At 36.7% G+C, this 57671-nt stretch carries 46 protein-coding genes (2 of these 46 running past the window's edge); 21 read left to right on the forward strand and 25 right to left on the reverse strand.

Features of this window, described 5'->3' with window-relative positions; genetic code table 11:
• The 20 genes from ABEB31_RS15495 to ABEB31_RS15590 all read left to right on the forward strand — a co-directional run.
• Nucleotides 1-1266, forward strand: the 3' portion of a protein-coding gene (locus ABEB31_RS15495) for a RagB/SusD family nutrient uptake outer membrane protein (RefSeq protein ID WP_347052544.1). The gene continues 627 nt to the left of window position 1, outside the view; the window shows 1266 of its 1893 coding nt (coding positions 628-1893); the start codon falls outside the window, past its left edge; the stop codon is at nt 1264-1266.
• Nucleotides 1267-1282: 16 nt separating this feature from the next.
• Nucleotides 1283-2446 carry a SusE domain-containing protein gene (locus tag ABEB31_RS15500; protein WP_347052545.1) on the forward strand — a complete coding sequence of 388 codons (1164 nt, stop codon included), beginning with the start codon at nt 1283-1285 and terminating at the stop codon, nt 2444-2446.
• Nucleotides 2447-2604: 158 nt separating this feature from the next.
• Nucleotides 2605-4713: an RICIN domain-containing protein gene (locus tag ABEB31_RS15505; RefSeq protein ID WP_347052546.1), complete on the forward strand. Its 2109-nt coding sequence runs from the start codon at nt 2605-2607 to the stop codon at nt 4711-4713.
• Between the two features lie 111 nt (nt 4714-4824).
• On the forward strand, nt 4825-8067 hold the full coding sequence (locus ABEB31_RS15510) for a TIM-barrel domain-containing protein (protein WP_347052547.1): 3243 nt from the start codon (nt 4825-4827) through the stop codon (nt 8065-8067).
• A 551-nt stretch (nt 8068-8618) separates the two neighbouring features.
• Entirely contained in the window at nt 8619-9560 is a 942-nt protein-coding gene (locus tag ABEB31_RS15515) for an ROK family protein (protein WP_347052548.1), read from the forward strand.
• A gap of 61 nt (nt 9561-9621) precedes the next feature.
• Nucleotides 9622-10653, forward strand: coding sequence for a LacI family DNA-binding transcriptional regulator (locus ABEB31_RS15520; protein ID WP_347052549.1), 1032 nt, complete (start codon nt 9622-9624; stop codon nt 10651-10653).
• Nucleotides 10654-11169: 516 nt separating this feature from the next.
• Entirely contained in the window at nt 11170-14277 is a 3108-nt protein-coding gene (locus ABEB31_RS15525) for a SusC/RagA family TonB-linked outer membrane protein (protein ID WP_347052550.1), read from the forward strand.
• Nucleotides 14278-14288: 11 nt separating this feature from the next.
• Entirely contained in the window at nt 14289-15914 is a 1626-nt protein-coding gene (locus ABEB31_RS15530; protein WP_347052551.1) for a RagB/SusD family nutrient uptake outer membrane protein, read from the forward strand.
• A gap of 27 nt (nt 15915-15941) precedes the next feature.
• The gene (locus ABEB31_RS15535) at nt 15942-17066 is read left to right on the forward strand and encodes a SusE domain-containing protein (protein ID WP_347052552.1); all 1125 of its coding nucleotides are present in this window, start codon (nt 15942-15944) and stop codon (nt 17064-17066) included.
• Nucleotides 17067-17128: 62 nt separating this feature from the next.
• A complete protein-coding gene (locus ABEB31_RS15540) occupies nt 17129-18313 on the forward strand; it encodes a glycoside hydrolase family 76 protein (protein WP_347052553.1) in 1185 nt (394 codons plus the stop codon).
• 96 nt (nt 18314-18409) lie between these two features.
• Nucleotides 18410-20218 carry a glycoside hydrolase family 2 protein gene (locus ABEB31_RS15545; protein WP_347052554.1) on the forward strand — a complete coding sequence of 603 codons (1809 nt, stop codon included), beginning with the start codon at nt 18410-18412 and terminating at the stop codon, nt 20216-20218.
• 8 nt (nt 20219-20226) lie between these two features.
• A complete protein-coding gene (locus ABEB31_RS15550; RefSeq protein WP_347052555.1) occupies nt 20227-22518 on the forward strand; it encodes a GH92 family glycosyl hydrolase in 2292 nt (763 codons plus the stop codon).
• 41 nt (nt 22519-22559) lie between these two features.
• On the forward strand, nt 22560-23990 hold the full coding sequence (locus ABEB31_RS15555; protein WP_347052556.1) for a glycoside hydrolase family 125 protein: 1431 nt from the start codon (nt 22560-22562) through the stop codon (nt 23988-23990).
• Between the two features lie 27 nt (nt 23991-24017).
• Nucleotides 24018-26198, forward strand: a complete 2181-nt coding sequence (locus ABEB31_RS15560) for a GH92 family glycosyl hydrolase (protein WP_347052557.1) — start codon at nt 24018-24020, stop codon at nt 26196-26198.
• Nucleotides 26199-26259: 61 nt separating this feature from the next.
• Entirely contained in the window at nt 26260-28221 is a 1962-nt protein-coding gene (locus ABEB31_RS15565) for a glycoside hydrolase family 97 protein (RefSeq protein ID WP_347052558.1), read from the forward strand.
• 13 nt (nt 28222-28234) lie between these two features.
• Nucleotides 28235-29566, forward strand: coding sequence for a sugar porter family MFS transporter (locus ABEB31_RS15570; protein WP_347052559.1), 1332 nt, complete (start codon nt 28235-28237; stop codon nt 29564-29566).
• Nucleotides 29567-29610: 44 nt separating this feature from the next.
• Entirely contained in the window at nt 29611-30288 is a 678-nt protein-coding gene (locus ABEB31_RS15575) for a 3-keto-disaccharide hydrolase (protein WP_347052560.1), read from the forward strand.
• A 225-nt stretch (nt 30289-30513) separates the two neighbouring features.
• The gene (locus ABEB31_RS15580) at nt 30514-31110 is read left to right on the forward strand and encodes a TetR/AcrR family transcriptional regulator (protein ID WP_347052561.1); all 597 of its coding nucleotides are present in this window, start codon (nt 30514-30516) and stop codon (nt 31108-31110) included.
• Between the two features lie 6 nt (nt 31111-31116).
• Entirely contained in the window at nt 31117-31344 is a 228-nt protein-coding gene (locus tag ABEB31_RS15585) for a hypothetical protein (protein WP_347052562.1), read from the forward strand.
• Between the two features lie 18 nt (nt 31345-31362).
• Nucleotides 31363-32613, forward strand: a complete 1251-nt coding sequence (locus ABEB31_RS15590; RefSeq protein ID WP_347052563.1) for an MFS transporter — start codon at nt 31363-31365, stop codon at nt 32611-32613.
• 61 nt (nt 32614-32674) lie between these two features.
• On the opposite strand, the gene ABEB31_RS15595 is transcribed toward ABEB31_RS15590, so the two are convergent.
• The 10 genes from ABEB31_RS15595 to ABEB31_RS15640 all read right to left on the reverse strand — a co-directional run bounded on the left by ABEB31_RS15595 (nt 32675) and on the right by ABEB31_RS15640 (nt 42072).
• Nucleotides 32675-33433 carry an SDR family oxidoreductase gene (locus ABEB31_RS15595; protein ID WP_347052564.1) on the reverse strand — a complete coding sequence of 253 codons (759 nt, stop codon included), beginning with the start codon at nt 33431-33433 and terminating at the stop codon, nt 32675-32677.
• 120 nt (nt 33434-33553) lie between these two features.
• Nucleotides 33554-34933 (reverse strand): sensor histidine kinase, encoded by a 1380-nt coding sequence (locus ABEB31_RS15600; protein WP_347052565.1) that lies wholly within the window; start codon nt 34931-34933, stop codon nt 33554-33556.
• Nucleotides 34934-35049: 116 nt separating this feature from the next.
• Nucleotides 35050-35547: a 4'-phosphopantetheinyl transferase family protein gene (locus ABEB31_RS15605; RefSeq protein ID WP_347052566.1), complete on the reverse strand. Its 498-nt coding sequence runs from the start codon at nt 35545-35547 to the stop codon at nt 35050-35052.
• Nucleotides 35544-35798, reverse strand: coding sequence for an acyl carrier protein (locus ABEB31_RS15610; RefSeq protein WP_347052567.1), 255 nt, complete (start codon nt 35796-35798; stop codon nt 35544-35546). The genes ABEB31_RS15605 and ABEB31_RS15610 overlap by 4 nt, the downstream gene beginning before the upstream one ends.
• 1 nt (nt 35799) lies before the next feature.
• Nucleotides 35800-37068, reverse strand: coding sequence for a beta-ketoacyl-[acyl-carrier-protein] synthase family protein (locus ABEB31_RS15615; protein ID WP_347052568.1), 1269 nt, complete (start codon nt 37066-37068; stop codon nt 35800-35802).
• Nucleotides 37065-37502 (reverse strand): 3-hydroxyacyl-ACP dehydratase FabZ family protein, encoded by a 438-nt coding sequence (locus ABEB31_RS15620; protein ID WP_347052569.1) that lies wholly within the window; start codon nt 37500-37502, stop codon nt 37065-37067. Before ABEB31_RS15620 ends, ABEB31_RS15615 begins: the two co-directional genes overlap by 4 nt.
• 11 nt (nt 37503-37513) lie before the next feature.
• Nucleotides 37514-38566: a type III polyketide synthase gene (locus ABEB31_RS15625; protein WP_347052570.1), complete on the reverse strand. Its 1053-nt coding sequence runs from the start codon at nt 38564-38566 to the stop codon at nt 37514-37516.
• On the reverse strand, nt 38563-39276 hold the full coding sequence (locus ABEB31_RS15630; RefSeq protein ID WP_347052571.1) for a methyltransferase domain-containing protein: 714 nt from the start codon (nt 39274-39276) through the stop codon (nt 38563-38565). The genes ABEB31_RS15625 and ABEB31_RS15630 overlap by 4 nt, the downstream gene beginning before the upstream one ends.
• Nucleotides 39276-40400, reverse strand: coding sequence for an NAD(P)/FAD-dependent oxidoreductase (locus tag ABEB31_RS15635; RefSeq protein WP_347052572.1), 1125 nt, complete (start codon nt 40398-40400; stop codon nt 39276-39278). The genes ABEB31_RS15630 and ABEB31_RS15635 overlap by 1 nt, the downstream gene beginning before the upstream one ends.
• A 271-nt stretch (nt 40401-40671) precedes the next feature.
• Complete coding sequence (locus ABEB31_RS15640) at nt 40672-42072, reverse strand: alkaline phosphatase (RefSeq protein WP_347052573.1); 1401 nt, start codon at nt 42070-42072, stop codon at nt 40672-40674.
• A 144-nt stretch (nt 42073-42216) separates the two neighbouring features.
• On the opposite strand from ABEB31_RS15640, the gene ABEB31_RS15645 reads away from it, so the two are divergent.
• The gene (locus ABEB31_RS15645; RefSeq protein WP_347052574.1) at nt 42217-42576 is read left to right on the forward strand and encodes a hypothetical protein; all 360 of its coding nucleotides are present in this window, start codon (nt 42217-42219) and stop codon (nt 42574-42576) included.
• 72 nt (nt 42577-42648) lie between these two features.
• On the opposite strand, the gene ABEB31_RS15650 is transcribed toward ABEB31_RS15645, so the two are convergent.
• The 15 genes from ABEB31_RS15650 to nadA form a co-directional block, all read right to left on the reverse strand.
• Nucleotides 42649-43341 carry a CPBP family intramembrane glutamic endopeptidase gene (locus ABEB31_RS15650; RefSeq protein WP_347052575.1) on the reverse strand — a complete coding sequence of 231 codons (693 nt, stop codon included), beginning with the start codon at nt 43339-43341 and terminating at the stop codon, nt 42649-42651.
• 76 nt (nt 43342-43417) lie between these two features.
• Complete coding sequence (locus ABEB31_RS15655; protein ID WP_347052576.1) at nt 43418-44008, reverse strand: Crp/Fnr family transcriptional regulator; 591 nt, start codon at nt 44006-44008, stop codon at nt 43418-43420.
• A 73-nt stretch (nt 44009-44081) separates the two neighbouring features.
• A complete protein-coding gene (locus ABEB31_RS15660) occupies nt 44082-44591 on the reverse strand; it encodes a PPC domain-containing DNA-binding protein (RefSeq protein ID WP_347052577.1) in 510 nt (169 codons plus the stop codon).
• 241 nt (nt 44592-44832) lie between these two features.
• Nucleotides 44833-46368, reverse strand: coding sequence for a glycoside hydrolase family protein (locus ABEB31_RS15665; RefSeq protein WP_347052578.1), 1536 nt, complete (start codon nt 46366-46368; stop codon nt 44833-44835).
• 94 nt (nt 46369-46462) lie between these two features.
• Nucleotides 46463-48640 carry an HAD-IIB family hydrolase gene (locus ABEB31_RS15670; protein ID WP_347052579.1) on the reverse strand — a complete coding sequence of 726 codons (2178 nt, stop codon included), beginning with the start codon at nt 48638-48640 and terminating at the stop codon, nt 46463-46465.
• 162 nt (nt 48641-48802) lie between these two features.
• Nucleotides 48803-49702: a carbohydrate kinase family protein gene (locus ABEB31_RS15675; protein WP_347052580.1), complete on the reverse strand. Its 900-nt coding sequence runs from the start codon at nt 49700-49702 to the stop codon at nt 48803-48805.
• Nucleotides 49703-49861: 159 nt separating this feature from the next.
• Nucleotides 49862-50671 carry an SDR family NAD(P)-dependent oxidoreductase gene (locus ABEB31_RS15680; protein WP_347052581.1) on the reverse strand — a complete coding sequence of 270 codons (810 nt, stop codon included), beginning with the start codon at nt 50669-50671 and terminating at the stop codon, nt 49862-49864.
• Between the two features lie 73 nt (nt 50672-50744).
• On the reverse strand, nt 50745-51326 hold the full coding sequence (locus ABEB31_RS15685; RefSeq protein ID WP_347052582.1) for a TetR/AcrR family transcriptional regulator: 582 nt from the start codon (nt 51324-51326) through the stop codon (nt 50745-50747).
• A 139-nt stretch (nt 51327-51465) separates the two neighbouring features.
• Entirely contained in the window at nt 51466-51912 is a 447-nt protein-coding gene (locus ABEB31_RS15690; protein ID WP_347052583.1) for a copper resistance protein CopD, read from the reverse strand.
• 21 nt (nt 51913-51933) lie between these two features.
• Nucleotides 51934-52662 carry an anaerobic ribonucleoside-triphosphate reductase activating protein gene (locus ABEB31_RS15695; protein WP_347052584.1) on the reverse strand — a complete coding sequence of 243 codons (729 nt, stop codon included), beginning with the start codon at nt 52660-52662 and terminating at the stop codon, nt 51934-51936.
• The gene (gene nrdD, locus ABEB31_RS15700) at nt 52604-52771 is read right to left on the reverse strand and encodes an anaerobic ribonucleoside-triphosphate reductase (RefSeq protein ID WP_347052585.1); all 168 of its coding nucleotides are present in this window, start codon (nt 52769-52771) and stop codon (nt 52604-52606) included. Before nrdD ends, ABEB31_RS15695 begins: the two co-directional genes overlap by 59 nt.
• The gene (locus tag ABEB31_RS15705) at nt 52752-54875 is read right to left on the reverse strand and encodes a ribonucleoside triphosphate reductase (RefSeq protein WP_347052586.1); all 2124 of its coding nucleotides are present in this window, start codon (nt 54873-54875) and stop codon (nt 52752-52754) included. The genes nrdD and ABEB31_RS15705 overlap by 20 nt, the downstream gene beginning before the upstream one ends.
• 9 nt (nt 54876-54884) lie before the next feature.
• Nucleotides 54885-55616, reverse strand: a complete 732-nt coding sequence (ric, locus tag ABEB31_RS15710; protein WP_347052587.1) for an iron-sulfur cluster repair di-iron protein — start codon at nt 55614-55616, stop codon at nt 54885-54887.
• A 25-nt stretch (nt 55617-55641) separates the two neighbouring features.
• Nucleotides 55642-57153: an L-aspartate oxidase gene (nadB, locus tag ABEB31_RS15715; protein WP_347052588.1), complete on the reverse strand. Its 1512-nt coding sequence runs from the start codon at nt 57151-57153 to the stop codon at nt 55642-55644.
• 25 nt (nt 57154-57178) lie between these two features.
• Nucleotides 57179-57671, reverse strand: partial view of a quinolinate synthase NadA gene (nadA, locus tag ABEB31_RS15720; protein WP_347052589.1) — the 3' portion only. 440 nt of this gene lie beyond the right edge of the window; only the last 493 of its 933 coding nucleotides appear in the window; its start codon lies beyond the right edge, outside the window; its stop codon occupies nt 57179-57181.

The following is a 57671-nucleotide window of genomic DNA, read 5'->3' on the forward strand; positions in this document are numbered from 1 at the left end:
TCAGACGGAAGAAAGTTTGGACGCGCTACCTCGATTATGTGTAAAGCTGTTAGAGCCAGAATGCTTCTTTTTGCTGCAAGTCCGCTTGTTAATGGAAACTCAGAATACGCAGGTCAGGTTACAAAAGACGGAAAGGTTTTATTCAATCAGTCTTATGATGCAAACAAATGGAGAATTGCTGCAGATGCGAGTAAAGACCTTATTCTTAGCGCAGAGGCAGCAGGGCATAAATTATATACAGAAATAAACGCCGCAGGAAAAATAGATCCGTTTCTATCGTGTCAAAATTTACATCTTTTAGAAGTTAGTAAAGGCAATACGGAAGTTTTATTTGCGCGGGTGAGTGTAGAAAATGGCGAGTATGACCGTCATACAGCACCGGGAGGAGCCGGAGGAGCCGGAGGTTATGGAGTAACACAATCTTTGGTCGACGCCTTTTTTACATCAAATGGGCTTCCTATAAACGATCCTAATTCAGGATACGTAGAAACAGGTTTCTCTTCGCAAGATGGATACTGGACCAACGGCATCACAAAATTTAACGAAGTGAAAAGTCCGGGACTTGTAACAGTGGCCGGTACGTATAACATGTATTGCAATCGTGAACCGAGATTTTATCTGGCCGTTAATTTTAATAATGCGTGGTATACAGACGGAGATAATGCAGGGAAAGATAAAGGAAGAAAATTAGAGTTTTTTAACGGTGCAAAAGACAATAATAATACACACGATGCGCCACAAAACGGTTATCTGGCCAGAAAAAGAACAGATCCTACAAGAAACCCGACGATTAATTATTTTGCTCCGCGTCATGGTATTTTATATCGTTTAGGAGAAGCATATTTAAATTATGCCGAAGCACTTAACGAGACAGAACCGGGAAATCCTGAGATCTTACTTTATCTTAACAGAATTAGAGAAAGAGCAGGAGTGAGAACCTATACGTACGGAGGAACAGATGCACAAAACATTCATGTGGATAATAATCAGGAAAGCCTGAGAAAAATTATCAGAATGGAAAGACGTGTTGAACTGTGTACTGAAGGAATTCGTTATGATGATTTAAGAAGATGGAAACTTGCCGAAGCGGTTTTAAACGGTCCTTTCTACGGAATGAATTTTAATGGTAAAAATGCCTCAGAATTCTATCAACGAACAGTATATCAGACCAGAGTTTACAGAAAATCTTTCTATTGGTTTCCGATATATCTGGGAGAAATTGAGAAAAATCCAAATTTAATTCAGGCTCCTTTTTGGGACAAATAATTAAAATCAGAAGAAAATGAAAAATATAAAAAATAGTATCTCATTTGTAATGATGATCTTGGTTTTGTTCTCCTGTACAGACAACGGACTTGAAAATGCGGACTGGCTGAAGCAACCTGATTTTGCCAATCCGATGACCTTAACCCTTTCGGGAAAAGAAATAATACTGACTAAAGAAAATGAAAGTGCAAACGCCATTACTTTTACCTGGACAAAAGGAAACGAAAGAGGAGCAGGTACCAATCTGACTTACTTTTTCCGAATGGATATTTCAGGAAATAATTTTGGTGAAGGCGCCTCGCCGGGAACCAGCACCACTATTACAGAAGAAATTCCGGAAGGTGTCTTTACAAAATCGTATACGGTGGCACAGCTAAATTCTTTGTTATTGAAGAATTTTAAACGTCCGGGCGGTGTTTTAACAAATCTGGAGGTACAAATTATTGCACAGGTGAATAACAGTAAACAATATCAGTTGCCGGAAGTTTCAACCTCCAGTTTTGCGGTTACCAGTTACAGTCCGGGGCCATTGCCATTATTTATGGTGGGCGATGCTATAAGTGGCGGCTGGGATTATAACGCCGGCAAAAGTTTACCTGAGAAAACAGAAAGGGTAATTTATAATTTCATAGGAGATTTTGCAATAGGTTCATTCAAAGTAATTGAAAAACCAGGCAGCGAATTACCATCATACGATCCGGCAGCGGGAAATAAAATTGTGTACAACACCACCAATCCTAAAACAGATGACAATGTCTTTAAAGTTACAGAAGCAGGCCGTCACTCTTTCTACATGGATATCGATCAGGCGATATATGCTTTTGGTTATGTTCCTTATGAAAATGTGTATATGGTCGGGAATGCCATAACAGGTATTGGATGGGATATTGGTAAAGCAAAACCAATGACATGGGATCCAAAAAATCCGGAAGTATTTGTATATAAAGGGCAATTTGATGCCGGTGAATTTAAACTTCCTTTAGAATTAGGAAACTGGAACGGCAAAAACTTAATGCCGGCTTCTAATGGAACCGTGATTAAAGGCGGCCCTTCAGATAATACCACCATGTTGCTGATGCCAAACGGTCAGCCCGATAATAAATGGGTAATTGAAACCGCCGGACAATATGAACTTACCGTTAATCCGGCTAAGATGACAATTGTGCTGAAAAAGTTATAATTTTTTAAAGTGAAGTCAGACCAGCTTTTCATTTATATTGAAAAGCTGGAATGCTTCGGTTTTCAGCAGAATAACAAATTTTTAGTGTACTTACTTTATTGAATGATTTTCAGAAAAAAGTAAATGTTGTTTTAAAATGTCTAATAAAAAAACAAATTATGATACGATTAAAAATATACAGTTATGGTTTAAGATTACGTTTCGCAATATTATTAACTCTGTTGGGATGTGTGGCTTCACTGCAGGCACAGCTTAGTGGTAATCCGCTTTTTACAGGCGCAGATCCCGAAATTCATTATTTTAATAATAAATATTATATCTATACAACGGCTATTTACGGCACTCAGTTTCATGCTTATTCTTCAAACGATTTTACCAACTGGCAGGATGAAGGATTAATTTTTGATCTTTTTCCGGACAGTCCCTGGTCACAATACAATGGTTGGGCTCCGGCAGTGGTTTTCCGCAACAATAAATATTATTTTTATTACACTGCCGAAACTAAAATAGGAGTAGCTGTGGGGAATACGCCAACCGGACCTTTCACAGATATTGGAGCACCCCTTATCGGGACAGACCCTTACACCGACGATATTATCGATGCAAATGTTTTTATTGATGATGACGGGCAGGCCTATATTTACTACGGCGGTTCCGGCAAGAGCCGAATGGTTGTCCGTAAACTTAATGCCGATATGGTTTCACTCGCTACAGGTCCGACAGATATCACGCCTCAAAATTATACCGAGGGGCCTTATATGGTGAAGCGAAAAGGAATTTATTATATGATGTATTCTAACGGAGCATGGTTTAATGACACCTACAATGTACAGTATTCGACTTCCAATTCGCCAATGGGACCTTGGACTTATCGCGGAAAAGTTTTAAGTTCAAACTCAGAGGATAAAGGTCCGGGTCATCACGGTGTATTAAAAATAGGAGATTGTGATGAGTATTACATGATTTACCATCGGTATGAAAACGGAACATCAGGAGAGAGAAAAATAGCAATTGACCGAATGTATTTTAATGCTGCCGATTTAATAGAACCGGTTAATATGACCAATTACGGAGTTCCGGCAAGAGTTCCAAATCAATCCTGTCCTACACAAAGTATCATTTCCGGAGGTATTTATAAATTAACCCATAAAGGAACCAATCAGTGTCTGGATGTGGTGAATAATTCAAACCAGTCAGGGACCAACGTGCAGCAAAGTACAGACAACGGGAGTGATGCACAGCGATGGGTAATAACCCTTGAAGCAGATGGCTATTACAGGTTAACACACAAAGGAACCAATCAGTCTCTGGATGTTTCTCAAAACAGCAGTACGCAGGGGGCAAATGTACAGCAATGGATGGAAGGCAATACCGATGCCCAGCGCTGGAAAATTGAGCTCATGTCTGATGGTTATTGTAAACTAACCCACAAAGGAACAACTCAGGTATTAGATGTGGACAATAACAGCAGTCAGCCGGGAGCCAACGTACAGCAATGGTCGGATCTTGGTACGAATGCCCAAAGATGGAAATTGGATCTTATTGAAGTTCCAATTGTTTCCGGAGGTACTTATAAACTCACTCACAAAGGAACAACACAATGTCTGGATGTAAGCGACGGCAGTACACAGCAAGGCGCCAATGTACAGCAGTATACCAGTAATGACAGCGACGCACAACGCTGGGTGATCTCAAAAGAATCAGATGGTTTTTATAAATTAACGCACAAAGGGACTACTCAGGTTCTTGATGTTTCTAACAACAGCACTCAGCCCGGAGCCAATGTACAGCAATGGTCGGATCTTGGTACCGATGCACAGCGCTGGAAAATTGAACTCATGCCGGATGGTTATTTTAAACTGACTCACAAGAATACCAACCTTTGTCTGGACGTGGTAAATAATCTTGCTGAACCCGGTACCAACGTGCATCAGTGGACAGATAATAATAATGATGCGCAACGCTGGAAACTGGATTTAATAAAGCCAACGGCAACTTTAAGTACAGCCAAATTTTCTGATGCAGAGAAAGAAAATTCTGTTTTGTCTTCTTTAAATATCTATCCGAATCCGGTAAAAAATACCATTTTCTTTACTTCAGAAATGACGGGAACCCACATTCGTGTTTTCTCTGAAACCGGAAATTTAGTAAAAGAGCAAATTATAAAAGAGAATAGTTTGAACGTTTCAGATTTACCAACAGGAATTTATTTTTCTGTTTTTGAAAAAGACGGAACCAAAATGACCAAACGATTTATTAAAAAATAAACGTAGTAAAAGGAATAAATACTTCAAATAAAATCATTCAAATTGTTTAAATTCAGGGTTTTTATGAAAAGATTTGAAGTATTTGTTTTAAGATTAATTTTAAAAGATAATATGAAAACAAAAAAACTTTTAGTTACAATTTTTTGTCTGGCAACGGCCGCTTTAACAGCTCAGGAATATAAACCTGAAGCAAATCCAAAAGCAATTGTAACGGCAGGCAATGCCAGATTCACGGTACTTTCGCCGCGTGTCATTCGTATGGAATGGAGTGCAGATGGCAAGTTTACAGATAATGCTTCATTGACATTTGTAAACCGAAACCTTCCAGTACCGTCATTCACCAAAAAAGAAAGTAACGGTGTACTGCAAATTGTAACGGATGTTGTCAGGCTGAATTACAAAACAACAGAAGGCAGGTTTACAGACAAAAACCTGAGTGTTGAATTTACGGTAAATGGCAAAACAACCACATGGAAACCAGGTCTTGCCAACACAAAAAATCTATTGGGAACAACCCGGACTTTAGACAATGTCAATGGTGCGGCAAAGGAATTGGAACAGGGAATCATTTCGCGTGATGGCTGGTATTTGGTAGACGACAGCGAACGCCCGCTATTTGATAATTCAGAATGGTCGTGGGTAATGGCACGTCCTGGAGATAAGCCTCAGGACTTGTATTTATTTGCATATGATTCTGATTATAAAGCGGCCTTAAAAGACTTTACTGATATTGCAGGTAAAATTGCTATGCCTCCAAGATTTGCTTTTGGTGCGTGGTGGTCACGATACAGAGAATATTCGGATACAGAATTTCGTGATCTTGTCGGTGAATTCAAAATACATGATGTGCCGCTTGATGTTTTTGTAATCGATATGGACTGGCATGTGAAATCGCTGCCTGAATTTTTTAAGAACGGACAAAGACAAAGAGATCAGGCAGGAGAAGACTCCGGATGGACAGGATTTACGTGGAATAAAAATTTGTTTCCTTCTCCGGAAAAGTTTCTGCAATGGACGAATGAGCAGCATCTTAAAACTTGTCTGAACCTTCATCCTGCATCCGGAATTCAGCCTTATGAGGACGTTTATCCGGAAATGGCAAAAGCAATGGGAATTGATCCAGCTTCCAAAAAATATGTGCCTTTTGATATTACAGATAAAAAGTTTGCAACCAATTATATGAACCTGATTTTGCACCCAATAGAAAAAGCAGGTGTCGATTTCTGGTGGCTGGACTGGCAGCAATGGGGAAGCACCAATATTCCCGGTGTTAACCCAACTTTCTATCTTAATTATGTGCATTACAGTGATATGGAACGCCAGAATAAAGCGCGTCCGCTTATCTTTCACCGTTGGGGCGGGTTAGGAAATCACCGCTATCAGATCGGATTCTCGGGTGATACTTTTGTAACGTGGGAATCATTAAATTATCAACCTTATTTTACTTCTACTGCTGCCAATGTTGGATTTGGTTACTGGAGCCACGATATTGGCGGACATCAGGGTGATGCAGGTACTGCTGAATTGTACACAAGATGGATTCAGTGGGGCGTTTTTAGTCCGATATTCAGAACGCACGCGACGGCGGCGCCACAGCACGAAAGACGTATTTGGGCTTATCCGCTGGATAACTTTTTAATTATGAGAGAAGCTTATCTTATGCGTTATTCTTTGGTTCCTTATTTATACAATGAAGCAAGAAATACCTATGAAACTGGTGTTTCTACCGTTCATCCAATGTATTATGAATATCCAAAGGAAGAAAATGCGTACTCAATCCCTAATCAATATATGTTTGGTCGCGACATGATCGTAAATCCGATCACAAAGCCTATCGAAAAAGATAAAGTCGCTGTGCAGCAGGAAACATGGCTTCCCGAAGGAAAATGGTACGAATGCAGTACAGGAAGTATTATAAAAGGAGGAAAAAAAGTTACTATGCCTTTTACGTTGGGAGATATACCGGTTTTTGTAAAAGAAGGTGCTATTATTCCGATGCAGCCAAAAGTAGAAAGAACAGACGAGAAACCTTTAAACCCATTGATTCTTTCTTTTTATCCTGGTAAAAAAGGATCATTAAGACTTTATGAAGATGAAGGAAATAACAATAATTTCAAAAAGAATGCTTTCACTTTTACCACAGTAACGTCAGAACAAACCGGAAATAAAAGCAATATTGTAATTGGGGCGGCAGAAGGTTCATTTCCAGGAATGTTAACCTCACGTGGTTATGAGCTTCGCTTTCCATGTTCTTTTCCGCCCGCTAAAGTAACTGTAAACGGCCAGAATATTCCGTACAGTGCAGTTGCTAAAACCGGAACATGGTCGTATTCGGGAGATGATTTTGAAACACAACTGTTTGTTCCGGAACTGCCAACCAATAAAGCGATTCGTGTTGAGGTAGAATTTCAGAATTACGATCAACAGCTTCTTTCCGGTAAAAAAGGACAAATTAAATACATGAAAAATTTTGAATCGTTCCGTTTGCTAAATGACTGGAATGACGGATTGTACAGCCCTTTTGAAATTATGTCGCTTTCTCAGTTTGGTCAGAATATAGAGTATAATATTTCGGATATTAAAAAACAAGTAGACGGATTTGAAGACCGATGGAACAGTGCATTACAGACTATTCAGGATATCAGTGAAAATAATAAAGCCTATAAACCGTATTACGAATTACTGAAAACGTACGGTACTATTGCAGAACGACCTCAGTTCAAGAATGAAAGTGAACTGGATTCTGATGCAAAAGCAAAAGTAGAATTTAATACAGGAGCAGATAAAATCTACTATACTACAGATGGTTCTGTGCCATCATCTAAATCGAAGCTTTATACCAAACCTTTTGAAGTTTCGGTACCGGCGCGGGTAAACGCAATTGCTTGTCCGGCAGGAGATGGCTCATGCAGTTCGGTAGTTTCTAAAATATTTTACAATAAAAAAACGGGATTAAACTATAGCCTGTATAAAGGAAAATGGAGTAAACTACCTGATTTTTCTAAACTAACACCGACCGAAAAAGGATATGCTCCGGATTTCGATTTGAAGAAAATTAAGCATGAATCCAATAATTACGGTTTAGTTTATAATGGTTTTATAAATATTCCTGAGGATGGAAAATATACTTTTTATTTAGCATCAGATGATGGAAGTAAATTATTTATAAACAATGAGCTTGTTATCGACAATGATGGATTGCATGGTTTTGACGAAAAGAAATCAGAAATAAAATTAAAGAAAGGACTTCTTCCAATTCGTTTAGAATATTTTCAGGAAAATTATGGAGACGGAATTTCTGTAGAATTCTCATCAGATAAAATAAAAAGAAACAGTTTATTTCCTTCTATTTAAAATAAAATTGTTAGTAGAATTAAAGGATGAGCATTTTGTTCATCCTTTTTTTTATTGTAATTTCTAAAAAGTGGATTATTTGAAATCATAAAAACTCCACAAATCCCTCTTTTATTGCTGCATAAAAAAAATCACACTTTATTTGTTATACTAAAACGTTTTAGTATATTTGTGACTTCTGATTGTGTTTTGAATAAATCAAATTAATTTCAAGTTAAAACTAGTAATAGGAAAAAATATTCCTAAATAAATAATTGCATTCGGATTTATTTAATATAAAAGCTAAATAATTAGCGAAGGCGTCTCTTTACTATTTTTGAGATTATTCAGAACCATAAACAGCCATTTGAAATATTTGAAGTATCAATCTGATAGCTATAGAGCAGCAAAACTATACACGTAAATAGTATTGTTTTTTGACAATAAAGTATCAGCTGCTGAAAATCTTTCTTATTACGTTTGAAATTCATTTTACTATAAAAATATTCATTGAGATATATTAGAACCAATAAACCAAATAATAACCAGTATAGATTATAAAAATATAAGAAATGGCAGTAACAATAGGCGTAGATATTGGTGGAAGCCACATTAGCAGTGCAGCAGTAAATGGTAACAGCTTTGTGATGATTCCCCAGACATATTTTAGCGGGCCGGTAGATTGTAAGGCTTCTAAAGAAATTATAATAAAGAAATGGGCAGAAATAATTAATCAGACGATTGCGGCTGTTAAGGAACTGCCGGAATACGCTCCGGAGGATAAAATCGGAATTGCTTTTTCTATGCCGGGCCCGTTTCAATACGAATCGGGGATTGCAATGTTTGAAGGAAATGATAAATACGAATCTTTATACAACGTTTCCATTTCGCAGGAACTGATAAAATATTTAACTGCTAAAAATGTAAGCTTCAGATTTCTCAATGACGCCAGTTGCTTTGGTGTCGGAGGATCACTTACAGCAGAATCGGCAGGAGCCAGAAGAATAATTTCTGTTACTTTGGGAACTGGGTTTGGAGCCGCTTTTCTGGATAATAAATTACCCTTAACACATGGTGACAACGTACCTCATAATGGATGTTTATGGGATAAACCTTTTAAAGACGGAATTGCAGACAGTTATTTTTCAACAAGATGGTTTTTAAAAGAATACGAAATTAATACCGGAATTAAACTAACCGATGGAGTTAAGGAAATTGCAGGAATTGAGGGGCTTTCTACAAACAAAATATTTGATGATTTTGCCAATAATTTAAGCGATTTTCTAATTCCTTATATAACAGATTTTGAAGCAGATCATCTCATTCTGGGAGGTAATATTGCCAAATCGAATAGGCTGTTTTTACCAAAATTCAGAGACAATCTAAAAAGTAAAAGTATCGATTTAGACATTTCAATAATAGAAAATACCGAGCAGACTTCTATTTTAGGTTCAAGTTATTTGTATAATGAAAATTTCTGGCAAAGAATTAAGGCAGATCTTCCTTATTTCTAATACGTAATACTTTACTATATTTGAAAAATATTATGGATTTAAAATAAAAAGAATCTAAAGAATGAAGAAAAAACCTGTTTCCATTAGAAATATTGCAGAAGAATTGAAAATCTCTGTAACCACAGTATCTTTCGTACTAAATGGTAAAGCAAAAGAAAAACATATTTCTAAGGAGCTTACAAAAAAGGTTTTAGACTATGCCAAAGAAATTAATTACAGACCCAACCAGATAGCACAAAGCCTTAGAACAGGGAAATCTAAGTTATTGGTTTTCATGGTCGAAGATATTTCAAACAATTTCTTTTCCCAGCTCGCCCGTATTTTTGAAGACATTGCATACGAAAAGGGGTATAAGGTGATTTTTTGCAGTAACGAAAACGACGATGAAAAAGCAAACGAACTAATAACCTTGTTTAATTTTCGCCAGGTTGACGGATTCATTATTGTGCCTTCTCCAGGCATCCGGGATACTATTGAGAATTTAATTAAAGATAATATTCCCGTAATTTTATTAGACAGATTTTATGAAGGACTGGATTGCAACAGTGTAGTAATCGATAATGAGCAGGCTTCGTTTGATGCTACACAGCATTTGATTCATAATAAGTTTAAAAATATCTGCTTTATTAGTACTGCATCAGATCAGAGCCAGATGTACGGTCGTTTACATGGTTATGAAAAAGCAGTAAAAGCAAATGGTCTGGAACCACATATTCTTCAGATTCCCTTTAATGAAATTATTAAAGGAAAAGGAAAGGAATATATTGCGAAATTCTTCAAACAGAATAAAGAGTTAGATGCTGTTTTCTTTTCTACCAATTATCTTGCACAAAGCGGATTAGAAGTACTAAAAGAAACAAATCAAAATTTAATAAAAGAGTTGGGATTAATCGCTTTTGATGATAATGATATGTTCAAAATTTACGATCCGACCATTACATCTGTTGCTCAGCCATTAGTTGAAATCAGCACTAAATTAATGGAAGTTATGCTGCCTCTTTTAAAGAATAAAGATGTTGCAGAAGGAAGTCAGAAAATCGTTTTAAAAACAGAATTAATCATCCGTGAATCTTCTTTAAAAAAGACTAAATAATACATTTTATACGATAGATTTTAAAAAAATTAACCCGCCCAAAAATCAGGATTTACCATTGATTTTTGGGCGGGTTTTTTTGTACATTTTCATCTTTCATACCTTCATTTTAGTTATTCGTCTTTTTGCTGGTGCCTTTCATCGTTTTTTGGAAGCAAATTCCCGCTATTTTACAATTTCTTGTTTTAACTTTTAATTAAGAAACAACTGTTTTACAACGTTTTCGCTATATTTTATTGCATAATTTTTAATGGATTTCGTTAAATTCAGGAATATCTTCAAATATTAACAGTAAAATTATATTTAGTAAAATAAATTTTTTTTTACTAAAACGTTTTAGTATGTTTGTTATGAGTTAATAAGTTATTAAAGTCATTTAGTTTTTAAAGATTAAAAATTACCGGAACTTTTAATCAGGTCAAAAAACTTCAGACAGTGTAAAGCAGTTTTTCTACAAACCGTTTTTTACCGTTTTTTATTAATTCAATTATTGCTAACTAACCAAAATATTTCATGATGAAACATTCGAATTGCAGAATGGAAAGGATGCTCTGTATGCGTTTTTTCCTTACAATTGCTTTGCTATGCTGCGGGTTTAACCACGTAATCGCGCAGGATCAAAAAATTAAGGTCTCCGGGGTTATTACTTCTCTCTCAGACCGCTTATCTCTTCCCGGAGTTTCGGTGATAGATGTAAGTAATCCTAAAAATGGAGTTGATGCAGATTTTGACGGGCGCTACACGATTACCTTAAACAATGGTAATGCAACCTTAAGATTTTCCATGGTTGGCTACAAACCAGTTGAAGTAAAAGTCAACAACAGAAGCGTAATCAATGTAACGATGCAGGAAGATGTATCGGCATTAGATGAAGTGGTAGTAGTAGGTTACGGTACCCAAAAGAAAAGGAAGGTTACCGGAGCTATTGATCAGGTAAATAATGAGGCTTTTAAAGGAAGACCAAATGTTAATGCGACTTTGGCATTGCAGGGAAAAGCTCCCAGTTTAATCATACAACAAACTAATTCTGAGCCTGGTGCTGGTATTAATCTTAATATTAGAGGAGTAAGTACTTTAGGAAATAATAGTCCTTTAATAGTGATTGATGGAATTGTAGGAGGAGATATTAACTCACTGAATCCTGCGGATATCGATAACATTTCTGTATTAAAAGATGCAGGTAGTGCTGCCATTTATGGATCCAGAGCCAGTAATGGTGTTGTACTTATTACAACTAAAAAAGGAAGTAAAAGTAAGCCAATGTCTGTTCAGTACAGTAGTCTTGTGGGTTTCAATACGCCTAAATATTTTACTGCGCCGGTTCACGGGTACGAAAATGCGATGCTGAGAAATGAAGCTGCATTTAACTCAGGCGAATCTACAGCAGTATTTACAGCAGCTAAGATTGCCGAATTAAAAGCTAAAGGAGATACAGAATGGTTTGCGGACGAAATTGTAAGACCGGCAGCGCAGATTAATCAAAGTCTTTCGGTTTCAGGAGGTAATGAAAACTCCACTTATTTAGTTTCGTTGGGGTACATCAATCAGGGAAGTACTTTTGTTGGACCTACGAAAGGTATGGAGCGTTATAACTTTAGAATGAACTTTACTAATGAGTATGGCAGGTTTAAATTGACGTCTACAATGGCTTATTCTAAACAACTGATTAACGACCACTCTTCTAATACCAGTACTTTAATGGTGGATGCTTTCAGGGTTCCGTTATACTATACTCAAAAAGATAAAGATGGTAACTACCTGACAAACGATGTTTTACAACAGTTTAATTCATTAGGTATCTTAGAACAGGGTGGTTTTAGAAAATATGATAATGATGATCTTTTCGGAGCTTTAAATGCCGAACTTAAAATTACAGATGGGTTAAAAGTAAGAGGAGTTTTTGGAGGACGCTTATGGAACGGAAGCATGTTTAGCAGAGTTAAGCAGGTTCAGTTTTCCCCACAAGGAGTGTATGGCGCTGACCGTGATACCAGAGACGAAACCAACAAAAGCCTGGATTTGAATACGCAGTTTTTATTAGAATATAATAAAGCGTTTGGTAACCACAATGTGGGCGCATTAGTAGGTGTTTCTAACGAAAGCCATAATGAAAGACGCACAGCAATCTACAAGAAATTTACAGATCCTGATTTGGGAACACCAACCAGCGAAACAGTGATCGGACCGGACTCGTATAATTCTAACGGAACAGATACGAACAGAAATCCGGCATCTCCTGTAAGCAGTCTTAATTCTCTTTTTGGTCGTGCTTCTTACGATTACAAAGAAAAATATTTTGCAGAATTTAGTTTTAGATACGATGGTTCATCAAAATTCAGAGATGAAATTCGTTGGGGATTCTTCCCGTCTGCAAACTTAGGGTATGCACTTACGAAAGAGGACTTTATGGAAAATTACAACAACAATGTAGGTAATATTAAATTGAGAGCTTCTTACGGACTTGTTGGAAATCAGAACGTCAACAATTACCAATATCAAACAACTTACTTTGCAATACAGAATAATTACGGATTTGATAATAAAGCGGTAAGCGGTGCAGGATTTAACTTTGCAAACGCTGACCTGCAATGGGAAAAGGCAGCGACCTTAAACTTGGGACTTGACGCAGATTTCTTTAAAGGAGCACTGTCATTTTCATTTGATTTCTTTGACAAGGTGACTTCAGATATTCTTGTTCCGCCACAAGTTCCGGGAGTATACGGTACAGGACTTCCAGATTTTAATTCAGCAAAAGTAGGAAACAGAGGCTGGGAGGTAAGCGCTACTTACAGACATAAAGGAAAAGCAGTAAATCAAAGTCTGACCGTAAATATTGGTGATTCTAAAAACAAAGTTCTGGACTATAATAATGGGCAGGAGAGATTAACAGGAGTAGAAGAGCTTCAGGTTATTTTGCGCGAAGGACTTCCTTTTAATTCCTATGTTGGTTTAAAAAGAGACGGATATTTCCAAAACATCGAAGAGATTCAAGGAGCAGCAGTTCCTGCCGGAATCAATGTCGTTCCTGGTGACAACCGTTATGTAGATGTAAACAAAGATGGAAAAATAGACGACAAGGATAAATTCATTTTTGGCAATCCTTTTCCAAGATATACTTTCGGGGTCACTTATAATGTAGATTATAAAAACTTTGACTTAAGTGTATTTGTTCAGGGAGTTGGTAAAAGAACCATGATGATCAGAGGAGAGCTTGTAGAACCGTTCCATTACAATTACGGGATGACAATGTATACGCACCAACTGGATTACTGGAGCCCTCAAAATCCGGATGCAAGATATCCAAGGCTGGCAAACAATGGTACACAATCCAATACAAACAACTTCAGAAATGGTTCTGACATGTATCTGTATGATGGTGCATACGCAAGACTTAAAAACGTACAGGTAGGTTATTCACTACCAAATGACGTAGCAGAAAAATTAGGTATGAGCAGATTCCGCATGTATGTTTCGGGACAAAATCTCTTAACCTTATCAAAAGTAAAATTTGTTGATCCTGAGCTATCAGAATTTAACAGTAACATGTACACTAACGGCGCAAACAGCGGAAGAGCTTTTCCAACACAGGTGTATTACGGGATGGGTATTGATATCAGCTTTTAAAAAAAATCAAAATGAAAAACATATTTAAATATATAAAATTCGTGCCGGTAGTATTATTACTATTGGTAAGCTGCGAGGACCTGGATCAGTCGCCAGAAGACCGATTTACAGATGCGAATTACTGGACTAGTGTAGACAAAGCTCAGATGATGCTCAACACGGCATACTCGCAAATGCAAAAAAGTGAATATTTCTTTTATAATGAAGGGCTTTCTGATAACGCTTATAACGGAAGAGGTGATAATGCAGGAGCAGCTTCAATAGGAGCCGGACTTTATGATCCTTCGCTGGGAAGATTAAAAACCGAATGGAATGACAGATACGCTGGTATTAAATCCTGTAATATTTTATTGGAAAATATCGACAGAGTGCCTAATGCAGATCCGGCTGTAATTGCAAGAATGAAAGCCGAAGCACGTTTTTTAAGAGCGTTTCAGCATTTTCAACTGACAACATGGTTTGGCGATATTCCGCTGTTGCAGAAAGATCCATCTTTGTCAGAAGCAACAACAATTAAAAGAACGCCGCACGCAGAAGTAATTCAGTTCGTGTTAAGTGAATTGGATGCCATAACGCCGTCTTTACCCAAAAACACCCAAATTGCATCTTCAGAAAGAGGAAGAATCTCAATGGGAGCTGCTGCAGCCCTAAAAGCAAGAGTTCTTTTGTATGAAGGAAAATGGGCAGAAGTGGTGCAGGTAACAGAGCAATTTATGGCTATGGCGTACGGCCAGTACAGTTTATTTCCTTCTTATGAAGGTCTTTTTCAACAGGCAAACGAATATAGCAGTGAAGATATCTTAAGCCTGCAATACGTTACAACAGACAGAACCTGGGGCGAATTTTTTGATATGGCTCCAATATCTGCGGGTGCAAGATTAAATGCTCTTGCTCCAACACAGGAATTGGTAGACAGTTACATTATGCTTAACGGAAAAAGAATAAACGAAGCAGGATCAGGCTACAACGAAAATGATCCTTACGTTAACAGAGATCCGAGACTAACAGGAACAGTGGTTTATGATAAATATGTCTGGAAAGAAGCTGACGGAAGTTCACACATCATTTACATTAAACCGGGATCTTCTCCAACGGCAAATCATCCTGATGAGTTTGTACAGGGATCTTCTTCTACACCAACAGGTTACTTTACACGCAAGTATTATGATATGCAGCATGGAACAGATTTAAAATCAGGATTAAATTTAATGTTGTTTAGATATGCAGATATATTACTAATGCATGCTGAAGCTAAAAATGAACTGAACCAAATGACAAGCACAATTTGGGATCAGACGATTAAGCTTTTAAGAAGCCGTGCCGGTTTTACAGATGCAGAAGCTTTATCTTATAATAGTGCATTAGGGCAAGAAGGGCTTAGAGAAGTAATTAGAAATGAGCGTCGTACAGAATTTGGTATGGAAGGTTTAAGAATCTTTGATATCAGAAGATGGAAAATTGCTGAAGATGTTTTAAACGGATATGCACACGGAGCAAAATTTGGTATCTCGTCTGTAGATAACGGTTACTTAAGAGTAAACTTAAGAAATTTTGATCCTTCAAAACATTACTTGTGGCCTATACCAAGAGACGAGCGTTTGATTAATACTAATTTAACCCAAAATCCAAACTGGTAAAAACTAACTAACCTAAATAATAAAAACATGAAAAATATTTATATCAAATTAGTATTTCTATTATGTGCAGTATTTCTTGTAAGCTGCGATAATGATGAAAAAATGGATCATACAAATGTAACCGCTGTTAATGCACTTTATTCTCCTGCTAACAACAAGTTTTTTGACCTTAACGCTCAGAGTTCTGCAGTTTTTGAATGGGAAGGCGCTAAAGCGGAAGACAATGGAGCGGTACTTTATGACGTGGTTTTTGATAAGGAAAACGGCGATTTCTCTAAACCAATTTTTACAATTCCTTCTGATGGAAATGGTTTTCAAAAGACACTTAATCTTTCTTTTGCAGATTTAAATAAAATCGCCATACTGGCAGGAATTCCGTCTGAAACCATCGGAAAATTGAAATGGACCGTTTATTCTTCTAAAGGAATTAACGTTCAAAAATCAACCGTATCAGGTGTTATCGAATTTTTAACCCCAAGCGGATTCCCAACTCCTGATCAGTTATTTATTACAGGAACAGGTTCTGAAAATGGTGAAACTGTTGCCAATGCGCAGTCTTTCAAAAAGCTTGGTGCAACAAAATTTGAAATTTATACCAAATTAAGACCGGGTACTTATAAATTCATTACAAGAAAAAACGGAACACCGGAAGTTTTCTCAGTTAATGAAGGCAAATTAAAACAAGATGGTGAAACTACTTATTCAGGAGAAGCAAAAGTATATAGAATTGTTGTAGACTTCAGTAATGGCGGGACAACTATGACAGAAATCAAAAAAGTCGAATTATGGTTTCCTCCGCTTGGTCAATACCTTTTTGAGTACACGTATGCCGGAGGCGGTATCTGGAAAGCAGATAATAAACTCATCACTTTCAAACAGGAATCATGGGGTAGAGACGAACGCTATAAATTTAAATTTACTGTAGTAAACGGTGCCACAACCAGCGAAGAATGGTACGGAAGTGTTAATGGCGATAACAGTCGTCCTGACGGAAATGTAGCAGCTTCGTACTGGTACATGGTTCCGGTAACTAATGATTTCTGGAGTAACTCTTTCAAATTTGCTTCTGCAGTAGACAATAAGAACGTAAATGCAGAAATTAATTTTAGTGCAGCCTCACCAGCGTACACACACAGTTTTAAAGTTTTGTAGATAACCCATAAACGTCTCTTAAGGAGATCTTTGAGAGACGTTTTATTAAATGAAATTATATTATGAAAAAATTATTTTCAACACGTTATACTGTCGCATTGCTTATGGCAGTGGGATTTGGGTTATTGGTCACTTCCTGCGATGATGATCCGATTCCGTTGCGTGATCCCAACGGAGAAGTTGGTACCGAATTTAAATATACCTGGGCACAAACAGCCGATTCTTTACAGAATTCAACTTACAACAATTATTTGGGCACCAACGGAACTTTTGTGCAGAATAATGCAGGAAATGGTACCTTTAATTACTGGCCAAATGCGCATGTTCTGGATGTCTTGGTTGACGGATATCTGAGAACCAATAATGACAATTATAAAACCAGAATGAAAGCTTTAGTTCAGGGAATTAAAGTTAAAAATGGAAATAATACATACAACAATGTTTTTAATGACGATATGCTTTGGCTTGCTAATTCCTGCCTTCGCGCTTATGATGCCACAAAAGATCAGGAATATAAAGATGTTGCCGATTATTTATGGGGAAGAATAAAACTAAGCTGGAGTGATGTTTTTGGAGGCGGAATAACCTGGAAACAGGATACACCAAGACAAAAAAATGCGGTGTCCAACGGTCCGGCGGTGATTCTTGCCATGAGATTGTACGAAATTGACAAAAAGCAAGAAGATCTGGACTGGGCAAAGAAAATTTATGCGTGGCAGAAAAGCAATCTGGTAGATCCTGTTTCGGGAACTGTCTGGGATAATATTTCAGAAGTAAACGGCGTGATTACAACCAATAAAGACTGGGTTTTTACATACAATATGGGAACCTGGATCGGTGCGGGTTTAAGATTGTACAAAGCAACAAACGAGCAAACGTATCTGGATGATGCATTAAAATCGGGAAGAACGGTATTAACCAGTCCGAAGTTGCTTTCAGAAGGACTTCTTAGAGACGAAGGACAAGGAGATGGAGGTTTATTCAAAGGAATTCTAATTCGTTATTTTGTTGAACTAACAGAACATCCAACAATTAATGCTACAGATAAAGAGAAATTTGCGGCATTTTTAAAGTTTAATGCTGAGACATTTTATAAAAAAGGAATTTTAAGGCCAACTATGCTTTCCGGAAACAACTGGAAAGTAGCTCCAACTGCCGGCGGCAGCGTCGATCTAACCACACAATTGAGCGGTGTGATGTTAATTGAAGCAGCAGCCAAACTGGATAAAGATGGCTATTTTGATTAGTTAGTTTAAGTAGTATTGTTTAGTAATTTTTGTAATACCTGAAGGTAATAAACGGCCTTCAGGTTTTATAGTATTTATTCAACCTAAAAGTATCACATGAAAAATAAGATTACCATAATACTTTTTCTCCTTTTTGCACTAAACGGTTTTGCGCAGTGGAAACCTCAGGGAGATAAAATTAAAACAAAATGGGCAGAGCAGGTAGACCCCAATAATACGCTTCCGGAATATCCGAGACCGATAATGGAACGAAGCCAATGGAAAAATCTCAATGGTTTATGGAACTATGCAATACAACCGGCAGGACAAGCTGCGCCAAAAGGGTATGATGGAAAAATCCTCGTTCCTTTTGCTGTAGAATCAAGCCTTTCCGGTGTAATGAAAACCGTAGGCTCAGAAAAAGAACTTTGGTATGAAACCACTTTTACGGTAGATAACGGATGGAAAAGTAAAGACATTTTATTGCACTTTGGAGCAGTAGACTGGAAAACTGAAGTGTATATTAATGATATAAAAATCGGAACACACACAGGAGGATACGTTCCTTTTACTTTTAATATCACGCCTTATCTAAACGGAAAATCTCAAAAATTAGTTGTTAAGGTCTGGGATCCCACAAATGACGGAACGCAGCCCAGAGGTAAGCAGGTTAAAAATCCTGAAAGTATTTGGTATACTCCTGTAACCGGTATCTGGCAAACCGTCTGGTTAGAGCCGGTCAGCAAAAAACATTTTACGAACCTGCGTACTACACCGGACATTGACCGCAACACCATACATATAAAACCTGAAATTGAGGGAAGTAATCCCTCAGATATTGTCGAAATTACAGTCTTAGATGGCACAAAAACAATTGCATCAGAAAAAGCGGTTGCCGGACAAGAGCTGGATTTAGTTTTAAACAATCCTAAATTATGGTCGCCGGATGCTCCGTTTTTGTATGATATCAAAGTGAAATTGATTAGCGGAGGAAAAGTTGCCGACGAAGTAAAAAGTTATTTTGCCATGCGTAAGATTTCCTCAAAAAGAGATCAGAACGGTATTGTAAGAATTCAGTTAAACAATAAAGACTGCTTTCAGTTCGGACCACTGGATCAGGGTTGGTGGCCCGACGGATTATACACCGCGCCAACAGACGAAGCTTTAAAATATGATCTTGTGCGCACTAAAGAATTAGGTTTTAATATGATTCGCAAACACGTAAAAGTGGAGCCGGCAAGATGGTATACGCATTGCGATAAAATGGGAATTATGGTCTGGCAGGATATGCCAAGCGGCGATGCAGGTCCCATTTGGCAGATGCATCAATATTTTGACGGAAATGAATTGAAAAGAACCGCTCAGTCTGAGGAAACTTACAGGAAAGAATGGCGTGAAATTATGGATTATTTATATTCTTATCCTAGTATCGTAGTCTGGGTTCCTTTTAACGAAGCATGGGGACAATTTAAAACGGTTGAAATTACCGACTGGACCAAAAATCACGATCCGGGCAGACTGGTTAATTCGTCCAGCGGAGGAAATCATTTTCAAACGGGAGATATGTTAGACATTCATCATTATCCGGGACCGGAATTAAAGCTGTACGATGCACGAAGAATTACCGTTTTAGGCGAGTATGGCGGAATCGGTTTTCCCGTTACAGGTCATCTTTGGCAGAGCGACAAAAACTGGGGTTATACACAGTTTAAAAATACAGACGAGACGACAGCCAAATACAAAGAATATGCAGATCAATTGATAACGCAGGCAAAAGCTGGCTTTTCTGCTGCGGTTTATACCCAGACTACAGATGTAGAGGGTGAAGTTAACGGTTTTATGACGTACGACAGAAAAGTAGATAAAATGAATTTTTCTGAAGTAAATAAAATAAACAAAGAGGTAATTAATTCGATTAATAATTAGCATCGCAAATGAAAATAAAAAACGCCACTGTATTTCTACTTTTTGCCTTCACTTTTGTTAGTGCACAAAATACGCAGATAATTACGCCGCAACTTCCCGTTGACTGGGTTAATCCCTTAATTGGATCTGATTCCGATTACGGAATTTCGAACGGAAATACGTATCCCGCAATTGCAATGCCGTGGGGAATGAATTTCTGGACTCCGCAAACGGGAAAAATGGGCGACGGCTGGGCGTATACTTATAAATCTAACAGGATTAAAGGTTTTAAACAAACACATCAGCCTTCTCCCTGGATGAATGATTATGGTCAGTTTTCAATCATGCCCGTTACAGGTGAATTAAAATTTAAAGAAGAAGACAGACAAAGCTGGTTTTCGCATAAAGCTGAAACCGTAACGCCTTATTATTACAGCGTTTATCTCGCAGACCATAATGTTACAACCGAAATCACTCCGACAGAAAGAGCTGCGAGATTTAGATTTACTTTTCCGGAAACAGACAAAGCTTATATCATAATTGACGCTTTTGATAAAGGTTCGTATGTGAAAATTATTCCTTCTGAAAGAAAAATTATCGGCTACACGACTAAAAACAGCGGAGGTGTTCCTGAAAATTTTAAAAACTATTTCGTCATTATTTTTGATAAGGATTTTGAACTGACTTCTACTTTTAATGGAGATGTTTTAGCAAAAGCATTAGAGACAAAAGCAGATCACGCCGGTGCGGTAATAGGTTTTAAAACAAAGGCAGGTGAAATAGTAAATGCTCAGGTGGCATCTTCTTTTATAAGCTATGATCAGGCTGAAATTAATCTGAAAGAAATTGGTACCAATGATTTTGATGCGCTTAAAGCGAAAGGTAAAGCCATCTGGAACAAAGAATTAGCAAGAATTAAAGTAGACGGAGGAACACCGGACCAAATAGGGACTTTTTATTCGTGTTTGTACAGATCGCTTCTTTTTCCGAGGAAATTTTACGAATACGATCAAAATAAAAAAGTGGTGCATTACAGTCCGTACAACGGGAAAGTTTTGCCGGGTTATATGTTTGCCGACACTGGTTTTTGGGACACTTTCAGAGCTTTATATCCATTTCTTAATTTAATGTATCCGGAATTGAATACACAAATGCAGGAAGGTTTATCGAATGCGTTTAACGAAAGCGGCTGGCTTCCGGAATGGTCAAGTCCGGGATTACGCGACATTATGGTCGGAAACAACTCTGCCTCGATTGTATCTGAAGCGTATTTAAAAAGCGGAAAAGTAAAAAAATACGATATCGAGAATTTGTACAAAGCGTTAATTCATGGCGCAAACAATGCGGGTCCGATGAAAGCAGTTGGACGCGCGGCAGCAGATTCATATAATGCTTTAGGATATGTTCCGAATGATGAAGTTAACGAAAGTGCCGCCAGAACATTAGAATATGCATACGATGATTTTGCTATTTACCAATTGGCTAAAGCTTTGAATAAGCCAAAATCAGAAATTGAGTTGTACAAAAAGAGAAGTTTCAATTATAAAAATCTTTTCGATCCTAAATACAATCTCATGCGTCCTAAAAATAAGGATGGAAAATTTATGGAACCGTTTGATCCTTTTCTCTGGTTTAACGGATTTACAGAAGGTAACAGCTGGCATTATTCATGGTCTGTTTTTCATGATATACAAGGTTTAGTGGATTTAATGGGAGGTCAGAAAGTATTTGTTTCCCAGTTAGACAAAGTTTTTTCATCTCCGCCGGTATTTGCAACTTCCAATTTTTCCGGAGGCGTAATTCACGAAATGAGAGAAATGCAGATTGCGAATATGGGGCAATATGCACACGGGAATCAGCCGATACAGCACATGATTTATCTTTATAATTATGGTGGTGAACCGTGGAAAACACAATATTGGGTACGCGAAACCATGAACAGAATGTATCATGCCACTCCCGATGGTTATTGCGGAGATGAAGATAACGGTCAGACTTCTGCGTGGTATGTTTTTTCTTCTTTAGGATTTTACCCCGTAACACCAGCCTCAGATCAGTATGTAATGGGTGCGCCGTTATTCAAAAAAGCCACTATTCAGCTGGAAAATGGAAAATCTATTATAATTAATGCTCCCGCAAACAGCGAACAGAATCGGTACGTAAAAGAAATGAAAATCAGAGGAAAAGTGTATGCGAAAAACTGGCTCAGTCATTCTGATCTGATGAAAGGTGCGACGCTGGATTTTGAGATGTCTGCCACGCCAAACACAAACAGAGGAACCAAAAAAGAAGATTTTCCATACTCTTTATCAAATGAATAAACGAAGGGTTTTTTCCTTCACAATTTTAAAAATATATAATTATGCAAAGAAGAAAATTTATCCAAAACACAGTTTTATTTAGCAGTTTAGCGCTTATCGATCCGTTGGAAATAATAGCAGGAACAAAAGCGGTTAAAGATTTTCCAATTGTCAGGGTTGCTAAAAACAAAAGAAATTTTGAAAGTGAGTTTATCGAAAAGACAATTGCTGAATTTCAAAAAAATGTAAAAGATAAAGAACTGGGATGGCTTTTCAATAACTGTTTTCCAAATACACTGGATACGACAGTAACCTATTCACAGAAAAACGGCAGACCAGATACTTACGTAATCACGGGAGATATTGACGCCATGTGGTTGAGGGACAGTTCTGCGCAGGTTTGGCCGTATATGGCATTTGCAGGAAAAGACGAAAAACTTAAAAACCTGATTGCCGGCGTAATAAACAGACAGACAGAATACATTCTGAAAGATCCGTATGCCAATGCATTTTATAATGATCCGAACAAAAAAGGAGAGTGGACAACCGATCACACGGATATGAAACCCGGCGTTCACGAAAGAAAATATGAAATAGATTCACTTTGCTATCCGATTCGTTTAGCGTACAATTACTGGAAAAATACGAAAGACGTTTCACCTTTTGATGAAAATTGGGTAAAAGCTATTAAAACCACGTTAAAGGTTTTCAGGGATCAACAGCAAAAAGATGGTAAAAATCCGTACACTTTTCAGAGAACAACTCAGTTTGCAACCGATACAAGACCGTTAAAAGGATACGGTTATCCTGTAAAACCAGTTGGATTAGTTTGCTCAGCCTTCAGACCAAGTGATGATGCAACTGTTTTTTCTTTTTTAATTCCGTCGAATTTCTTTATTGTAGCGAGTATGAATCAGGCTGCAGAAATGCTGGAATCCATCAAAAAAGATAACGGAACTGCCAAAGAATTAAGAGCTCTGGCAGATGAAGTTTCAAAAGCAATTAAAGAACACGCCATCGTAAAACACCCAAAACATGGTGATATTTATGCATTTGAAGTAGACGGTTTTGGAGGTCACTTACTAATGGATGATTCCAATGTACCAAGTTTATTAAGTCTTCCATATTTGGATGCGATTGATGTAAAAGATCCTATTTATCAAAATACACGAAAATTTATCCTTTCAGAAGATAACCCGTTCTTCTTTAAAGGAAAAGTAGCCGAAGGAGTGGGAGGACCGCACGTTGGTATGGATATGATCTGGCCAATGTCACTCGTTATGAGAGCCTATACAACCTCTGATGCAGCCGAAATTAAAAATTGCATCAGAATGCTGAAAGCTTCGCACGGAGATACAGGTTTTATGCACGAATCTTTTCATAAAGATGATGCTAAGAATTTTACCCGATCCTGGTTTGCATGGACCAATACTTTGTTTGGCGAGCTTTTATGGGACACGTACAAAACCAATCCCAAATTGCTTGAATTATAACCTGTAACTGATTTTAATTTTAATACCATGATGAAATTAAGAAACAAAATAATCCTCGCGGCATTTACAATGTCTCTGGCGAGTCAGAATAGTATTGCGCAAAAATCGGGCGGAGGTCTTTCAAAAGGAAAATACACCGCTTTGGTAAATCCGTTTATTGGAACGGCTCCCTTATTAGATACCAAAATTATAGGTTATACACCGCCGGCAGACATGCGTGTCTGGGCTGGTTTGGTTTTTCCCGGCTCTTCTGTTCCCAATGCAATGGTTCAGTTAAGTCCGATGACAAAATACAGATCAGGAGCAGGTTATGAGTATGAAGATACCGCGATTTTAGGATTTACACACACCAATAAAGGACATTGGAATTTATGTCATATTCCATTATTGCCCGTTTCCGAAGGTGCGTCATTCCCTTACAAATCCTCTTTCAGCCACGATCAGGAAAAAGCAAGTCCTGCTTACTACGAAGTCTATTTAAAAGATTATGATGTTCAGGTAAAATTAACTTCAACATTGCGTTGTGGTATTCATGAATATACCTTTAAAAATAACAAAGGAAGAAAAGTACTCTTTGATTTAGGAAAAGCAAATAATCATGTAGACGACTGGCAGATCAAGCAGGAAGGTTCAAATGCCGTAAGTGGTTTTCAGAGAACGGGTGGCGAAAAAATATACTTTTATGCAACTTTAAGCAGTCCTATTGAAAAATTAGATACGAAAGAAAGTGCTAAAAGCGGCGGATATTCTTTAGTAAATATTAAAGACGGCGATAATAAACCTGTAACCGTTAAAATTGCGCTTTCATTTGTCAGCGTAGAAAATGCCGCTGAAAATTTGAAAAAAGAAGCCGCCGATAAATCTTTTGCTAACATTTTTGAAGAAGGAAGTACTGAATGGGAAAAACTGCTATCTAAAATACAGGTAAAAGGCGGTAATGATCAGCAAAACGTTATGTTTTACAGTATGTTGTACCGCTCCTTTTTATGGCCCGCTTTAAGAAGTGATGTAAACGGTCAGTTCATCGACGAAGCCGGAAAAGTGCGCAAAGAGAATTATCGTTACTATACACTTCCGTCTTTGTGGGACGATTACAGAAATAAACTGGTGCTGTTAAGTATTTTTTCTCCTGATGTTACGAGTGATGTAATTAGTTCGATTATCAACGAAGGGGAAATAAAAGGATTTATTCCAACATTCTTTCATGGCGATCATGCGGCATCCTTTATTGCAGGTTCTTATATGCGGGGTGTAAGAAATTATGATGTCAAAAAAGCATACGAATTATTATTAAACAATGCCTACAAAGAAGGTGGCACAAGGCCTCATATTGCCGAATATATAGCAAAAGGTTATGTGCCGGAACAAGACATTAAAAATCCGGTAGTAGAAACGAAAGCAAATGCCGGTGTGACCAAAACATTAGAATACGCATATGATGACCATGCGCTTGCATTGTTGGCAAAAGAACTAAATGACACGCAACATTATACTGATCTGGTAAAACGTTCTAAGAATTATGCAAATGTTTTTGACAAAGAATCTTCTTTTATGAGAGGCAGACTAGCCGACGGAAAATGGATTACCCCTTTTAATCCCGAATTTCCGTACTATGAATATATGTACAGAGAAGCAAATGCCTGGCAGCTGTCTTTTTTTGTACCGCATGATATGCCGGGTCTTGTAAAGTTATACGGAGGGGCAAAACCCTTTGAAGCCAAACTGGATGAATTTTTTACAAAGCCATGGAATCCAAATTATATTGCATGGAATATTTCCGGTTTCATCGGTCAATATTGTCATGGAAATCAACCGGATCATGAAGCGCCGTTTTCTTATTATTTTATAAATAAACCCGAAAAATCCCAAAAAGTAATAGATGAAATTTTAGAAACTATGTATGGAATCGGACCCGAAAAACTGGCCATGAGCGGAATGGATGATGCAGGCGAAATGTCGTCCTGGTACGTATTTGGTGCGCTGGGACTTTATCCCTTATCGCCGGCAGATCCGGAATATATTGTGACAGTTCCTGTTTTTAAAGAAGTTGCCTGGACAACTCCTGCAGGAAAAAAGGTAATTATTAAAAACCCTAACGGGAAAAGAAATTTGGAAACGATAAAAGTAAACGGTTCTAAAATTAATACCTACTTTATTTCGCACGACCTGTTTAAAAATGGAGGTGAAGTAGAATTGCAGACCAAATAACAGCATCAATATAATAACGTCCCGTTTTAATGGGACGTTATGCATATAAAAACGATTTTACATGAAAAATATAAAATTATTTGCAGGCTTGTTTTTTCTTATTGCAGTTTATAATCTGCAGGCACAAAAAGCAAATTTTGAAGTTAATTCGCCAAATGGAGCACTAAAAGTTTCGATTACTCTAGCCGATAAAATTTATTATTCCATAACTGCCGGAAAGGAAGTTTTAGCAGAAAAAAATCATTTGTCTTTACTGCTGAGCGATGGAAATTTGGGTTTAAATCCGAAATTAATCACTTCTAAATCCGGAAAAGTAAATGAGATTTTAAAACCTGTTATTCCGCTAAAATTCTCGACGGTTTCAAATTCCTACCAATATTTAATTTTAAATTTCAAAGGAAATTATGCCGTTGAGTTCAGGGCTTTTGATGAAGGAATTGCTTATCGCTTTATTACTTCCAAAAGAGGTGAAATTGAAGTTTTAAATGAAAATTTTACAGTCAATTTTCCATCCGATTATTTGGTTCACTTGCAGCAAACCGGAAGTTTTAAAACGTCTAGCGAAGAAGAATATTCCCATATAAACTCCAGCGTATGGAATTCTTCCGCTAAAATGTCGACACTTCCCATTTTAGTCGATTCCAAAAAACAATACAAAATATTAATCAGCGAATCGGATTTGTCTGATTATCCCGGAATGTTTTTAAAGGGAACGGGAAATGGAGTAACGGGAATATTTCCGAAAACGCCTTTAGATTTTGGTCCTGACGGTGACAGAAGTCTTAAAATTTTAAAGGAAGCAGATTATATTGCAAAAACCACAGGCACACGAAATTTTCCCTGGCGTTATTTTGTCATCACTAAAAATGATAAAGAACTCATTGAAAATACCATGACCTTAAAATTAGCTCCTAAAAGTGAGTTAAAAGACGTTTCGTGGATAAAGCCGGGACAGGCAAGCTGGGAATGGTGGAATGGTGCAACGCCGTATGGCCCGGACGTAAATTTTGTTTCAGGTTATAACCTGAATACTTATAAATATTATATCGATTTTGCGTCAAAATTTGGGATCAAATATATTATTATGGATGAAGGCTGGGCAAAAAGTACAACAGATCCGTACTCGCCAAATCCTGATGTCGATGTTCATGAACTCATTCGCTACGGAAAAGAGAAAAATGTGGGAATCGTTTTGTGGCTCACCTGGCTTACTGTCGATAAGAATATGGAACTTTTTAAAACTTTTAAAGACTGGGGCGTAACCGGAGTAAAAATTGATTTTATGGACCGAAGTGATCAGGTGATGGTGAATTACTATGAAAAAGTGGTTAAAGAAGCGGCGAGAAACCAAATATTTGTAGATTTTCATGGTGCATTTAAACCTTCGGGTTTAGAATATAAATATCCCAATTTAATCTCTTATGAAGGTGTTCGCGGAATGGAACAAATGGAAGGATGTAAGCCGGATAACAGCGTTTATTTTCCGTTTATACGGAATGCTGTCGGCCCTATGGATTATACTCCCGGAGCCATGATTAGTATGCAGCCGGAAGTATACCGATCTGAGCGTCCTAATTCGGCAAGTATTGGAACGAGAGCTTACCAACTGGCTTTATTTGTTGTTTTTGAAAGCGGTCTGCAAATGCTTGCAGATAATCCAACCCTGTATTACAGAGAAAAAGAATGTACTGACTTTATTACCTCTGTTCCCACAATCTGGGATGAAACGATTGCGCTTGAAGCTAAAGCTGGACAATATGCAATTGTAGCAAAAAGGAAAGGCGCAAAATGGTTTATCGGTGGCATTACCAACAGCGGCGAAAAAGAACGAAGTTTTAAACTGAACCTCAATTTTTTGAAAGCCGGAAAATCGTATAAAGTAACTTCATTTGAAGACGGAATAAATGCCGGTTATCAGGCAATGGATTACCGAAGAAAAAATTATGACGTAAAATCAAATGATATCGTTGAAATAAAAATGGTTAAAAATGGTGGATGGGCTGCAGTTTTTGAAGAAATTTAATAAAATCTCTATTATGAATAAAATACTTTCATGGGCAATTATCGCCGCACTGGCCGGATTTTTATTTGGTTTTGATACCGTTGTGATTTCAGGAGCAGATAAAAAACTTCAGGAATTATGGCGTACTTCAGATGCGTTTCATGGTGCTGTCGTAATGGCAATGGCATTGTGGGGAACGGTTGCCGGAGCAATTTTCGGAGGTATTCCGACAAATAAATTAGGCAGAAAGAAAACTCTGATTGGGATTGGTATATTGTTTTTATTATCTGCAATAGGCTCTTCATTAGCCAACGATCCGTGGACTTTTGCCTTTTTTCGTTTCCTGGGCGGACTAGGAATCGGAGCTTCAACAATCGCAGCTCCCGCTTATGTTTCTGAAATTTCTCCTGCCAAAGACCGCGGAAGACTTGTTTCTTTGTATCAGTTTAATATTGTTTTAGGAATTTTAATGGCTTTTCTATCCAATTATTTACTGAGAGATGCGGGCGAAAATGCCTGGAGATGGATGATTGGAATAATGGCTTTTCCGGCCTTGTTTTATACTATTATCGTGCTTACCATTCCGGAAAGTCCAAGATGGCTGGTTTCACAGTCAAAAATTTCAGAAGCTGAATTGGTTTTGAAAAAAATTGATCCGAATGCAAAAATTGAAGATTTACTGCAGGAAATGCATTTTTCAGCAAAAGAGAATGAAGATGAAAAAAACGAAAATATATTTTTAAAGAAATACAGATTACCTCTGATGCTGGCTTTTTTTATAGCTTTTTTCAATCAGTTTTCGGGAATAAATGCCTTTTTATATTATGCACCTAGAATCTTTGCTGAAGCGGGACTTGGAGAAAGTGCCGCATTAATAAGCAGTGTCGGGATTGGTGTAACGAATTTGATATTTACCCTCGTTGGGGTTTTTTTAATTGATATTTTGGGTAGAAAAGTCCTGATGTATATAGGATCAATTGGTTATATTATTTCTCTCGGTCTGGTATCGGCAGCATTTTTCTTAAAATGGCAGGGCATACAGGTTCCTTTATTTCTGTTTTTGTTTATTGCTTCTCACGCCATTGGACAGGGAGCGGTAATCTGGGTTTTTATTTCAGAAATTTTTCCCAATCATTTAAGAGCGAGCGGTCAGGCTTTTGGTTCATCGACACATTGGGTTTTGGCGGCGATTATTCCGTCAATGATTCCGTTTTTATTTTCAACCATTGGAGCAGGAGTGGTGTTTTTAATATTTACTCTTATGATGGTTTTTCAATTGTTTTTTGTGATCTTTATGATGCCGGAAACCAAGGGAAAATCGCTTGAAGAACTTCAGGAAACTGTTTTTAATACAAGAAAGAGCTAATTATAGCATCAGCGTTTCATTTATAAATTATTAAATAGAAAAATATGAAAAAAATTATAATGGCAGTCTTGCTTTTCTCTTTTGTCCATCTTCATTCGCAAAAAGGTTTTAAACCATTATTTGACGGAAAAACAACTCAGGGCTGGCATTCGTACGGCAAAACCTCAGCCGGAGCGGGATGGAAAGCAGAGAGTGGCGTTCTTCATTTTGATCCTCAGGCTGCTCAAAACGGACAGGGAGGCGATTTAGTGACAGATGCAGAATTTGAAGATTTCCATTTAAAATTAGACTGGAAACTGGCTCCCAATGCTAACAGCGGAATTATCTTTTATATTAATGAAGATGCCAAGCAATACTCAAATACCTACAGTACAGGTTTAGAAATGCAGGTTCTGGACAACGACGGTCATCCCGACGGAAAAATTACCAAACACCGCGCGGGCGATCTTTACGATTTAATTCAAAGCAAATCGGAGCCTGTTAAAAAAGTTGGCGAATGGAATACGGCTGAAATTATCAGTAACAAAGGAAAATTGAAATTTATTCTAAATGGTATTGTAGTTGTAGAAACTATACTTTGGGACGACCATTTCAATACATTGATCGCCGGAAGCAAATTTGCGGGATGGCCAGGATTTGGAACCTTTAAAAAAGGAAAAATAGCACTGCAAGATCATGGCGATAAGGTTTGGTATCGAAATATTGTAATTAAAAAATTATAATGCGATAAAAATTTTATCAGATAAGGTAAAATTAGTTGTATAAAAAAAGAGCCAAGCATTGTTGGCTCTTTTTTTTTTTGATAAGTTCTGGAGTAAATGCATTTTTCCTCCCAACCCTATTTCCTTGCTGCTTTATAATTAAATATTCTTTTTTCTTCCAATAAAATTTTTAAATAAATAAATGTTTATTCATTTATAATATTATCTTTGTCTAAAATAAGCAGTATGAGAGTTAGAGATATAGATAAAGAAAAATTAGTGATTGATATGGCAATTTCCCAAATTGTTGAAGAGGGCTTTCAGGGCTTCAGCATGAATAAATTGGCAAAAGCCTGTTCGATCTCAGTGGGTACGCTCTATATTTATTACAAAGACAAAGATGATTTAATACAGAAAATAGGGGGCAGGATGGCTTTGAAATTTTTTTCCAGTACGGTTAAAGATTTTTCCCCCGAAATGTCTTTTGAAGATGGATTATGGAAGCAATGGGAAAACCGTTCGGCTTTTGCCATGAAATATCCGAAAGAAGTTAAATTTTTTGAAATCATCAAACACTCCCCACATGGCGAATCAATTTTGAGTTCGATTAAGGAATTCTCAGATTTCAGGGCTATTATGAACCAGTTTATAGATAACGCACTGCGAAATAAACAGCTTATTCCGATGACATTTGAGGCTTTTTGGTGTGTGGCTTACGGACCTTTGTATACTCTTTTAAACATGCATGCGGAAGGCAGGAGTATGGGCGGCAAATCATTTGTACTTACTAAACAGATTATGAAAGAAGCTTTTACAGCTACGATAAAAGCGCTAAAACCATGAAAAATTATGGAAACCAATTTAAATTCAATACATATTTTTAAAACAAACATTAAACAAATAGCACCTAATTGTGTTATTGATCAGACACTAACCAATCATTTGGACATTCAGCAATGGAGCATTGATTTAGAAGATGTGGATTGTGTGCTTCGAGTTGTTTCAGAAAAGCTTACGCCTCGTGAAATTATGAATCTTATCAATCAAAATGGCTATGAATGCCAGGAATTGTCCTAAACTCTAATATTATATACAATGGAAAAAAATACAGTAGAGATACCTACTTTTACTACCCATCAAAAAATTATTATAGCGATTTTAGCGCTTTTACAATTTACCGTTATTCTTGATTTTATGATTATTTCCCCGTTGGGAGATATATTGATGAAAACTTTAAACATGACGACTTCAAACTTTGGTTTTGCTGTCTCAGCTTATGCTTTTAGCGCCGGAATCTCCGGTTTGCTGGCTGCCGGATTTGCAGACAAATTTGACAGGAAAAAGCTTTTAATTTTCTTTTACACCGGTTTTATTATCGGAACTGTCTTCTGTGCTCTTTCATCCAGTTATTATATGCTGCTGGCCGCCAGAATCGTAACCGGACTTTTCGGAGGTGTGATTGGTTCTGTTTCCCTGGCTATTGTGACCGATTTATTTGTTATTCAGCAAAGAGGACGTGTTATGGGATTTATCCAGATGGCATTTGCCACAAGTCAGATTTTAGGAATTCCGCTGGGATTGTTTTTTGCAAATAACTGGGGATGGCATTCGGCTTTTATTATGATCGCTATTTTAGGAGTCCTAATTCTGTTCGCTATTTTGACGCAAATGAAACCAGTGGTCAAACATCTTGAACTTCAATCTGACAAAAGCCCGTTTCTGCACCTTTGGCATACTTTGAGTAATAAACAATATCAGATTGGTTTTACAGCGATTGCATTTTTATCTGTTGGAGGTTTTATGCTACAGCCTTTTGGGAGTGCATTTTTAGTCAATAACATTCATATTAGCCAGTTAGAATTACCAATGGTCTTTTTCTTCACCGGACTTTCAGTTCTTTTCATTATGCCGTTAATCGGAAAATTGAGTGATAAAATCAGTAAGTTTAAACTGTTTGCAGCGGGATCTTTGATTTCTGTGATAATGATTTTGATTTACACCAATCTTAATCCGATTCCGTTATGGGAAATTGTAGTTATCAATATGATTCTTTTCATGGGAATTATGAGCAGAATGATTCCGGCTACAACCTTAAACACAGCGATTCCGGAAATGAAAGATCGTGGTGCCTATATGTCTATTACTTCTTCTTTACAACAAATTGCGGGTGGAATTGCAGCAGTTTGTGCAGGATTTATAGTGCATCAGAAATCGAAAAGCGCTCCATTGGAAAATTATGATATACTTGGATATGTAATCGCAGCTGTGACGCTGTCAACCGTATTTTTAATATGGAGAGTTAATCAGCTGGCGAAAGCAAAAGCGAAGGTGGTTGAAAATAGGTAGTAAAAAAAAAAAGAAGCTTGTCTGTTATAAGACAAGCTTCTTTTTTATGATGAAAAAAAAATTAGATAAACTGCATTAAAGGCCTTACCTGCATAGTTACGATATCACATCTTTTAGGTTGTGAGAGCGTAAATAAAACACTCATTGCGATATCTTCGGCTTCGAGCATTTCCATTTTATCAATTTTTTGCTGTTGTTCTTCTTTAGATCCCGGTTGCATATCGCTTGTAACGGCTCCGGGTTCAATTAGAGAAACTTTGATGCCAAGAGGGTTAAGTTCTTTTCTTAATGCGGCACTAAAACCACGGATTGCTGCTTTTGTTACCACGTAAACAGTACTTGTTGGCTCATTTGTTTCGGCGCTCATTGAACCAATATTAATAATATGTCCCGATTGGTTTGGCGACATTCTGGTAACAGCTTCCTGCGCAAAAGCAAGATATCCAGAAATGTTAGTATCTAAAATATATTGCCAGTCGTCCAGTTTTATTTCTGTCAATCCGGAAGCAGGCAGGGCAGCATTATTAATTAAAATATCTAAACCTCCCAGTTCTTTATCTACAGCCTCAAAAACTTTTTTCAGGTCATCTTTATTCGTTACATCAGCAGTAAAACCATGAAGCTGACTGTTGGGATGTTTGGATTTAATGTCGTCAAATGCTTTTGTAAAATCTTCAATATCACGTCCAAAAATAAAAACACGTGCTTCGAGAGAAACTAATAAGTCTGCAATTGCTTTTCCTATTCCTGTTGTACCTCCTGTGATGAGTATTCTTTTATCTTTAATATTTTTTCCAAAGTAGTCTGATAAATTTTCCATAATTTTTTTCTTCTATGATTAATTATGTAACAAATTTACCTTACGCTTTCTTACAAAACTTACAGCATTACAGGCTGGATATTATATAATCCTTATTAAAGTGGAAACCTGAACATATTGCTAGACATAATTCCCGATGTTTTGTGGTAAACTAAATTTAAAAGTACTTCCTTTTCCCTGTACACTTTCAACCCAGATTTTGCCTTTGTGCATGTTTATAAATTCACTGCAAAGTAACAGTCCGAGTCCGCTTCCTGATTCATTATCTGTTCCTTTCTGAATCACTTTTCCGTTAATTTTAAATAATTTTGTTTTTATGATTTCGGGAACTCCAATTCCATTATCGGTAATGGATACTTCTACTTTTTGCTTTGTTTTAGAAAGAGCAACACGAATTTCACCATTCTTATCTGTAAACTTAATAGCATTCGTCAGTAAATTGCGTAAAATGGTATTAATCATATTTTTATCTACTTCAGCTTCTATGAGGTGAGCGGCTTCAAAAACTATATTAATTTCTTTATTTAATGCCGCATTTTTGCTCAGCTCGATATTATCTTCGATTAATTTATTGAGTAAAATTTTTTTTGGCGAAAACGTAATCATTCCGGTTTGGACGCGCGACCATTCCAGCAGGTTTTCCAGTAATTTATAGATGTTTTTATTGGATTGATGCAGTGTTTCTGAAATTTCATTTATTTCCTCCCGGCTATACTCCTGAATATTATCCAGCAAAAGCTCGGAGAGCGAAACCGAAGAACCAAGAGGCCCTCTTAAATCATGTGAAATGATAGAAAAAAACTGGTTTTTATCATCCAGAAGTTTCTGAATTTTATGATCCTGTTTTTCTTTCACCAATAATAAAAATCCAACAATACCAACCAATGCTAATAGAAATAGGCAAATGCTGTACAAACCATCTACGATATCATTGGAGAAAAAAAGTTCCTGCGGATTTAAATACCTGTAAATGACTCTTATTATAATTAGAACCTCAAAAAATGCATAGCATATAACATAAAATGTCCTGAAAAAACTTTTATCTCTTTCTTTCAGAAAATAAATCGTGGTCGGAATATAAATAGCCAGTATACCGATGGAGCCAATTAAAACCCTGGTATTTATGGTAGCGCCGAAGAACGTCCAGACATTAAATAAAATAATGGCAAGGACCGTTATTACAATTTGTAACTGATAGAGTTTTTTTGATTTTCTCTTGAGAAGCGATACCATTGCAAAGGTTTCGTAACAACACGCACACAAGATTATAGAATTTGCAACATTAATGGAAACAAAATCACTGATACTATTTCTTAAAAGAATAAGTATCCACGCCATGGTCAGTAATAATTTTCCGAAACCATACCATTTTAGAATTTTTCGGTTATCACTTGTCGAATAAGAGAAGGAAAAACTGAAAATAAGGATGCAGGTAAAGAAATTTCCCCAAAAATACAAAAGAAAGATTGTCTTTGGGTCTACAGGTAAAAGTTCGAACATTGTGGACTTTCTAATTTTAATATAGATTAGGCAAAGCTGCAAAATTAAGGAATTAACCAAAATGTTGTATGCTTCAGAGAGATAACGAAAAACTGTTTTATTTAAAATAAAGGAAACTAATTTATAACTACTTTTTTTTCAAATCGGCCGTGATGACTAATCGAAATTTCCTGAAATTTTTTTGAAGCTAATTGCAAATAGGGAATTCCATATTGGTCTTTTACAATTTTTAGATTTTCTACTTCGGCGATATTGTCTAAATTGTCTAAATTGTCAACCGCAATGGTGTGAATGTGTTCTGATGACAATATGCTCGTAGTAAAATAAACATTGCCATTACAAATCACTTTTCCCGAAGCTTTTGCTGCATCTGAGAAATCGACCATACATACAAGCTGTTTAGGAATGAATGCCCGTATTTTGGTTTGCCTGTTATAGATCTTATAAGCTGATTCTTTCATGCTCCACAAAAGCCAGACAGCAACTTCAGGCTGACTGAAATTACTTATAAAAACTTGTTCCTCATCCGTAAAAAGTTTTTCCAGAAAACCTTTGCGCTTCCAATTGCTTTCTTTTCGTGATTGCGCAAGATCAATTACATCATTGCCGATCATTTTGCGGCAAGTTTGGTTTCTATAATTTCTATAGCCGTTTTAACATCCAGCATTCTTTCCATATCGGCATTATCAATCACCACGTCAAAGTTTTCTTCTATATCAAGTACAATATCAACCAGATTAGCAGAATTAATGTTCAGATCTTTAATAAAATCAGTTTCTTCAGTCAGATTATCAAACGCTTCTGTGTTTGTAGCAAACGGTTTGATAATTGCTTTTAATCTCTCGATAATTTCTTTCTTGTCCATATTAGTTTTCAAATTTTTTAAATAATATACATGCATTTACATCGCCAAAACCAAAACTGGCTTTCGCAATTATTTTAGGATTGGTTTTAATTGTCTTTTGAAGAATCTTCTCGCGGTCAATCAGCGCTAAAATCTCAGGATGAAGATCTTCGCAATTTTTGTTTCCGAACAAAAAGCCTTCATGAAGCTGCAATACCGCCGCAACACTTTCGATACTTCCGGAAGCACTTAAGCAATGTCCGGTAAGACTTTTTAACGAATTAATGTATGGAAAATCAGTACCGCTTCGTTCCAGTGCTTTTGTCCAGTTTTCTATTTCGAGACCGTCTTTTGTTGTGGCTGTCAGATGTCCGTTTATAGCATCAATTTTGTCTGCATTAATTCCTGCATTTTCGACCGCACTTCTGATACATTTTTGAACTGCTGTGCTGTTTGGTGCAGTCATACTGCCGCCGTTTCGCTGTCCTCCCGAATTTATATTTCCACCAAGGATTTCGGCATAAATGGTTGCTCCGCGTTCCAGTGCGCTTTCCAATTCTTCAATAACAAAAGCACCGGCACCGCTTCCCGGAACAAATCCGGCTGCTGAAGCGCTCATTGGTCTGGAACCTTCTTCCGGATTTTCATTGTATCGGGAAGAACACACACGAAGCGCATCAAAACCTGCCCAAATATACGGTCCGCTGTCAGAAGTACTTCCTGCCAGAATACGCTTTGCCTGCCCGGATTGTATACGGTCGTAAGCCATCAAAATAGCTTCTGTTCCTGTTGTACAGGCAGAAGAATTTGTAGAAACCTGATTTCCCAAACCAATTTTACCACCCAGATAAGCACTAACACCGCTGTTCATGGTTTGGGCGACAACCGTGCTTCCTAATCGTCGGGTTTGCAGATCATCAATTTTATAGATGCTTTCGCGGAATTTATCTATGCCCGATGTTCCGGAGCCGAAGATACAGCCACTGTCCCAATCCGGATTTTCGTTTATCGGTAATCCTGCATGATTCCAGGCTTCCATTCCGGCCATAACACCGTATAAAATTCCAGTACTGTTAAAACCGCGAAGTTCCAGTTCTGAAAAATAATGCGCCTTTAATTCGTCGGATATTTGTGGCTGACCCGCAATCTGACAGGAAAATTGCAATTCCTCTAATTGTTTATCATGACGTATTCCCGAAATTCCGTTAAGAAGTGCATTAGTAAATTCAGGAATTCCCACACCATTTGGTGCAGCTACTCCAAGACCTGTTATTACGATTCGCTTTTTCATAATTTCTTCGTTATCATTCCTGCCAAAACGCCTCTGCAGACTTCTTGTCCGGCTTCATTTTTCATGATGGCCTTGCATTTTAATTTTCCAAAACGGAAAAACAGCTTCTCAGAAGTTACAGTTACTTTCTCATTCGGGTAAACCGGTTTTAGAAACTCCATATCGGCAGATGTAAAGGCGATAACTGTATTTTGTCCAAGATCATTTCCTAAAAGAAAAATTCCGAGACAAACCATTCCGATCTGCGCCATTGTTTCAGTTAAAATTACACCCGGCGTTACAGGATTATCTTTAAAATGACCTTTGTAAAAGTCTAAACTTTCTTTAAAAGTATAAGTTCCGGTTATACCATTTTCATCTGCCTGCAACAGTTCATCAACAAACAAAAATGGTTCACTGTATGGAAGTTGGGCTATTATATCAGTTAATTTCATAAGTTTTTAAATTACCATTGTAATAAAACTCTTTGTGCAGAAAATCCGGGGCCAAAACTCAGCATTAAACCTTTTTCTCCCTTTTGTGGATTTCTGTTCATAATGTTTTCTAATACATACAAAACCGTTGCACTCGACATATTGCCGTATTGTTTTAGAATTTCTTTTGTATCATCAATGTTTTTGTCCAGACCTGCAAAAAGAGATTCCACCGTAGTTACAATCTTTTTTCCGCCGGGATGAAATATCATGTGATCGATGTCTTTTATGTTTAAATTATTCTGTTTCAGAAACGGGTGAATAATATCGCCAAAATGAGAAGCGATTGTATCGGGAACTTCAATATCCAATACCATTTGTAAACCGCTGTTTGTCAGTTTAAAGCCCATCATGTGTTCGGCATCATAAAAATGATACATTTGTTCGTCGATAATTTCCGGACCTTTATCTTTTTCGTCTGATGATAAAAGACAGCAGGCAGCTCCATCTCCAAAAATAGCTGCGCTCACAATATTCGGCATGGAGAAATCATTCAGCTGAAAAGTTGCGGTCGGCGACTCTACAGCGATTACGGCAGCACGCTTTCCGGGATTGGATTTCAGGAAATTCTTGGCATATATAATTCCGGATATTCCTGCTGCACAGCCCATTTCGGTCACGGGAAGACGAACAATATCCTGTTTTAATTTCATTTTATTGATTAAATAAGCATCAAGTGAAGGAATCATAATTCCTGTACAGCTTACTGTGATAATATAATCTAAACTCTGCGGATCCCAGCCTGCTTTTTCCAGCGCTTTTTCTAAAACCTGATGACCCAAAACTATCATTTCGCGGCTGTAAATGTCATTTTTTTCTTCAAAGGACGTAGCCGTAAAAACTTCTGATGGTTCCATTATCGAATATCGTTTATCGACGGAAGCGCCTTCAAAAATCTTTTTAACCTTTCTTATAAAACGTTCTTCCTGTCCGTCCAGCCATACATCTAATAGCGGGAGTATTTCTTCTGTAGTTCGGGAATATTGCGGAAGCTGTTTGACAGCTGTGATTATTTTTACACTCATATTTTTGCGATTATCCACTGGTAGCGAAAAGCCCATTTCCAGTTTATGGAATAGTTTTTTAGATTTAATTTTTTGGAGAAATGTTCCAGATCTTCTTTCTTAAATCCTCTTAAAATAGAAACAAGTCCATCTTCTCTGGACATTTTATTCAGATTAAAAGTGGCAGCAATTATCTCAAATAATCGGTAAGCCATTTTGCTTCGGTGCAAATCATTGACAACAATTCCGACCGAAGCATTTGCATGCAGTGTTTTTAGCAAAAGCGATATCTGATCGTTTGTAAAGTGATGCAGTGTAAGTGTACACAAAACAATATCATAGGGTAAACGAGTAAATTCTTCGCTAAAAATATCCAGGCAGACATACTCGATATTGGAGTATTCTGTTGAAAGTGATTTGGCGTAATTAATCGTAAAAGCATTTGCATCAACACCTATCAGTCTAAACTGAATTCCTTTCTTTTTTCCATATTTGGAAAGCATTCTCAACATGTCGCCATTACCACAGCCAACGTCGGCAATGGTAATACTTTTAGAAATGTCTGTTTTTTTAAGGAGTTGTTTTACTCCCTGAAGAGTTAATTTATTTCCACCCAATAATTGATTTATGTTGGCAATCTGATTCAGCGCGTCGGTGAGTTCTTCACCTTCAAGCGAAAAATCATCCATTATTTCGGCTTCTTCCGTTCTGTATTTGGTATTTAAACTCATTATTCGATTGTTATTGGGCTGCCGTGTGTTTGTTTGATTATAAAGGATAATAATACCGGCACCGATGCTGCAATAGTAGTTAGCGCAAGTGTGATTTTTTTACGGGTCAGCGCTTTGGCTAATATTCTTCCGAACATTAGTCTTTTACTAAAATGCCTTTTCCATTCCTCTTTATACTTTTTTTCTAATGCCGTTCGCGATTCCAATTTTCCATTATTAAAGTCAAGAACTAATTCTGATGCAATTTTTGCACTGTGAATTGCCATTGCCATTCCGTTGCCGCACATCGGATGAATAAGCCCTGCTGTATCGCCAATCATTAAAATATGATTTTCTACAGGTTCTTTTTTATCGAAAGAAATCTGGCTTATCGTTAAAGGTTTGTCAAATAGGGCAGTGCTGTTTTCAAAAATGGATTTCAGTTTTCTGTTCTTGTATAAAACAGCTTTTTGGTAGTCGTCTATATTTTTATATTTTTTGAAAGTTTCAAAATCCGCCAGATAGCAAATGTTTATCGTATCGTTTTCTACTTTTGAAACTCCGCAATAACCGCCTTCAAAATTGTACAATGCTACCAATTTATTATCAAAATTTCCGGTGTAATGTCCTTTAACCGCCAGCCATGGAGATTTTTTGGAAATGAAATCACGAGAAAGATTCTGATCGATGTTAGAACGTTTTCCATAAGCGCCCAGAACGATTTGCGACGTAAAAATAGCAGAAGAAGTGATAACCGTGAAAACATCATTCTCAAAATGAATGTCAGTAACATTATCCGTTACTACATTGCATCCATTTTCGACCGCTTTTGTATGTAGAAAGTGATCCAGAGTATATCGGCTGATGCCAAAACCACCTAACGGAAGTTTAGTATTTGCTGTTTTTCCATTTTGTGCTGTAAATTCAAAATGCTGAATAGCTGTAGGTTGAAGCTGGGAAATATTTATATCAAGCCAGTTAAGATAGGGCAGAATTTCATTAGAAATATATTCACCACAGACTTTATGTTTCGGATAAGAATTTTTTTCGATCAAAGTCACTTTCAAACCTTTTTTGGATAAATGCACAGCGGCTGCCAGTCCTGCAAGACCACCTCCGATAATTAGTGCATTTAGTTTTCCCATAGTACCAATTTAGTTATAATAAGTGAAATGCTTTTACGGAATTTCAGAAGAAATTAACAAAATTTCAATATGATGGGAGTTGTGAGTTGTGAGTTGTGAATGGTGAGTTGTGGGTTGTGAATTGTACATGTCAATTTCGGTGGAATCGTTAGATGTAATTGAATTTCGAATTTGTTATTTGAATTTATTATTATTGATTGGTTTTAAAAAAAAACTCAACTTCTGTTTTATTCGAAGTTGAGTTTCTTTTATTACAATAAGAAGAATTACATTATTTTTCGATGGTAGCTTTTAGCATTAAATAATGCAAATCGGTATTTTTTATAAAAGGTTTTAGCAACTCGCTTCCCGGGCCAAACATGGCAAGTTCGACATAATCTCCGGAATGGTCCATACTAATCCATCCTACATTATTGTGCTTCTTCTGAATTTCTGAGAAAGCTTTGTACGGCAGTTTTTTATAATTGTATAAGCCGCCTTCCTGTTTTTCAAGACCGGAATAAAAGTTTAATAAGTGTTTGGCTTCGTCATCGGAAAGACTAAATTTATTGGTTTCGTAAATCCAGTCTTTTATTTGCTGTAAATTAAAATCGGCATGAATCGAATTTAAAATATATTCGTTGGTGTATTTATAATCGGCAATGCTGTTGAAATTTTTTGTTGCTTCTGCGCCATATATTACACCTGGATTTGCATTTCCGTGATCTGTTGTGATGATGACAAGAGTTTCTTTGTCTTTTTCTGCGAAATCTATTGCTGATTTTACCGCTTCATCAAAAGCCAGCTGATCGTGAATTAAAGCTGTAACATCATTCGCATGAGCGGCCCAATCTACTTTTCCGCCTTCAATAAGCAGTACAAAACCGTTTTCATGATCTTTCATCTGGTTAATTGCAGCAGTACTCATCCCGGCAAGTGTCGGCGTCTTTTGCAATTCAGCAATATTGGTTCTGTCAATAGCGTAAGGAAGCGCACCTGATGAGAAAACACCAAGTGTCTTTTTACCTTTTTGCAGGGTTTCCAAATCTGTTTTTTGCTTTAAAACCTGATATCCTTTCTGCTCGTAGATTTTATAGACATCTTTTTTGTCTGCTCTTTTCGAAGCATTAAAAAACTCATCTCCGCCACCCATCATTACGTCTAAGCCCAGATCTGCATATATTTCTGCGATTTCGTTCTCGGCATTTCTGCTGTCTGAGTTCACACAAAAACCTGCAGGTGTTGCGTGTGTAATGGTTACAGAGGTAACACAGCCAGCTTTTTTGCCCGCATTTTTAAACTTCTGCCAAAGCGGAAGATAGCGTTCTCCATTGGCTCCGATATTTAATACACCATTTTTAACGCGATGTCCGCCTCCGAAGGACGAACTTGCAGCAGCAGAATCGGTTACAATAGAACTTGCAGATGCGGTGTCCATCAAAGCTCTTGTCACTTTATTTTCGGCATACAGGTTCATCCAGTTTCCGTTTTTGCCTAAAATATTCTGCGAGTATAAATTGGCCATTTGCAGCGTGCCGGTACTCATACCGTCGCTTATCAGGATTATTATATTCTTTGCTTTTTTATCTTTTTTTGAAATAGATTCTAAATCCTTTGCAAGAATTACCGATGGCCCCAGAGTGAAAAGTCCGGTTAATGCCGTAGAGCCTTTTAAAAATTTACGCCTGTTCATTTAGTTTATTTTAATGGGATGTAAAGTAAAGATAATTTATTAATTAATGAAACTGTGTTGCATTAAATTATTGTTGCGTTTCTTTCATGAAGATTTTAAATCACATTATCTTTGCCTTCATTAGAAGAAAAAAAGAATTTATACATGAATATTGAAGATCTTATTGGAGATTATTCCATGTCCGGAAGCAATCAGGACGAAAGTAATGAAATAACCTATCAGGGAGTCTTGAGTTTGTCTATCGATAAAAATAACAGGATAAAAGCCGACTGGCTTATAAACAATGCACAAAAACAAAAAGGGAATGGTTTCTTTAAAGATAATATTCTGGTAATTAATTTTAGTTACAAAGGCGATGATCATAAAACCTACAAAGGAGTTGCAGTCTACCGTTGTATTACCAAAGATTATCTCGACGGATTTTGGTCGGAGAAACACGGGAATCCACTTTATCTGGGAAGCGAACAATGTTTGAGAATGGAAAGTACAGAAAGATTAAACTAAAATTTTATAATTTATAAAATTAAAAAAGGCACAGAATCACTGAGATTTTGTGCCATTTTTTTATGTGCTGAATTAATTATTTTGAACTGTCGGAACTTTAGTTTTTCTATCATAAACAATTATAAAAATAATCCAGGTTGCTAGTAAAACCAGGATTAAAATAAGTTCTGTCTGATGAAGTCCTTTAACAAAGAAATTATTTAACGAATGCACTCCGGCAACGGCCAACAAGGATCCTGTTTTAGAATACACTTTTCCAATTCCCCACGTGCCAAAAAAGATTATACCTAAAAATAATAAATTGCCCGATGACATTTCTAAATTAAGGTGCCATGCAAACCAAAGAATGGCGATGATTAAAGTAGAGTAGAAGACAGGCAGCGATTTTAATTGTTCCTGTAAAAATCCTCTCCAGCCAATTTCTTCCAGTAAACCATACACCACAATAGTAAACATTAACAAAATCGGGAACTTACCAAGTGTTATATAATAGATGCCCGAAATTAAAACAACCGGAATTATCCAAAAAACAGCAAAAGGAACAATGGCATTTTTATAAATTCCTTTTAATGACATAGAATTAGAAAGAGAGTATATTATTATGGCGGCAAATGCACCTGTCGCCGGTCCGATGCCGCGAAGTAAAATCTTTAGATACTCGCTTTCTACAGGGGCTAAAAGTTCTGTTTTTACTGCTGCATATCTGCAGATAACTGCAATTACATAATAAATGATCACAGCTCCAAAATTGATTTTATTTTTCATCGGTTGTTTTTGTTTGATTTTACTGAAGCAAACTTAACGCGTGAAAATGAGAATAAAATTGACTTTGGGTAAGAAATTATTTTTCCATAACTCTTTTTCGAATCCGGCTTAAACTTTCGGCTGTTAATCCCAGGTAGGAAGCGATAATTTTGAGCGGTGTTCTCTGAAAAATTTCCGGACGGCCTTCGATCAATTTCAAATAGCGTTCCTGAGGAGAAAGTGTCAATAAATTAATTTGTTCCTGTTGCTTGCGCACGTAAAGCATTTCAGAAATAGCTTTTCCGATTCGCAAACCGGTTTCAGATCTTTGGTATAATTCATTTAAATCGTTATGCGAAATAGACCAAAGTGTCAAATCTTCCAAAGCTTCGGTTTTTATAACAGACGGCTGCTGATTGAGAAATGACATATAATCGCTTATAAAACTATTTTCATACAACAAATTAATACAAATATCCCTTTTCCCATCCCAGACAAACAATCCTGCAGAGCCTTTAATAACGATATTGAGGAATTTTTCGGCGTTGTGATAATCTTTTATAATTTCTGATTTCTCAAATTGACGCATGTTGATTTTTTCCGAAAATGCTTTCCAGATATTCATATCGGCAGTAAAATAAGTTTCAAAAATTCTTTTGACTTCTTCTGGAGAAGGACTTTGTGGCATTATTTGTAAATATCAGTTAAAGGGCTAAATTTAAGCTATATCTTTTATATAAAATAGATCTGGTCAACAAAATCTATTTTATACAAGGCAGCTGTAAAACATTCGCGTTAAGCGGCTGCTCAATTTTTCTCTCCAGTTTCTCCGGATTTACCGTAACGTAAATTTCCATAGAACCGGTTCCTACTTTTAGCTCGAGAATATGGCCGCCATAGGCATCAAATTTATCATCTGTGGCAACACCGTGCAGATGTATGGATGGTTTTTCTCCGCTCCAGGCGATAGAGCCCGTAAGACTTCCCATTTCGACTTTATTAAAAGTTTTAGGATGGAATTTCTTTTCATTAAAATCATAAAAACCAAAAGTAGCTTGCTGTGCAAAACCAATTCCGGTAAAGTTTGCAGAGGGAATTTTCTGTTCTTTTGCCAGATTTTCGATCATTTCCAAGACATTGTCGCCTTCGCGAAGAACCATCAGGAAGCCGTTTGGTGTTTTGGTATAACGACATTTTTCAGCATCGTTTTTCTGTGCCTTTGCAAGATTAAAAGCAAAAAGTAATAATAGTATAAAAGTGGAGGATTTCATAAGTTATTTTTTATTGTTGAATTTAATGCCTTTACACATAGTCCCGACGCTTGTTGAAAGCTTGGATTGTCGGTAAAGGAATTTCATTTTTTTAAAATAAACTTAGCGCTTTACCACAATGCTTTGTAAAAAAGAAAGATGATCTCTTGCTTTCTTTTACAGATTATAATATCTAAGATTCTAATGTTTAATATTAAGCAAAGCAATACCAACAATATGTTTCTATGTATTTAAATGAAATTTAATTAAACTGAGGTCCTGTACTCTGAACCTGAATAATTCGATTATGATCTTTTTCATATTTTTCAGGATCTGAAGCGGCATATTCATTTTCAGGTTCCGGAATGGCGTGAATTTTTGAATCGCTGACAGAAATTACCGCCGAGCAAACATAAATTCCGACCTTTCCTTCGCTGTATTTAAAATCCAGTAAAGTCAGTTTTACAACATCATTTATAGAAAGTTCATAGTAATTTCCGTAACGGATAATTTTAAAATAAATCTGTTTTTCTTCACTAATTTCAAATTGATTCGTTTGGATATTCTGAAAGATAAAGTTGTTTTTAACGTCTTTCTCATTAAATCCCCACGCTCTGAATTGTACAAAACCATTCACAAAATCAATCGAAATATAATAAGCTGTTCCTTCTTTGTCACATTCAATAACAAAACCGGTTTTTCCCATTCCTTCAACAGAAAGTGTTCCTTCCCAGACAAAATCCATCGAAGGTTTTTCGAAACAATAAATTTCATAACCGCTTCTGCATCCAAAACGCCATTTGTTTTCGTTTTCCTGAAGAAATTCAGCCGTTGGATTTCCTAAAATAGGCATGGGCTGAGGCAAATCTTTTTGTTGAATGGTTTTCTGATATAATTTTTCCCAGTAGTAATAACTCTTCAGTAAAAGTCTTCCGCTTTTATCGGTATCCAGTTCTTTTGGTGGCGGAATAACGCGATGTGTATTGACATTTCCGTCTGCAAAATAGAAGTTGTAAACCAAAAAGTGTTTTCCTTCTTTTACAACCCTAGCTGCATAATTTCCCTGAGGAAGCAAAACATTGTTATGAAAAGCACAGTATTCTCCTCTAAATTCGGGAGCCGACCAATATCTAATTTTAATATCCTCACGAATAGATCCCAATAAGTAGTGATTTCCTTTTATTTCGAAAACACACGGGCATTCGACATCATCATAAACGTACGGGATATGAAGCGGTTTCTGCAAAACAAAACCTTCTTTTTCTCTTTTAGCAACGCCAATACAGCCTCTGCGATAGGTTGGACCCGAAGCACTTCTGGCACAAATTAGTAAATAATCTTCGCCTTTATATTGGTATTTAAAAGGATCACGAAAGCTAATCCATTGACGGGGATTATTGTTCTGACCTTCGTAATGTGGCGCTTCACTTTTAAAAGGAAGTCCGTATAAATTTTCTTTTTTCCAGTTGATTAAATCGGTAGAAACGGCACGTCCAACTTTCTGTTCTATTCCTTTATCCTGACGTTTTAAGCCTGTATAATACATTTCATAACCTTCGCCTTCCGATTTTTTACTTACATGCATAGTCCACAGCATATCGTCGTCCCATTCTCCGGGGTCACCCACAAATATGGCGTTTTTCACCCTTTTCCACGATAGACCGTCCTTTGACACGGCATGTGCAATATAATCGTGATTTGGGATAATTAAATGAAATAAATGATGAATCCCTTTTCCATCTATAAATACATCAACATCTCCAATTTCCCAACTACTAAATCCTGAGCTTGAATACATTTATTACTTTTTTAATCTGTTATTATTTTTTACATTGAAAATAGTATTGTTAGAAAATCTATATTCAATGTGTTTATTTTACTGTTACAAAGCCTTATTTTATGATCTTATAATGTTTTAATCCTTCGAGAATTCCTTCAGAAGCCGAAGTTTTTGCTACATATATACTTTTTGTAGTTTCATAAGAAGCAAGTTCTGCACTACGGTTTCCAACAATGATGCCTTTTACCGGACCTCTGAACATGTCAACATCATTTCCTGAATCTCCTGCGGCAATTACATTCGACAGCGGAATGGACCATTTTCTACAAAGGAATTTTATCGCATTTCCTTTAGAAGCTCTTTTCGGAATAAAATCAAGGAACTCTCCATGACTCGGAATAATATTGATTTTATACCAACCCGAACCTAAAGCCTGAATTAATTCGTCGTGATTGTAATTTTCTTTGTCATAATAATAGGAGATTTTATACGGATTTTGCGCTTCATCTTCCTGCAGTCTTATCCACTTAACGGCTTGTAAGCGGTTAACAATATCATCTCTTTTCCACCTTCCGGAAAGGAATTTTGCCCAGCCTTTATCTAAAATATAATCGGTACCATTGGTATAATAAATTTCGGTTCCAACCGAACAAATAATAAAATCGGGAAGAGGGAATTCTTCTTCGTTAATGACCTGTTTAACCAAATCTAAGTTTCGTCCCGACGCCATTGCAAATGCCATTTTATCGGTACGATTGACAAGATGTGATTTGAGTTCTTTTAAACCCGGATTTGCGAGTTTTGGTTCTATTAAAGTTCCGTCAATATCTGAAACCAGTAAATGATCCAATTTTCTTTTTAATCGGTTGATATTGATATTTGGGTAATGCTGTTTTTTTATTCCGGCTGAAGAAACGGATAAGTTTTCGTTGATCAGATCTACATATTGATTGACATGACTTACCCAGCTATAATGTTTCTGAATATTGATTGCGCCGTTATTGGAATAATATTTCCATTTATTTTCATCGGTTAAAATATTGCGAAGCGCTTTTTTAATTTCATCTTCTTTCTGTGGATTTACCAATTCTCCATTCTGACACACCGGAATAATTTCTGAAGGTCCCCCGTTTTTAGTAACCACAACGGGAAGTCCGGAACTAGCTGATTCTATCACCGTAAGACCGAAGTTCTCATGCAATGCTAAATTCACAAAAACACCTCTTTTCTCTGCGGCGTAACGGTAAATAATCGAAACTTCATTCTCCACATCATGCTTTTTCGGAATGGCCATTTTTCCGTATAAATCGTATTTATCCATCAGGAGAAGCAAATCAGTTAAAACATCTTTTTCTGATTCGGGCATTTTGGCAATGTCTTTTCTAATACCGGCAAAAATTACCAGATTGGCAATGCTTTGCAACTCTTTGTCTTTACCGTAAACCTCTATTAAAGTGTTTAAGTTCTTGTGTCGGTCAGGCCTCGAAAGTGCCAGAATAATAGGCTTATGCGGATTAGTAAGAAACTTAGAAATAGTTTCTGAAACCCAGTATTTTCTTTGTGCTTCTTCCATATTTTTATCAGAATCGGTTTCCTGATTGTAATACGGAACAAATTTTCTGGTATCGATACCAGGAGAAATAGCGTGGTATTTTCCTAATTCAAAATTTTTATAGGCTTTGTAAGTTTCAATTTCCTGTTCGGTAGAAGTAACGATAAACTCTGCGAGTTCCAGCGTTCTCTCTTCAGCAGCCATTCGGGCTTTAAATTTGAATTTCTTTTCTAATTCTTCCTCCGTTTGTCCACTTTGCAGTAATTTTTCTTTTTTATAAAATCCAAGTGAATGACCGGTGTGGGCAAAAGGAATATTTAAAACAGACGATAACTCTGCTGCAGCATAACCGGCGTCGGCGTAGTGAGAATGAATCCAGTCCGGGAAAATATTATACTGTTTGATGTGCTGCATAGCGCCATTAACAAAAATATCCAGACCTTCCCATAATTGTTCTTTTGATCTGTATTTTTTTCCTAAAAAAGGAATTCGGCGTATATCTAATTTGTCATTGATAACTTCAACAGGCACTGCATATTCAGGCGATAGAGAAGGATCATCGATTAATCTTGTAAAAATATGAACATGTTCTACATCTTCATGCTGAGATAAAAATTCTGCTAATTCGTAAATATATTTGGTCTGACCTCCATTGTCTGCATCTCTTCCAATTTCAAGACCCGAACCTTTTAAAAGTCCATGTATATTGATAAGTGAAATTCGTAATTTTTTCATCATTCTTCCTTAATAATTTTGAAAATGCAAGTTACAGCGACTGCATTGATTAAGAAGAAATAATTACAGTTTAAATTTACATAGTTCCCATGTTCAGTGCATATTTGTGATGTTTTAAGTATAAAAATATCCCGATATGTTATATCGGGATATTCAATAAATTTACTATCTTTTATGCATCAGGTTTTGAATTTCGCTCATTAAAATCTCTGGATTAGCACCAGAAGATCCTGCTACTAAAGCGCCTGTCGCGCAGGCAAAATTTAGAGCTTCCTGCGGTTCTTTTCCGGTTAAAAGAGTTGTTACTAATGCACCCAGAAAGGAGTCACCAGCTCCGACAGTATCTTCTACTTCTACAAAATAACCGTTATTTTCATAAAGATGTTTATCCAAAAGCAATAGAGCTCCATCTTTTCCTCTGGTAACGCAAATGGCAGTAGCATTGGTTAGCGAACAGATAAAATTCATGTTTTCTTCTAAGGTATTGTACGGAGAATCGAACGCCTCACTTATTTCTGTCAGTTCTTCATCGTTAAATTTGATGAAGTTTGCCGATTGCATAAGGTCTTTTAATATATCATAATCGTAATGCGGTTTTCTTAAATTAACATCAAATACTTTATAAGTGTGGGTATTTAACAACTCGTACAATGCATTTCTGGAAACCTCATCCCTGCAAACCAAACTTCCGTAAATCAAAACATCAGCGTTAACCACTAACTCGCGGGTTTCTTCATTTAGAATAATTTTATCCCAGGCAGAAGGGTAAATAATTTCGTAAGTTGCAGATTTACTTTCGTCTAAGGTTACATTTACCAAGCCGGTAGGGTAGTCATCTGATCTTAGTATTGAATTGGTGTCTAAACCCAGTTTTTCTACTTCGTTGATAATGGCATCTCCGTCAGCATCTTTTCCTACGCAGCTTATCATATCGGTATCAGCGCCCAGTGCTTTCATGCGAAGCACGACATTTAAAGGTGCACCGCCAATTTTCTTTTCATTGCCAAAAATATCCCAAAGTACTTCTCCAAAAGCGACAGCTTTTAATTGTTTGTCGTTGCTCATTTTAATTTTTTAAAACATTAAATTCGGTGATTAGAGTTTCACCTGAATTCATAAAAATAAAAAACATTACTGGTTTCTGCAACCATTTTCTAAAAAGTAACCTAATGAAAAAGGCAATCTATATTAGATTGCCTTCAAAATTAAAATATAAAAATTGGCTTATCCATGAGCTTCAACAGAAACATCATTCCATTTCTCCCAGTTTTCTAATCGCTGTTCATAGCTTTGTTTTACAAACGGAAGTGCTACTTTACCCAGTAATAATCGAAGCGGCGGATTTTCGTTTTCTACTAGATTAACGACCGCCGGAGCCGTTGCAGCAACTTTTCCGAATATATTTTCTCTTTCCGCCTGTGCTTTTTTAATTTCATCATAAAAAGGCAGACTTTCGCTGGTAATACCTGTGTGCCAGATGTTTGATTCGTATCCGTTTGGTTCTAACAGCGTTACATGAATTCCAAATTGCTTTACCTCTGATGCCAGCGTCTCGCTTAAACCTTCAACAGCAAATTTCGATGCACTGTAAAGTCCCATTGCGGTTGGCAAAGTAGCAAGTCCCAATATCGATGAAACCTGAATAATATGTCCGCTTTTCTGCTCTCTCATAATCGGCAAAACGGCTTGTGTTAACCATAAAGTCCCGAAGAAATTAGTTTCAAATTGTTCTCTTGCTTCTTGCTCACTTGCTTCTTCTACAGCGCCTGTAAGTGCATAACCGGCGTTATTAATTAAAACGTCAATCGTTCCAAAATGCTGTTTTACCTTTTGAACTACTTCCAGAGATTCTTCTCTTTTATTAACATCCAGTTGTAAGGGGAAAATTAAAGCACCGTATTTTTCTTTAAGATCATTTAAGGTCTCAAGATTTCTGGCCGTTGCTGCGACATTATATCCTTTAGCTAAAAATGCTTCTGCCCAGGCTCTTCCAAATCCTTTTGATGCTCCGGTAATTAAAATTGTTTTTGACATGGTATTTGTTTTTTATAATTATTATGAATATTTAAATATGACCAATCGGTCATTTTTATAAGAAAAAAAAACATCATTTTTCAGATATCATTTTTTTTAGTGTTGCTACTATGGTTTTCATACTTTCATTGTTGCCGGACATTCGTGACATTAAATGTCCACCTTCCAGCATCGCAAAAATAACAGTGGCCAATTCTGCTGCCTTGCCATTTGGGTTAAATTCGCGTTCGCTAATTCCTTTTTCAATGATAGAAGTTAAAAGCGATTGTCCGCGTTGGATGACTCTGTTTACTTTTTCTTTCACAACCGGATTGGTATCATCAGCTTCCATTCCGAAATTCAGCAAAGGGCATCCTCCAATTACCGGCGGATTTATAGGATTACTGAAAAAATCGATATAAGCAAAAAGCTGGTCTTTGGCGGTTTTTGCCTTTGTAATTTCTGCCTCCAGCTTACCGTTTAATATCTTCATATTATGATCTACAGCAGCACAGGCCAAAACATCCTTATTTTCAAAATGAACGTACATACTTCCTTTAGACAATTTGGTAGCTTCCATAATATCGCTCATAGAAGTTGCTGCAATTCCTTTAGTATTAAAGATCGGAGCGGCTTTTTCTATAATAAATTGTCTGGTTTCTTCACCCTTTGTCATAATGTGTTCCCTATTTATAAAGCAAATATATGACCGATTGGTCATATATGCAAATGTTTTAGTGTTTTATTTTTTAAAATTGCTTATCAGTACAAAATGTAAACTTCTACAATAAGAATATTGATGGTTAACTTTTAATTTAAAAACCTCCATAACGCAGCGTAGATCCTAAGATTAGCATTGTAACACCAATTGAAGTAACACTTAAAATGATAACTGCCATTCTTTTTATATTGTATTTGTTAAGAGTTGGAATTACAATAGCTTGTGCAATTATTGCAAAAATAAAAGTACAGAAGAGTAAAATCAATTTTATGGAAATTACTTTTTCAAATCCGCTCGTAAAGTGAAACCACTTATCAATGCTGACGCCAAAATCATACGCCATCCAGATTCCGGTTATTATCAAGATCACCAGTGATGAAAGTCCGAGTTTTTCAAATTTCTTCTCAAAATTCAGGATAATGTGCGGATCTTTTTTCTTTAAAGCAGAAGGTAAATAGCAAATGGTTAAAAGTAAATGTCCGCCGACCCAGATCGCAGCGGCCAAAAGATGCATTATTAAAACAAGATGATGTAAGTTCATAAAGCATTTATTTTAAATTTTTCATTCTCTAAAAATGACTTTTATTTTTGAAGTAGAGAAGTTTTTAAGTCTTATATTTTTATTTGAATCTTTAAGTTTTGAAAGTGTTGGGACATTATTCATAAAGTGCTGGATAAAATAATTTCCTTCGAAATTTTGTGATTCGAGATATTCTGTCATTTTTATAAAATCATTTTCTTCTATTAAAGAAGAATGAAAAGTTGTGCGGACTTCAAACGGGATATCTGAACGAATTAAAAGCGAAAGACTCTCTTCAAATTCATAAAATAAGCCTGATTGCGTTATCATTTCAAAGGTATGAGGAAGACTTTTATAATCTAACGCGACATAATCGATTAATCGATCGTGAATCAGGCTTTTCAATATTTTTGGGTTAGAACCATTGGTATCTATTTTAACCGCAAATCCCATTGTTTTGATTTCCTTTACAAAATCAATAATTTTTTTGTGTAAAGTGCATTCGCCACCGCTTAAAACAACTCCGTCCAATAATCCTTTTCTGGTTTTAAGGAAAGAAAGAATATATTCAAAATCTATTTTTCCCTTTCCTAAAACAATTTCTGGATTATAGCAGTATAAACACCGCATGTTACAGCCTGCAAACCAGATAATACAGGCTGTTTTATGCGGATAATCTAATAAAGTAAAAGGCGTGAGGCTATAAATTGCTTTAACAGATAATGGCTTGTTCGAAATGTTTACGTTGCTGGTGTTCTCCTTTTTTTCCAATATTAAAACTTTCTACAGGTCTGTGATAACCCATTACACGTGTGTAAACCAAACATTTAGTTCTTTGTGGTTTGTTTTCTGTTAGAATTTCAGACGTTTTCGTTTTCATAAGTCGGGTGTTTTTGATTGTTTTTATGGAGTATTTCTTCGTCGCATTTAGGACAATATTCATGCTCTCCGTTTAGATAACCATGAATAGGGCAGATGCTAAAAATGGGTGTCACGGTTATATAGGGTAGTTTAAAATTGCTTAAAACTTTCTTTACAAAATTTTTGCAGGCTTCGGGACTGCTGATTTTTTCTCTCATGTACAAATGCAAAACAGTACCGCCGGTATATTTGCATTGCAATTCATCCTGAAGCAATAAGGCTTCAAAAGGATCGTCGGTATGATCTACCGGAATTTGCGAACTGTTAGTATAATAGATATTTTCGTTTTGTCCGGCTTGTATAATTTCAGGAAAACGCTTTTTATCTTCTTTAGCAAAACGATAGGTAGTTCCTTCTGCCGGGGTTGCTTCCAGATTATATAAATTTCCTGTTTCTTCCTGAAATTCCTTCATTCTCAGTCGAATGTGATCCAGTATTTCTGTCGCAAAATGAATTCCAGAATTGGACGTTATATCCTGTTTTCCTTCAGAAAAATTAATGACCATTTCATTCATTCCGTTTACGCCAATCGTCGAAAAGTGATTTCTAAAATGTTTCAGATATCGTTGCGTATAAGGATAAAGACCGCGATCGTACATTTGCTGAATAAAGATTCGCTTTTTTTCTAATGTAGATTTGGCAATTTGCAATAAATGATCTAACTGAGCAAACAGATTAATTATATTTCCTTTATGCACATAGCCCAAACGCGCCATATTTATAGTTACCACACCAATACTTCCTGTCATTTCTGCACTACCAAAAAGTCCGTTTCCACGTTTTAATAATTCCCTTAAATCAAGTTGTAACCGGCAGCACATGCTTCTTACGGCATTTGGTTTATATGCCTCGGGATTTTCTATTCGATTTCCTTTTTCATCTAAAATATATTGGCTTCCAATAAAATTCTGAAAATAAGACGAACCAATTTTGGCAGTGTTTTCAAACAATAAGTCAACATTTTCGCCTTGCCAGTCAAAATCTTCCGTAATATTTACAGTTGGAATCGGAAACGTAAAAGGCTGTCCGTTAGCGTCGCCTTCCGTCATAATGGTATAATAGGCTTTGTTTATAAGATTCATTTCGTTTTGAAAATCACCATATTTCAAATCAATCAGTTTTGAAACACCTCTTTTTTGAGCTTCCAAAAGGAGATTTTCGGCCGTTAGATTCAAAAATAAATGCTGGTCGTTTCGTGTCGGGATTTGCTCTTTTAAATCTTCAGGAACATTCCAGTCTAATGTAATATTCGTAAATGGAGATTGTCCCCAACGTGCCGGTACATTTAAATTATAAATAAAACTTCGGATACTTTTTAAAATATCATCATAAGTAAGCTGGTCCTTAAATACATACGGAGCCAGATAAGTGTCAAAAGAGCTGAAAGCCTGAGCGCCAGCCCATTCGCTTTGCAAAATTCCCAGAAAATTTGCCATTTGTCCCAGTGCTTCTCTAAAATGAGAAGGAGGTCTGCTCTCGACACGGCCGCGCACGCCATTGAATCCTTCATTTAATAGCACACGCAGGCTCCAACCGGCGCAGTATCCGGTAAGACAATCCAAATCATGAATGTGTATGTCGCCATTCCTGTGAGCAGAACCTTCTTCTTTATTATAAATTTTATCCAGCCAGTAGTTTGCAATAACTTTTCCCGCTGTATTACTAACCAGCCCGGCGTTCGAATAGGAAATATTTGCATTTGCATTTATACGCCAATCTGACTGGCTGATATATTCCTCAACCGTCTGTGTACTATCAATATATGTAGTATCATCATTTAAACCATTAATATGTTCTCTTTGTAATTTTCGGGTGTGGCGGTATATTATAAAAGATCGCATGGTTCTGAAATGTCCATTTTCAAAAAGTACTCTTTCAATCATATCCTGAATTTCTTCAACCGGCCAGGAATATTTAACTTCAAGACCGGAAAGGACAATTTTATAGATTTTTTTATCTATAGGTTCATTGACACTTTGAAAAGCTTTTTGAATGGCGTCCTGAATTTTGTAAGCCTCAAAAGGTTTATAATCTCCACTGCGTTTGATTACATATTTTTCCATGGTAATTTTTTATAACACTTTTTCAAATGATTTTTCAAGTTCGATCGCTTTTGGAAAAAGAATATTATTTTCCATGTGAATATGCTTTTTCAAATCTTTATTAAATTCTTCCAGCATGGCAAAAGCAACTTTGTACGTATTGCAGGAATCAATTGGTGGTGTAAAATTATTGCTGAGCGATGTTATTCTTTTAAAACGTTCTGCCTCAGTTACATGATCTTCTTTTAAAATCGTAATCGGATTTTCAATCGATAAAAATGGCGGTGTTTCCAGATCTGTTCCTGTGTTATAAGCAATTTTCATCTCTTTGATGAAAGGAAAAATAATCAGTTCTTCTCTTTTCATGTGAGCGTTTAAATCCAGAACAGATTTTGAAAATATAGTATGAATTTCGTGTAATTCGGGATGTACCGCTCCATGGACTCCACATAACTTAAGCAGATATTGCAGAATCACCGGCGATTTTTCGTTTACGTATCTGTGATGCGTTTCCGTAATATAATCTGTAATCTTGTCGACCGGCCAGTTTTTATAATCTAAATCCTCATCGATATAACTCTTTCCTGCATCTTCAATATGACGGATCAGTATGTTTTCATCAATATCCCTTTTTTTGCAAACTTCTTCGATTGTTCTGTGTCCTTTGCAGCAAAAGTCAATATGGTATTTTGTAAAAATAGCAGCGGTTTTAAAATCATCTACAACGATTTCTGCAATTGTGGTTTTATTGGTGAGTTTCATAACTTTTGGATTTATGATTTTTGGTTTAGTGCATTTGTTTATCCGATGACTTGCATTGTTTTATAATAAGAAGGGATGCAGCGATCATGTTAGAAAATTCGATAAACGGAATCGTAATTTCGTGTGGCTCTGTAAGTGTGATAGCCCTGTTGTGGAGATCTTTTATTTTATGAAAAGTAAATTCTGCATCGCTCTCATCATTTATATAGAAAGAAGCAACCAGTTTTTGCAGTTCTTTTTTCAAAATGTCAAAAGCATGATAATCGTTTGACTGATCGGTTTTTGGAAACTTCGGAATTAATATTTTAGATGAAAAAACATATCCTGCAATAGTCCGGTCGATATTTTCTGAAGCCTGATGGGCAAATACAACAGCCTCTAGAAGTGAGTTGGACGCGAGACGATTTTTCCCATGAAGTCCCGTTCTTGCACATTCGCCAATCGCATACAGATTCTTTATTGATGTTGCCCCATTTTGATCTACTTTAATTCCGCCACACTGGTAATGCGCAGCCGGAACAATGGGTATTAAGTCCTTTTCCGGATTAATTCCTAACGAACTGCAATGTGCCGTTATAACCGGAAAATGCGTAGCAAAATCCTGAGCATCCAAATGTCTGCAATCTAAGTACATATGCTTTTTCTGATGAATAACCATTTCTTTGTGAATCGCGGCAGAAACAATATCGCGGGTTGCAAGTTCGCCTCTGGAGTCATATTTAAACAAAAATCTCTTACCATCTTCGTTCACTATATGAGCACCAAAACCCCTTACAGCTTCTGAAATCAAAAACAAAGGGTTTTCCTCTCCGGAATATAAAGCAGTTGGATGAAACTGAATGTATTGCATATCCACAATTTCTGCGCCTGCACGAGCCGCCATTGCCAGTCCGTCTCCTGTGGCAATTTTAGGATTGGTTGTGTTTTCGAAAAGCTGGCCGCAGCCACCGGTACTCAAAACAATAGTTCTGGTTCTCAGATATTTTATGGTGTTATATTTTTTTTCATAGAAGAAAACTCCGGTACAGGTAGTTTTAGCTTTTTTTGTTTCGGTATTCAAGTCAATAACCAGGTGATTTTCTAACAATTCAATGTTGGGCATCTTCTTGATTATTTTGAGCAGTTTACGCTCAATTTCCTGTCCGGAGCTGTCTTTATGATGTATTATTCTGGGTTGAGAATGCCCGCCTTCTAATCCTAAATCCCATTGGCCATCTTTTGATTTATCAAATGAAGTTCCAATTTCTATTAATTCCTGAAGTCTGTAGGGCGCCTGGGAGATTACCATTTTTACAATTTCCTCATCGCAGAGTCCGCCTCCTGACAACAGCGTATCTTCAATATGCTGATTAAAACTGTCGTTTAAATTTTCTGTTACAACTGCGATTCCGCCTTGAGCGAGTTGTGTACTGGTGTTTTTAGCAGCGTCCTTTGTCATAATAACAATCGATAAATCCGGACGTTTTTTTGCAATTTTCATGGCAAGAAATAATCCTGAAATTCCAGAACCTATGACCAATATATCCGTTGTAAACATGTTATTATAATTTAGTTATTGCATTTTATGATAATTCGAGCATTCTCTTTATTGGTTTTAATGCCTGATTTCTTAATTCTTCTGAAATTATTATTTCCGGACTTTCCTTTTGAAGACATCTATACAATTTCTCCAGAGTATTCATTTTCATGAAAGCGCATTCGCTGCAGGCGCAACTGTTATCTTCAACAGTAGGAGCCGGAATAAGCGTTTTTCCCGGTACAGCATTGGAAAGTTCGTGCAGGATTCCCACTTCTGTAGCGACTATAAATACAGATGCAGGATCTGTTTTAATAAAATTTATAATCCCCGATGTTGAACCGATATAATGTCCCACTTTTAAAATATGACTTTCAGATTCAGGATGTGCTGCAATTTTTGCAGTTGGGTTTTTGTTATAGATTTCTATTAGTTTGTCTAATGAAAAGGCTTCATGGACTACACAAGAGCCTTTCCATAAGACGAGTTCACGTTTGGTTTCTTTTTGAAGATAATGGCCTAAATTTTTGTCCGGAGCA

The organism is Flavobacterium olei (assembly GCF_039749035.1).
Classification (GTDB): domain Bacteria; phylum Bacteroidota; class Bacteroidia; order Flavobacteriales; family Flavobacteriaceae; genus Flavobacterium; species Flavobacterium olei.

Bases quoted from the DNA above. Each gene is read 5' to 3' on its own strand.
- ABEB31_RS15530 (WP_347052551.1), top strand. From the start codon at position 14,289: ATGAAAAACATATTTAAATATATAAAATTCGTGCCGGTAGTATTATTA.
- ABEB31_RS15515 (WP_347052548.1), top strand. From the start codon at position 8,619: ATGGCAGTAACAATAGGCGTAGATATTGGTGGAAGCCACATTAGCAGT.
- ABEB31_RS15505 (WP_347052546.1), top strand. From the start codon at position 2,605: ATGATACGATTAAAAATATACAGTTATGGTTTAAGATTACGTTTCGCA.
- ABEB31_RS15630 (WP_347052571.1), bottom strand. From the start codon at position 39,276: ATGAGTTTAAATACCAAATACAGAACGGAAGAAGCCGAAATAATGGAT.
- nrdD (WP_347052585.1), bottom strand. From the start codon at position 52,771: ATGAAAACGAAAACGTCTGAAATTCTAACAGAAAACAAACCACAAAGA.
- nadB (WP_347052588.1), bottom strand. From the start codon at position 57,153: ATGTTTACAACGGATATATTGGTCATAGGTTCTGGAATTTCAGGATTA.
- ABEB31_RS15650 (WP_347052575.1), bottom strand. From the start codon at position 43,341: ATGAAAAATAAAATCAATTTTGGAGCTGTGATCATTTATTATGTAATT.
- ABEB31_RS15665 (WP_347052578.1), bottom strand. From the start codon at position 46,368: ATGTATTCAAGCTCAGGATTTAGTAGTTGGGAAATTGGAGATGTTGAT.
- ABEB31_RS15655 (WP_347052576.1), bottom strand. From the start codon at position 44,008: ATGCCACAAAGTCCTTCTCCAGAAGAAGTCAAAAGAATTTTTGAAACT.
- ABEB31_RS15690 (WP_347052583.1), bottom strand. From the start codon at position 51,912: ATGAACTTACATCATCTTGTTTTAATAATGCATCTTTTGGCCGCTGCG.
- ABEB31_RS15555 (WP_347052556.1), top strand. From the start codon at position 22,560: ATGCAAAGAAGAAAATTTATCCAAAACACAGTTTTATTTAGCAGTTTA.
- ABEB31_RS15670 (WP_347052579.1), bottom strand. From the start codon at position 48,640: ATGATGAAAAAATTACGAATTTCACTTATCAATATACATGGACTTTTA.
- ABEB31_RS15570 (WP_347052559.1), top strand. From the start codon at position 28,235: ATGAATAAAATACTTTCATGGGCAATTATCGCCGCACTGGCCGGATTT.
- ABEB31_RS15500 (WP_347052545.1), top strand. From the start codon at position 1,283: ATGAAAAATATAAAAAATAGTATCTCATTTGTAATGATGATCTTGGTT.
- ABEB31_RS15645 (WP_347052574.1), top strand. From the start codon at position 42,217: ATGAATATTGAAGATCTTATTGGAGATTATTCCATGTCCGGAAGCAAT.
- ABEB31_RS15610 (WP_347052567.1), bottom strand. From the start codon at position 35,798: ATGGACAAGAAAGAAATTATCGAGAGATTAAAAGCAATTATCAAACCG.
- ABEB31_RS15540 (WP_347052553.1), top strand. From the start codon at position 17,129: ATGAAAAAATTATTTTCAACACGTTATACTGTCGCATTGCTTATGGCA.
- ABEB31_RS15590 (WP_347052563.1), top strand. From the start codon at position 31,363: ATGGAAAAAAATACAGTAGAGATACCTACTTTTACTACCCATCAAAAA.
- ABEB31_RS15600 (WP_347052565.1), bottom strand. From the start codon at position 34,933: ATGTTCGAACTTTTACCTGTAGACCCAAAGACAATCTTTCTTTTGTAT.
- ABEB31_RS15680 (WP_347052581.1), bottom strand. From the start codon at position 50,671: ATGTCAAAAACAATTTTAATTACCGGAGCATCAAAAGGATTTGGAAGA.
- ric (WP_347052587.1), bottom strand. From the start codon at position 55,616: ATGAAACTCACCAATAAAACCACAATTGCAGAAATCGTTGTAGATGAT.
- ABEB31_RS15545 (WP_347052554.1), top strand. From the start codon at position 18,410: ATGAAAAATAAGATTACCATAATACTTTTTCTCCTTTTTGCACTAAAC.
- ABEB31_RS15675 (WP_347052580.1), bottom strand. From the start codon at position 49,702: ATGAGCAACGACAAACAATTAAAAGCTGTCGCTTTTGGAGAAGTACTT.
- ABEB31_RS15535 (WP_347052552.1), top strand. From the start codon at position 15,942: ATGAAAAATATTTATATCAAATTAGTATTTCTATTATGTGCAGTATTT.
- ABEB31_RS15580 (WP_347052561.1), top strand. From the start codon at position 30,514: ATGAGAGTTAGAGATATAGATAAAGAAAAATTAGTGATTGATATGGCA.
- ABEB31_RS15510 (WP_347052547.1), top strand. From the start codon at position 4,825: ATGAAAACAAAAAAACTTTTAGTTACAATTTTTTGTCTGGCAACGGCC.
- ABEB31_RS15625 (WP_347052570.1), bottom strand. From the start codon at position 38,566: ATGAGTGTAAAAATAATCACAGCTGTCAAACAGCTTCCGCAATATTCC.
- ABEB31_RS15550 (WP_347052555.1), top strand. From the start codon at position 20,227: ATGAAAATAAAAAACGCCACTGTATTTCTACTTTTTGCCTTCACTTTT.
- ABEB31_RS15560 (WP_347052557.1), top strand. From the start codon at position 24,018: ATGATGAAATTAAGAAACAAAATAATCCTCGCGGCATTTACAATGTCT.
- ABEB31_RS15595 (WP_347052564.1), bottom strand. From the start codon at position 33,433: ATGGAAAATTTATCAGACTACTTTGGAAAAAATATTAAAGATAAAAGA.
- ABEB31_RS15640 (WP_347052573.1), bottom strand. From the start codon at position 42,072: ATGAACAGGCGTAAATTTTTAAAAGGCTCTACGGCATTAACCGGACTT.
- ABEB31_RS15635 (WP_347052572.1), bottom strand. From the start codon at position 40,400: ATGGGAAAACTAAATGCACTAATTATCGGAGGTGGTCTTGCAGGACTG.
- ABEB31_RS15585 (WP_347052562.1), top strand. From the start codon at position 31,117: ATGGAAACCAATTTAAATTCAATACATATTTTTAAAACAAACATTAAA.
- ABEB31_RS15615 (WP_347052568.1), bottom strand. From the start codon at position 37,068: ATGAAAAAGCGAATCGTAATAACAGGTCTTGGAGTAGCTGCACCAAAT.
- ABEB31_RS15620 (WP_347052569.1), bottom strand. From the start codon at position 37,502: ATGAAATTAACTGATATAATAGCCCAACTTCCATACAGTGAACCATTT.
- ABEB31_RS15565 (WP_347052558.1), top strand. From the start codon at position 26,260: ATGAAAAATATAAAATTATTTGCAGGCTTGTTTTTTCTTATTGCAGTT.
- ABEB31_RS15605 (WP_347052566.1), bottom strand. From the start codon at position 35,547: ATGATCGGCAATGATGTAATTGATCTTGCGCAATCACGAAAAGAAAGC.
- ABEB31_RS15705 (WP_347052586.1), bottom strand. From the start codon at position 54,875: ATGGAAAAATATGTAATCAAACGCAGTGGAGATTATAAACCTTTTGAG.
- ABEB31_RS15525 (WP_347052550.1), top strand. From the start codon at position 11,170: ATGAAACATTCGAATTGCAGAATGGAAAGGATGCTCTGTATGCGTTTT.
- ABEB31_RS15685 (WP_347052582.1), bottom strand. From the start codon at position 51,326: ATGACAAAGGGTGAAGAAACCAGACAATTTATTATAGAAAAAGCCGCT.
- ABEB31_RS15575 (WP_347052560.1), top strand. From the start codon at position 29,611: ATGAAAAAAATTATAATGGCAGTCTTGCTTTTCTCTTTTGTCCATCTT.
- ABEB31_RS15660 (WP_347052577.1), bottom strand. From the start codon at position 44,591: ATGAAATCCTCCACTTTTATACTATTATTACTTTTTGCTTTTAATCTT.
- ABEB31_RS15520 (WP_347052549.1), top strand. From the start codon at position 9,622: ATGAAGAAAAAACCTGTTTCCATTAGAAATATTGCAGAAGAATTGAAA.